Below are 56,707 nucleotides of genomic sequence, written 5' to 3'. Positions count from 1 at the left end.
GCGGCTGCATGGATCTGGTGGCGGGCAGCCACAGGAACCCTATCCTGCCGCACAACGATACGTTCTCGGACACCAACCTGCTCTCGCGCGGGCAGGAGATCGCGGTTGAGGTCGCCGACAAGGACAAGACCCACATCGAACTGCAACCGGGGCAGATGTCGCTGCATCACGGCCTGACCATCCACGGCTCGGGCCCCAATGCCTCGGACGATCGGCGCATCGGAATGGCGATCCGCTATCTCAACCCCAACGCGCGCCAGCAGGTCGCCGATCGCGACTACGCGATGCTGGCGCGCGGCGCGGATCACAGCAGCAATTTCATCCATATCGACCCGCCCGAGACCCTGTTCGACCCCAAGGCGCTGGACCTGCATCAAAAGATCCGCACGGACCAGGCCAAAGCCCTGACCGAGGGCACCAACAAAACGGTGTCAATGTATCAGGCAGTGGCACCCTCCTCCTGACAAAGCGCGCGTCGGAAGGACCCGCGCCGCATAGATTTGCCCGGCCAATTCCCCTACGCTCCGCCAATGAGCTGGCAGGCGGATCACATATTCCCCTTCTCGGCGGCGCTTTCCACCGGCACCGAGACCACGCATGACGTGCATGTGGGCGGCGACGGCCCGCCCATTCTCATCCTCCAGGAACTTCCCGGCATCGGCCCCGAAACGCTGGCACTTGCCGAACGGCTGAACGCCGCCGGGTTCCGGGTCTACCTGCCCCACCTCTTCGGCACCTTCGGCAAGCTGACACCCAAGCGCAACCTGCTGAGACTGTTCTGCATCCGGCGCGAGTTCCAGATGTTCTGGAAGGGCCGCCAAAGCCCCATCGCCGACTGGATGCGGGCCCTGGTGCGCGACATCCAATCGCGCGAGGGCGGCCCCGGCCTCGGCGTCATCGGCATGTGCCTGACCGGCAGCTTCGCCCTGACCCTGATGGCCGAAGACGCTGTGCTAGGCGGTGTCGCCAGCCAGCCCGCGCTGCCGGTCTTTGGCGGCGACGAATTGCACATGAGCACCGACGACATCACCGCCGCCCGCTCGGGCATGGCGCGCAAGGGCCCGGGACTGGCCATGCGCTACCAAGGCGACCGCATGGCCCCAGCATGCCTGATGCGCTCGCTCGAAACCGCCTTCGGGTGCCACCTGACCACCGTGGAATTCCCCGGACGCGACCACTCGCTGCTGACGCTGGACTTCCTTGAACCGGCCTACCAGCGCGTTGAGGCCTATTTTCGCGACCGCTTCGCGCAAGCGGCCAGCTCCGGCTGATCTCTCCGCCGGAGCGGCATGCTTCCACCGCAGGACCTTGCGTATTTTCAGCAAGAAGAAGTAGGAGGGCGCACCCGGCCCCAAAGGTACAGCCGAAGCCGATCCAAGGCCGCCGGGCCGCTTCTCCTCGCGCGGTCATCGGCTCGCCAGCCTGTACCGCAGACACAGCTTGCAGCGGGCAGGGTTAACATGCGGTTACCCGCTTCTTCTTGCCCCAAATACGCAAATCCCGCGCCCTCCACCCACGCTGACCCGGGAAATGGGGACAAAGCCTTTCCCTTCCCGCGCCCATTCGCTATTGCAGGCGCTGACCACGGATATGATCACGCAGGAACAGCCCCATGGCGATGGACAAAACCTTCAACGCAGCCGAGGCCGAGACGCGCCTCTACAAGGCCTGGGAAGAGGCCGGTTGCTTCAAGGCGGGCGCGAACAAGTCGCGCGACGAAAGCTTTACCATCATGATCCCGCCGCCCAACGTGACGGGTGCGCTGCATGTGGGCCACGCCTTCAACAACACGCTGCAGGATATCATGATCCGCTGGCACCGGATGCGCGGGTTCGACACACTGTGGCAGCCGGGCCAGGACCACGCAGGCATCGCCACCCAGATGCAGGTGGAAAAGATGCTGACCACCACCCAACAGCCCGGTCGCCGTGAGCTGGGGCGCGAGAAATTCCTGGAAAAGGTCTGGGAATGGAAAGGCGAATACGGCGGCACGATCATCGAGCAGCTCAAGCGTCTCGGCTCCTCCTGCGACTGGTCGCGCAACGCGTTCACCATGGCCGGTGCGGCGGGCGATCCGCGCACGGGGCATGAGAATTCGGCCAACTTCCATGACGCGGTGATCAAGGTCTTCGTCGACATGTACGAAAAGGGCCTGATCTATCGCGGCAAGCGGTTGGTCAACTGGGACCCGCATTTCGAAACCGCGATTTCGGACCTCGAGGTCGAGAATATCGAAGTCGCGGGCCACATGTGGCACTTCAAATACCCGCTCGCGGGCGGCGCGACCTACACCTATGTCGAGAAGGACGAGGACGGGAACGTCACCCTCGAGGAAGAGCGCGACTATATCTCCATCGCCACCACCCGGCCCGAAACCATGCTGGGCGACGGCGCGGTTGCGGTTCATCCATCGGATGAACGTTACGCACCAATCGTCGGGAAACTCTGTGAAATCCCGGTTGGCCCGAAAGAGCATCGCCGCCAGATCCCGATCATCACCGACGACTACCCGGACCCGGATTTCGGCTCGGGCGCGGTCAAGATCACCGGCGCGCACGACTTCAACGACTACGCTGTGGCCAAGCGCGGCAATATCCCCTGCTACCGCCTGATGGACACCCGCGGCACGATGCGGGCCGACGGCGCGCCCTATGCCGACGAGGCGGGCAAGGCGCAGGACTACGCCCGCGGCAAGGACTTCACCGAGGGCGAAATCGACGCAATCAACCTGGTCCCCGATCACCTGCGCGGGCTCGACCGGTTCGAGGCGCGCGCGAAAGTGGTCGAAGAGATCACCTCCGAGGGTCTCGCCGTGATGACCCGCGCCGATGATCCGCGTCTGGGCGCGACCGCGCTGAAACCCAAGCACGAGGGCGCCGACAAAGCGGTTCCGCTGGTCGAGTCCAAACCGATCATGCAGCCCTTCGGTGACCGCTCGAAAGTTGTCATCGAACCGATGCTGACCGACCAGTGGTTCGTCGACGCCGAAAAGGTGGTCGGACCCGCGCTGGATGCGGTCAAGGACGGCACCGTCAGGATCATCCCCGAGTCGGGCGAAAAGACCTATTACCATTGGCTGGAAAACATCGAGCCCTGGTGCATCTCGCGCCAACTGTGGTGGGGGCATCAGATCCCGGTCTGGTATGGCCTCGATCTGTCGGCGGAGGATTTCAGGGACGAAAACGATGGCGACCTCGATCTGGTCGAACTCGGTCGTCTGCTGAACGAAGGTGGCATGCTGCACCGTGGCAATGTCATGGAATGTGCGTCGAGCTTTGACGCTGCGGTCGATAGATTTCTGGACGACAACGCCAACATCCCCAGCCCGCTGAGCCACGCAACCGTTGTCGAAGTTGCCGACAAGCATGAAGCGATCCACCAGTTCGCCGAAAGCCTCGCCCAGTATGCCGTCGAACAGGATCCGACCAAACTGGTCTATCCGGTGTGGCGCGACCCCGATGTGCTCGACACCTGGTTCTCGTCCGGCCTCTGGCCCATCGGCACGCTGGGCTGGCCGGACCAGACCGACGAGCTCGAACGCTATTTCCCGACGGATGTCCTGATCACCGGTTTCGACATCCTGTTCTTCTGGGTCGCCCGGATGATGATGATGCAACTGGCCGTGGTGGATCAGATCCCGTTCCACACGGTCTACCTGCACCAGCTCGTCCGCGACGAGAAGGGCAAGAAGATGTCCAAGACCACCGGCAACGTCATCGACCCGCTCGAGATCGTGGATGAGTTCGGCGCCGACGCGCTGCGCTTTACCAACGCCTCGATGGCGGCAATTGGCGGCGTGCTGAAACTCAGCCGCGAGCGCATCACCGGCTACCGCAACTTCGGCACCAAGCTCTGGAACGCGGTGCGCTTTGCCGAGATGAACGGCGTTTACGATGGTACAAGCCGGACAATCGGCGCGCTGGACGCCGTACAAAACGCACAATTCGCGGTGAACCGCTGGATCGTTGGCGAAACCGCCCGTGTCCGCGAAGAGGTTGACGCAGCGCTCGAAACCTACCGCTTCAACGACGCGGCGAATGCCCTCTACGCCTTTGTCTGGGGCAAGGTCTGCGACTGGTATGTGGAGCTCTCCAAGCCCCTCTTGCAGGGTGAGGACACCGCCGCGCAGGAGGAAACCCGCGCCACGATGGCCTGGGTCATGGACCAGTGCATGATCCTGCTGCACCCGATCATGCCCTTCATCACCGAAGAGCTTTGGGGCCTGACCGCCGGGCGCGCAAAGATGCTCGTCCACGCCGACTGGCCCGGCTACAAGGCGGCCGATCTGATCGATCCGGACGCCGACCGCGAGATGAACTGGGTCATTTCGGTGATCGAGAACACCCGCTCGGCCCGCGCCCAGATGCGTGTGCCCGCTGGCCTCTATGTCCCTATGATCGTTACGGAAATCGACGATCACGGCCAAGCCGCGTGGGACCGGAACGAAGTGCTGATCAAGCGCTTGGCCCGGATCGACAGCCTGACCAAGGCGGACGAGCTGCCCAAGGGCACCATCTCGATCACCGCCCCCGGTGCCTCTTTCGGTCTGCCGCTCGCGGACATCATCGACATCGGCGCCGAAAAGGAACGGCTGGAAAAGGCCAAAGGCAAGCTCGCCAAGGAACTCGGTGGCCTGCGCGGCCGCCTGGGCAACCCTAAATTCGTGGCCTCGGCCCCGGAGGAGGTGGTGGAAGAGGCCAAGGCCAACCTCGCCGCCCGCGAAGAGGAAGAGGCCAGGATCAACGAGGCGCTCGCCCGCCTGTCCGAAATCGCCTGACCGTTTCTTCTTGCCAAAAATACGCAAATCCCGAACCCCGCCGCCCTCGCAACCGGCGGGGTTTTTTGCTAGGTTCTGGCCATGCTGCGAAACCTTCAGAACCTCATCGAACGCCAGATCAGAAGGGCGCAGGCCGAAGGCCAGCTTGAGGGGCTCGAAGGCGAAGGGGCGCCGCTGCCCGACAGATCCTCCGAGGCGCTGAGCGATCCTGCCCTGACCGCCGGTCACAGGATCATGGCGCAGGCCGGAGTTCTGCCTGAAGATTTTGAAATCAAAAAGAAACTGGGCGCGGCCCGCACACACTATGTCAGCCTGACGGATCCCGAAGAGCGCAAGGCGGCCATGTCGCGCCTTGCCGATCTGGAAATGCGCTACAACATGGCCCGCGACGCCCGGCGGGCGTTCATGCGCTGAGTTCAACACCTGCCCCAAAGCCCTCTCCCCTCGGGGGAGAGGGTTGGGTGAGGGGCAAGCGCAACTGCGATCGAGACCCCGAAGCCTATTTGAACTCCGGCTTGCGTCCCTGCATCTGCGCAGCGATGACCTCCACCTGGTCTGGCTTGCCGATCAGTTGCACCTGCTCGCGCGATTCCGCCAGCAGCACCTCTTGCCGCCCCGCGCTTTCAGCCAGGTCGATCAGACGCTTGGCAGCGCGGATGGCGGACGGGCTCTTGTGCACAATCTCTTCAGCCAGCGCAATCGCCTCGGCCAGCGGATCGTCCGCCAGTTGCGTCACCAGCCCCCATTCCGCCGCCTGCGCCGCCCCAATGGGACGGGCGGTGTAGGTCAGCAGGCGCAGCACGTCCGAGCGGACCAATTCAGGCAGCAGCACCATGCCGCCCATATCCGGGATGATGCCCCATTTCATCTCCATCACCGCCAGCTTGCTGTCGGGATGGGCGATGCGGATATCCGCGCCCAGCGCGATCTGCAGACCGCCGCCATAGGCCACCCCCTGTATCGCGCAGATGACCGGCACCGGCACCCGGCGCCAGACCATGGCCAGTTCCTGCATCTCGTTGGCATCGCCATGGCTGCGCGTCATCAGCCACTCGGTCGGGTCCATATGCGCCATGCTGGCAAAGCTCGCCATGTCGAGCCCAGCGCAGAAGCTCTTGCCCTCACCCGATAACACCACCGCCCGCGCGTCCGAGGCCGCAACCTCCTGCCCCGCCGCGATGATCGCCTTGACCATCGCGTCATCCAGCGCGTTCATCTTGTCGCCCCGGGTCAGGGTGACATGGGCAATGTGGTCCTTGTACTCGACAGATACGCGCGCCATCTGGGCCTCCTGTTTCGCAGTCGGTTTCAGTCTGCCCGGAACAAGCCACCGGTGCCATCGGAACGTCGGGGCAGATCAGGGCATGGCCGCAACCGGCATCCGCCCAAACCACGGCGAATCGAGCGTCATCACGTAGAACTGGTCGCCCACGATCTTGCCACCGGTGGTGATCCCCAACCGCCCATCCGGGTCCTGCAACGTGCGCAGGATACGGCCCTGCCCGTCGAACTGCATGATCATGCCGCGATGGATCGGCGCCGGGCGCACCATCGGACCCAGCCGCCAGATCACCTTGCGCAGGAACGGGAACGGCATCAGCGCCTCGGACGGCACGCGGGGGCTGGCGAAGGCCAGCCAATAAGTGCCGTCGCCCTGCGCTTCGAGGTTGTCCGGATAGCCCGGCAGGTTGTCGAGGAACACTGCGCGTTGCCCCGCTTTCTCGCCCGTAAGCCACAGCCGGTGCACCCGCGCGCGTCCGGTTTCGGCGATCAGCAGAAAACTCTCATCCGGCGACAGCGCCACGCCGTTGGTATAGACAAAGCCCTCGGTCAGCTTTTCAACCGATCCATCCGGGTTACGGCGGGCAACATAACCGGTATCGGACTGCTCCCAGATGGTCAGAATCGAGGTCGGTTTGGTCCCGCCCATGGTTTCCGGATCGAACCGATCCGAGGAGTTCGAAAAATAGACGCTGCCATCGCGCCCAACGTCCAGCTGATTGGCATAGATCACCGGAGCGCCGCCGATCTCGGACACAAGACTTTCCAGCGTGCCCGGCCCGGTCCAGCGCATCGGCCCGCGATAACTGTCCGCGATATAGAGCGCCCCGTCCGGCCCGGCCCTGAGGCCCAGCGGGCGACCGCCCAACCGGTCCACCTCGACCGGCCGATCCCCGTCGATGCGGTAGAGATTGCCGGACAGGCTGGTGGTGTAGATCGTGCCATCGGGCATCACCGCCAGATCCTCGGGGCCGATCTCTTCGTTCGGGAGGCTGATGAGTTCGGCAGCATCCAGTGCATTGTTCTCGGCGAAATCGCCGGTAAAGCCCGGCGGCTCGGGCGGGTCATAAGCCACGGGCTGAACCGGCACCGGCCAGAACAGCAGATAGCCGAAACCGGCCAGCAATAGAACGAACAGAATGCGCATGGTGCCTCCGCGTGGGGTTTCAAGCGCAGCCTGCGGTTGAACGGGGCGGGACGCAAGCCTTGCGGCACGTCAATTCATAGGCTTATCTGCGGCCATGTCCGATCCGCGTTACACCCCGCTTGCCCAATCCCTGCCCGCCACCGTGCCCTTTGTCGGCCCCGAGACGCAGGAGCGTCAGCGCGGCGCGCCGTTTGACGCCCGGCTGGGCGCGAATGAGAGCGTGTTCGGCCCCTCCCCCCGCGCTATCGAGGCGATGCAGCGGGCAGCGGGCGAGATCTGGATGTATGGCGATCCGGAAAACCACGATCTGCGCCATGCGCTTGCCGCGCATCATGGGGTACAGCCGGAGAATATTATCGTCGGCGAGGGGATAGACGGCTTGCTCGGCTATCTGGTGCGGCTGCTCGTGGGGCCCGGCGATGCGGTGGTGACCTCGGACGGCGCCTATCCGACCTTCAACTACCATGTGGCTGGCTATGGCGGCGTGCTGCACAAGGTGCCTTACACTGGCGACCACGAGGACCCGGCAGCGCTGTTTGCGAAGGCGGCGGAGGTGGACGCGAAGCTGGTCTATCTCGCCAACCCGGATAACCCGATGGGCAGCTGGCACAGCGGCGCCGAGATCGTGGCGGCGATGGAGGCCCTGCCCGAGGGCGCGCTGCTGGTGCTTGACGAGGCCTATGTGGAATGTGCGCCTGAAGCAACGGCTGCTCCGGTCAGCGCCGACGATCCCCGCGTGATCCGCATGCGCACGTTCTCCAAGGTCTATGGCATGGCAGGCGCGCGTGTGGGCTATGGCATCGGCGCACCGGGGCTGATTTCGGCCTTCAACAAGGTGCGCAACCATTTCGGGATGAACCGCGCGGCGCAGGCGGGCGCTCTGGCGGCGCTGCATGACAACGAGTGGCTGGCCCATGTTCAGTCCGAAATCGCAGGCGCCCGCGACCGGATCGCCGACATCGCGCGGCAGAACGGGCTGGAGCCGCTGCCCTCGGCCACCAATTTCATGGCCATCGACTGCGGGCAGGACGGAGGTTTTGCCAAGGCGGTTCTGGATGCGTTGGTGAGCATGGGCATCTTTGTTCGCATGCCCTTTGCTGCCCCCCAGAACCGCTGCATCCGGGTGAGCTGCGGCCGTAGGGCGGACCTCGACGCCTTTGCCGAGGCGCTGCCCAGGGCTCTAGCGGCCGCCCGCACCTGATCGCGGCAGATTTACCTGACAATCCGGCATCTTGCGGTAAGATGGGACTCTGCAAACATGTCAGGAGGCCACAATGCGCGACCGCAAGATCGCACCGGCACCGGACTATACCCGCGCAGCGCTGACGATGTTGGGCGTGAACCTGCTCTGGATCTTTTTCGTGGTCTGGATGATTTGGGGATTTGCCGCCACGTTGGTGCTGGCCGTGATGATCGACTACGGCATCACCTGGTTGGCTGCGCGGCTGGATTGAGGACGGTCACCGCGAAAACGACAGAAACAGCGCCAGCCGGACGGAGGGCGTGACGGCTCCGCTTAAGCAGGCTCACTGCCTCACCGGGCAATCACTGCCGCCGCTGCCTCGAGCGCGCCCTTGCCGTGCGGGATGTCCAAAGCGGTCAGACCGGCCTCGACCCCGCCTAAAAGGCCCAGCACCATGTGGCCGTTCAGATGCCCCATATGGCCCAGCCGGAAATAGGCATCGCGGTTGGGATCGTCCGGCGCGGCCATGCCCAGCCCGATCCCCAGCGTCAGTCCAAGATGCGCGTCGGTCCATTCCCGCAGGGCCGTGCCCTTGCGGCTCTCCAGCCGCAGCGCGGTCACGGCATGGCTGCGATAGCTCCGATCCGCCACGTTCAGACACAGATCGCCCGTCTCGCCCCAGACCTCGCACGCGGCCCAGATCGCCTCGGCCAGTTGCTGATGTCGGGCCCAGATGTTTTCCACGCCCTCCGTGTGGATCATATCGAGCGCCGCCCGCAGGCCATAGAGGTGGTGGGTCGGGGCTGTACCGCCGAAATACTGGTAGAAATCGTCGGGGTGGGCGCGCGGCGCCCAGTCCCAATAGTGCGACACCCGTGGCATCGCCGCCCGTTTCGCTGCAGCCTTGTCGTTAAAGAAAACAAAGCTCACCCCGGGCGGCACCATCAGCCCCTTCTGACTGCCGGTGACCGTCACGTCAACGCCCCACGCATCCATCTCGAACCGTTCACAGCCGAGCGAGGCGATGCAATCGGCCATCAGCAGCGCCGGGTGGTCTAGTTCATCCAGCAGCGCCCGCAAGGCGGGGATGTCGTTGCGCACCGAGCTTGAGGTGTCTGTGTGCACCGCCAGTACCGCCTTGAACCGGTGCCCGGTATCGGCGCGAAGGGCCTGGGCGATGCGGTCCATGTCCCAAGGCGCGGATTTGCCGAAATCTATCAGCTCGGCCTCAGCGCCAATCCCACGCGCCATCTCGGCCCAGCCATGGGCGAACCGGCCCGAGGCCGGAACCAGCACCGTCTCACTCGGTGCGATCACATTGGCCAGCGCCGCCTCCCACGCGCCGTGGCCGTTGGCGATGTAAATCGCCACCTGATGCTGCGTCCGCGCCACCCGTTTCAGATCGGCGGTCAGCCCCGGCATCATCTCGACCAGCTCACCGGCATAGATGTTCGGTGCGGCGCGGTGCATGGCCTGCAGTACCGCATCCGGCATCACCGAAGGCCCCGGAATGGCAAGATAACCGCGCCCATGCGCCAGAGTTGGAGACCGTGTCATGAATTCCGTCCGTCAAACATATCCGCTCAACCTAGCGGCAGTGCAGATGGCGTCAATCCGCCTTGACCGCCACTCCGAAAGCCGGTGGTCAGCGTATACGTTCGGCTGCGCGCTACGCTGTGCCCGCCAGCGCTGCACGCCCGGTCGGCGGCGTCATAAGCTCAGGCACCGCCAGCGAAAAACACCCCGAAGCTTGCACCAACCCCCTGACCTGCTTAAATGGGCCGGCCATGACATATGATCTGTCCCTTCTCCCCCACATGAAAGCTGCCCTATGAGCACCAAACCCAAATCCTCAGCCGAGTTGATGGGCTGGCTCTGGCGCAACTATCTGCGCATGCGGATGGGATTGCTGGCGATCGCACTCTTGTTCATGGTGATCGAAGGCTCGATGGTCGGCGCAATCAGCTACATGATGCAGCCGATGTTCGACGAGATCTTCGTCAACGGGAACTCTTCTGCGCTCGGCTGGGTGAGTGTTGCCTTCTTTGTCATCTTCTCAGTCCGCGGTCTGGCGGGCGTCTGTCAGAAGGTGTTGTTGTCACGGATTTCGCAAGAGACGCAGGCGCATCTGCGCATGGACCTGCTGGGGCGTCTGATCCGGCAGGATACTTCGTTCCACCAGACCCACCCGCCCGGCTTTCTGATCCAGCGGGTACAGTCGGATGTGGGGGCGGTGAACCATGTCTGGCAGGTGATCATAACCGGGGCGGGCAAGGATCTTGTCTCGCTCGTCGTGTTGATCGGTGTCGCGGTGAATGTGGACTGGGTCTGGACCGCGATCATGCTGGTCGGCGTGCCGCTGATGTTCCTGCCCATCGGTGCGGCACAGCGGTATGTGCGCAAGAAGGCCGCCATAGCCCGCGATCTGGGGGCCACGCTGGCGACCCGGCTGGACGAGATTTTTCACGGCATCGTGCCGATCAAGCTGAACAATCTGGAGAAGTACCAAGCGGATCGATTCAAAGGCCACGTGGATGGATTTGTCCGATCCGAGGTGCGCGCCTCGTTCGGGACAGCATCGATCACTGGGCTGATCGATGTGATGGCAGGCCTGGGCTTCATGGGTGTGCTGCTCTATGGCGGCGCCGAGATAATTGCGGGGGAAAAGACCGTCGGCCAGTTCATGAGCTTTTTCACCGCCATCGGCCTGGCCTTCGACCCGATGCGGCGGCTGGCCTCAGTGTCGGGCACCTGGCAGGTGGCCGCGGCGGCGATGGAGCGGATCAAGGAGCTTTTGGATGCCCCCATCCTGCTGCAATCGCCAGAAAAACCTGTTTCGGCACCCGATGGCCTGCCGAGTATCCATCTACGCGACGTCCGGCTGGACTATGGCGATGCTCAGGTTCTGCGGGGCCTGACGCTGACCGCCGCGCCGGGCCAGACCACGGCGCTGGTGGGTGCCTCGGGGGCGGGGAAGTCGACGATCTTCAACCTTCTGACCCGGCTGGTCGACCCGCAGGAGGGCAGTGTCGAGGTCAATGGCGTGGCCGTGCGAGACATGGCCCTTCCCGATCTGCGCAACCTGTTCTCGGTGGTCACGCAGGAGGCGCTGCTGTTTGACGAAACCCTGCGCGAAAACATCCTGCTGGGCCGAAGCGATGTCTCGGATGCTGAGCTGCAAAAGGTGCTTGAGGCCGCGCATGTCTCGGATTTTTTGCTCAAGCTCGAAAACGGGCTCGATACGCTGGTCGGCCCGCGCGGCTCGGCCCTGTCGGGCGGTCAGCGGCAGCGGGTGGTGATTGCCCGCGCGCTGCTGCGCGATACGCCGATCCTGTTGCTGGATGAGGCCACGTCAGCGCTGGACGCCCAGTCCGAGAAGGTGGTGCAGGCGGCGCTGGACCGGCTCTCGGGCGGGCGCACGACGATCGTGATCGCGCACCGGCTGTCGACCATTCGCAACGCGGACAAGATCGTTGTGATGGATCGCGGACAGGTCGTGGACGAAGGCACCCATGACGAGCTGCTGTCGCGTGGTGGGATCTATTCCGATCTCTACCGGCTGCAATTCCAGGATGGGCTGACCGTTGTGGACCCGCAGGGCATGGCCGCACTGGCACCACAGCCGATCCAGACGGAAACTCAGCAGCAAGGATGGCTGCGGCGGGTCGTGACCCGGATGATCGGGAACAAATCCGCTTAGGCGCGAGACCTCGTGAGCCCAACAGAGGGCCGCGCCCTCCCTCGGGTGGGCGCCACAACGTACAAAATAAGCAGTTTATCTCAAAAGTCCCGACGACGTCCGATCTGCGCACAACGTTGCCAGTGCGCCCTCCCAAAGGGGAGGGAGGGCGCGGCCCGGCGGCACTACGTGCCTTGATTCCGGACCACGAGAAGAGCGATGAGCGGAACCCCGCGGCGCTCACCGCGCCAGTGTTGCAGCCTCGCGCGCCAGCGCTTCGATTCCGGCCCAATCGCCGGACTGCACCTTGTCCTTTGGCGCCACCCAGCTGCCTCCGGCGCAGACGACATTCAGCAGCGACAGGTAGTCTTGTGCGTTGGCTGGGGACACACCGCCGGTGGGGCAGAACGAAATCTGCGGCAGGGGCGCACCGATAGCCTTGAGGGCAGGAGCACCGCCCGAAGCCTCGGCAGGGAAGAACTTGAGCATGTCATAGCCGCGTGCCAGCAGCTGCATCGCCTCGCTGGCGGTGGCGGCACCGGGAAGAAGTGGCAGGTCTTCGGCTTCGCAGGCCGCGATCAACGCATCGGTCGCACCTGGAGACACACCGAACTGCGCTCCGGCTTCCTTGGCCGCTCGCACGTCGTCGGGCGTAACCAGCGTGCCCGCGCCTACAACCCCGCCCGGCACCTCGGCCATGGCGCGGATCGCATCCAATGCCGCCGGAGTTCGCAGGGTCACCTCAAGCGCGGGCAGACCGCCGGCCACCAGCGCTTCGGCCAGCGGGCGGGCCTGTGCGGCGTCCTCGATCACCAGTACCGGAACGATCGGGGCCAGCCCGCAGATGTCGCGCGCCCGCGCGGAATTCGATGTCATGTCTCAGCCTCCAAACACGCTTGCGCCGGCATCGGCCGATCCAACGGCCGCCCGGAATGTGGCGAAAAGCTCGCGCCCGACGCCATAGTGATTGCCCGACAGATCGGCCTGCGCTGGCACACTGTCCAGCACGCCGTCGGTCAGGATCTCGAGATCACCGTTCACCGCATCCACCCGCACCAGATCGCCGTCCCGCAGATAGGCGATCGGGCCGCCGTCCAGCGCTTCGGGGCAGACATGGATCGCGGCGGGCACCTTGCCTGACGCGCCCGACATGCGCCCGTCAGTGACCAGCGCCACCTTCTGCCCCTTGCCCTGCAGGATCGACAGGATGGGGGTCAGCGAGTGCAGCTCGGGCATGCCATTGGCCTTGGGACCCTGGAAGCGGACCACCACGATCACATCGCCAGTCAGCTCGCCCGCCTTGAACGCGGCCTTGACCTCATCCTGATCGTGGAACACGCGTACCGGCGCCTCCACCTGCCGATGCTCGGGCGCCACCGCCGAGACCTTCATCACCGCCGTGCCCAGCGATCCGGTCAGGCGCGACAGCCCTCCGGTCGGCTGGAACGGGTCCGAGGCCGGACGCAGGATCTTGTCGTTGAGGCTGTGGCCTGCGCCATCTTCCCAGACCAGCGCGCCATCCTTGATCTTGGGTTCCTGCGTGTAGTGGGCCAGCCCCTGCCCCGCCACCGTTTGGGTGTCGGGATGCAAAAGCCCCTCCTCCAGCAACGTGGCGATGGAGTAGCCGAGGCCGCCTGCGGCGTGGAAATGGTTCACATCTGCCAGCCCGTTGGGATAGACCCGCGCGACCAGAGGCACCACGGCGGAGACCTCGGAAAAGTCCTGCCAGTCCAGCACGATCCCCCCCGCCCGCGCCATCGCGATCAGGTGGATCAGCAGGTTGGTGGAGCCACCGGTGGCCATCAGCCCGACAATACCGTTCACAAAGGCCTTTTCGTCGAGCACATCGCAAACCGGCGTATAATGATTGCCCAGCGCGCTGAGCGACAGGGCGCGGCGGGCGCCCTCTTCGGTCAGCGCGTCGCGCAGGGGCGTGTTCGGGGTCACAAAGCTCGAGCCCGGCAGGTGCAGGCCCATGAACTCCATCAGCATTTGGTTGGTGTTGGCGGTGCCATAGAAGGTGCAGGTGCCGGGGCCATGATAGGCGGCCATCTCGGCGGCCATCAGTTCCGGGCGCCCGCATTCCCCTGCGGCGAATTGCTGGCGGACCTTGGCCTTTTCGTCATTGGCCAGCCCGCTGGTCATCGGTCCGGCGGGCAGGAAGACGGTCGGCAGATGCCCGAAGACCTGCGCGGCGATCACCAGACCCGGCACGATCTTGTCACAGACGCCCAGAAAGACGGCGGCGTCAAAGGTGTTGTGGCTGAGCGCCACGCCTGCGGCCATCGCGATCACGTCGCGCGAGAAGAGCGACAGCTCCATCCCCGCCGCACCCTGCGTGACTCCGTCACACATTGCGGGAACCCCGCCCGCCACCTGCGCCGTGCCTCCCGCGGCGCGGGCCGCCTGACGGATCAGTTCTGGGTAGCGTTCGAACGGTTGGTGGGCCGAGAGCATGTCGTTGTAGCTGGTCACGATGCCCAAATGCCCGGCGCTGCCGATGGCCAGCTTTTCCTGATCGGGCCCAGCCCCGGCATAGGCATGCGCCTGCCCGCTGCAGGACAGATGCGCCCGTGCCGGGCCCGCGGAACGGGCCTGTGCCATCCGCTCAAGATACGCGCCGCGCTCTGCCGCGCTGCGCTCGATAATGCGTTCAGTGACGTCAACAAGTACCTGATGAACCATCTCAACCCCCAATCTGGCGCCAGCGCCGCCCGTCGCGATGCATTAGCATCAGTGCATCCTCGGGTCCGGAACTGCCCGGGTCATAAGGCGCGGGCCGGTCGCGGCCGCCTTCCCAGCCCTGAATGATCGGATCGACCCAGGCCCATGCGGCCTCGGCCTCGTCCCCGCGCATGAAGAGCGTCTGGTCGCCGCGGATCACGTCCATCACCAGCCGCTCATAGGCATCCTGCGGCCGCACATCGGCGCCCAGCGCCTCGGCAAAGCTCATGTCCAGCGATACGTCCGCCAGACGGAAACCGCCCGGCCCCGGGTCCTTGATCGTGGTGCGCAGGGTGATCCCCTCATCCGGTTGCAGGCGGATCACCAACACGTTGCCGCGCAGATGCCCCACATTGGGAAAGATAGTGTGCGGCGGGTCGCGGAACACCACGGCGATCTCGGATTCGCGGGCGCGCAGCCGTTTCCCCGTGCGCAAGTAGAACGGCACCCCGGCCCAGCGCCAGTTGCCGACATGGACCTTGAGCGCAATGTAGCTCTCGGTGCGGCTGTTCGGATCGCCGACGTGATCGAGATAGCCGTCTTCGCCGTTCTGGGGCTTGTATTGCCCGCGTGCGATGTCTTGTTGCTCCACCGGTTCCAGCGCCTCGATCACCTTGACCTTTTCGTCGCGAACCGAGTTGGGCGTGAATTTCGAGGGTGGCTCCATCGCGGTCAGGCACAGAAGCTGCACAAGGTGGTTCTGGATCATGTCCCGCATGGCGCCGGACTGGTCGTAATAGGCGCCGCGCCCGTCCACGCCGATGCTTTCGGCTACGGTGATCTGCACGTGATCGACATGGGTGGCGTTCCACAGCGGCTCGAACAGCGAGTTGGCAAAGCGCAGCGCCATAAGGTTCTGGACCGTTTCCTTGCCCAGATAATGGTCGATCCGGTAGATCTGATGCTCTTCGAAACAGGCGCGCAGCCCGGCGTTCAGCGCCTTGGCCGTGGCCAGATCGCGGCCAAAGGGCTTTTCGACCACGATGCGGCTTTCGGGTGTGGCAAGACCGTGGTCATGCAGGCGCTGTGCGATGCCGGAGAACAGGGACGGCCCGACCGACAGGTAGAAGGCGCGCACCGCGTCGGGGCGCAGCTTTTTCTTCAACTCCGGCCAGCCCGCATCGCCGAGCGCATCGACCGGGATATATTCCACGCAGTCAAGGAAGCGGGCCAGAATGTCCGTTTTGTACTCGGGCGCGAACTGCTTTATGCCGTCTTGTACAACGGCCCGGAACGCCGCATCGTCCATATCGGACCGGGCGGTGCCGATGATCCGGGCGTCTTCGGGCATCTGCCCCACCTCGAACCGGTGGTAGAGCCCGGGCAGAATCTTGCGTTGGGCCAGATCCCCTGTCGCGCCGAACAGTACGAGATCGAACGGATCCACCGGAATCACGCGTGAGACCATGGCGGGGCTCCTCTTGGGCTCGGGTCCCGGTCAGGCTTACACCTGCCCGGGCGCGGAGTTGCTACGCTCAAATGTTATCGCTAACATTTATCTGGCGCCCTACATAAACGACTTGGCCGAAAACGCAAGTGTGCTGCTGAATGCTGCGCCGCGGCAAGCGTCAGGTCTGGTTGCGCAGCCACTCCATGACCGCCGGGCGCACGCTTTGCTCGCCCCGGTGACGGGCGTCCGAGATGATCTTACGGATCTCGCCCAGATCCGAGCGCAACAGCAGGCTTTTGACCGGACCGATGGAGGCAGGCCGCATCGACAGGGTGCGCATCCCCATGGCGGCCAGACACAAAGCCTCGACCGGGCGCCCGGCATCCTCGCCGCAGAAGCTGAGCGGGGTGCCGGAGATACTGCAACGCTCGACGATCCGTTCGATGAAGGTCAGGAAGCTGACATTCAGCGTGTCATAACGGCGGCGCACCAGCTCGTTTTCGCGGTCGGCGGCAAAGAAGAATTGTTTCAGGTCATTGCCGCCCACCGAGATGAACCCCACCTCGTCAAAGAATTTCTGCGGGGCAAAGGCCAGCGACGGCGTTTCCAGCATCGCGCCCACGTCCAGCGTTTCCGGCAACGCGTGACCCAGACGCTTTTCCCGGGCGATGGTCTTGTCGACCTCGAAGCGGGCGGCGTGGAATTCCTCGGCCTGCGCCACGAAGGGGAACATGATGGTCAGCGGGCGGCCATTGGCGGCGCGGATCAGCGCCTGCAATTGCATCCGCATCACGCCGCGCTTGTCCAGACCGACCCGGATCGCGCGCCAGCCCAGCGCCGGGTTCGGCTCGGCCACGTGTTTCATGTAGGGCAGCACCTTGTCCGAGCCGATATCCAGGGTGCGAAACACCACGCGTTTGCCCTTGGCCGCATCCAGCACCCGCGCATATTGCGCCACCAGCTCCTGCCGTTTCGGCATCTGGTTGCGGATCAGGAATTGCAGCTCGGTCCGGAACAGGCCAACTCCTTCGGCACCCGAGCTTTCCAGCGACGGCAAATCCGCCATCAGGCCCGCATTCATCACCAGATTGATGCGGTGACCGTCCCGCGTTTCGGTCAGGGTTTCGCGGATCGAGGCGTAGCGTTCCTGCGCCTTGGCCTGCATCGCCATCTTGTCGCGAAAGGCGCCGACAACGGTGTCCTCGGGCCGCAGATGCACCACGCCCTGATCGCCATCGACAAGGATATGATCGCCGTTCAGCGCCTCGGTGGTGATCCGCCCGGTATGGACCACCAGCGGGATCGCCAGCGCACGGGCGACGATGGTGGCATGCGAGCCGACCGAACCTTCCTCGAGCACGATCCCCTTGAGCGCCCGGCCATATTCCAGCAGATCGCCGGGGCCGATATTGCGCGCGACAAGAATGGGATCGGGCGGCAGTTCGGCGCCGATATTGTTGCCCTGCCCGGTCAGGATGCGCAGCAGCCGGTTGCTGAGATCGTCCAGATCCGCCAGCCGTTCGCGCAGATAGGGGTCCGAGACCTGGCTCATCCGAGCGCGCGCCTGCGACTGTTCCTTCTCAACCGCCGCCTCGGCGCTCAGCCCGCGGGAGATGTCCTCTTCCATGCGCCGCATCCAGCCGCGGGAGTTGGCGAACATCCGGTAGGCTTCAAGGACTTGCAGCTGTTCCTTGTCGCCGTCCTGGGACATTTCCAGCATCTTGTCGACGCCGACGCGCAGTTCCTCGACCGCCTCGCTCAGCCGCTCCAATTCGGTGTGCGGGTCTTCGGCGATGGGGTTGGTGACGACCACGCGGGGCTCGTGCAGCCAGACATGGCCCTCGGCCGACCCTTCCTGCGCCGGGCCGCCGGTCAGCACCACCGACTGCTGGTGCAGGGGCGACAGGGCCGCGCCCTCGCCCACAAAGGCACCCAGCTCAGCCATCTCTGCCAGCACCATCGCGACCACTTCCAGCGCATAGACCTCATCAGCGGAAAACTCGCGCGCCTCGCGCGACTGCACCACCAGCACGCCCAGCTTTTCACCCAGCCGCTGGATCGGAATGCCGAGAAACGAGGAATAGCGCTCTTCCCCGGTCTCGGGCATGTAGCGGAAGCCCTTGGCCGAGGGCGCGTCGGGCGTGTTGATCACCTTGCTGTACATGGCGACGCGGCCCACCAGCCCCTCGCCCATGCGCATCCGGGTCTTATGCACCGACTCGGGCGCCAGCCCTTCGGTGGCGCACAGTTCCAGCGTCTCGCTGTCGCGGAACAGGTAGATCGAGCACACTTCGGAGGCCATGCTGTCCGCGATCAGATGCGTGATGCGGTCCAGCCGTTCCTGACCAGCGGCCTCGCTGGCCATTTCCTCGCGCAGCCGCCGCAGCAGCTTGCGGGATTCCGATTCGGTTCCATCCGCCATGGGACCTATAGCCTTTGGGTGTCAGGCGGGCCCGAGATGGGGATGATCAGGCCGCCTTGTCCAGTTCAAACGCATCATGCAGCGCCTGAACGGCAAGTTCCATGTATTTCCGGTCCACAAGAACGGAAATCTTTATCTCGGAGGTTGTAATGACCTTGATGTTGATCCCCTCATCCGAGAGTACCTTGAACATCTTGGCCGCCACACCGGATTGCGAGCGCATGCCGATACCAACCACCGAGACCTTGCAGACATCGTTGTCGGCGACCAGTTCGGCATAGTTCAGTTCACCCGCTGCCTTGATGTCCAGCAGCGCCTTTTCCGCCCGCGCCACCTGTTCGGTGGGGCAGGAAAAGGTCATGTCGGTGCGGCCCTCGTCCGAGATGTTCTGCACGATCATGTCCACGTTCACGCCCGCATCGCTGAGCGTGGTAAAGATGGTGGCGGCGATGCCGGGGCGGTCGGCCACCGACAGAACTGTCATCTTGGCCTCATCCCGGGAATAGGCCACACCGGAGACTACATTGGATTCCATGATTTCCTCCTCGTCGACGACCAGCGTGCCGGCCTCGTCGGATTGTTCCTCGAAGCTTGAGAGAACGCGCAGTTTCACCTTGTAGCGCATCGCCAGCTCGACCGAGCGGGTTTGCAGCACCTTGGCCCCCAGCGAGGCCAGTTCGAGCATTTCCTCGAACGAGATCTTGTCCAGCTTGCGCGCCTTTTCGCAGATGCGCGGGTCGGTGGTGTAGACCCCGTCCACGTCCGTGTAGATATCGCAGCGCTCGGCACCGAAGGCGGCGGCAAAAGCGACGGCGGTGGTGTCCGAGCCGCCCCGGCCCAGCGTCGTGATGCGGCCTTCGGGGCTGATGCCCTGGAAGCCTGCCACCACGGCGACGCGCATGCCTTCGCCGAATTTCTGGTTGATGTTTTCGGTCGGGATCTCTTCGATCCGGGCCGCGGAATGGGCGCCATTGGTGATCAGCGGCACCTGCCAGCCCTGCCAGCTGCGGGCGGGGATATCCATTTCCTGCAGGGTCAGGGACATCAGCCCGGCGGTCACGTTTTCACCCGACGAGACAACCGCATCGTATTCGCGCGCGTCGTAGAGCGGCGAGATTTCGTCGACCCAGCCGACCAGCTCATTGGTCTTGCCCGACATGGCCGAGACGATGACGATCACGTCATAGCCCTTGGCCACTTCCACGCCGATGCGTTTCGCCACACGGCGAATGCGGTCGAGATTGGCGACCGAGGTGCCGCCGAATTTCATCACGAGTACGGGCATGGGTCCGAGTGTCTCCGCGCCTGGGAATTCCGGTCCCGTGCCTCATATGCGAGGGGGGCCGTAAGGGCAAGTGGCCAAAGGAGCCGCGCCGCCCGATGGGCGGCTTTACATTGTCCGGCGCCGGTGCCAGCGTGTGCGCGTCCTTTCAAATCAAGAGGTTCCGCATGTATCGTCTGATTCCCGCCCTTGCCCTGATCTCAACCCAGGCCGTGGCCCAGGCTCCGACGGTATCGGGAACGGACGGGCAGAATGTGCTTGGCACCGTGCCCTGCACCGCGCTGGCAGGCGATCCCGTGGGTGACTGCCCTGCCGAGCTGCGCCGCAAGGATGACGGGTCTGCCACGCTGGCGGTACAATTGAAGACCGGCGAGGTGCGGCGCATCTATTTCGAGGGTGGAGAGGCCACGTCATCCAGCTCGACGTCCAAGATGACCACCGAGATCCGGGGCGACATGCTAATCATCTTCATCGACCCCGGCGAGGTTTATGAAATCCCCAAGGCGGCGGTTGCCACTCAGTAAGGGTGCGTGCGGCCGTCCCAGGTCTCAAAGCAGCCGGTGGTGTCGAGGGAGAGCGTATCGAAGCGTTGGCTCAGCCCGTCCACGGCCTCATCCACGGTGATTTCGGCACCGCTGCCGCCCATGTCGGTCTTGACCCAGCCCGGATGATAGATGCCGACCGCGACCCCGTCGGGCCGCAGATCTACCGCCAGGTTCCGGCCCAGATTGAGCGAGGCGGCCTTGGACGCGCGGTAGATGTAGCTGCCGCCCGGCGCGCGGGTGTGCGAGGCCATCTGCGATGAGAGAATGGCGATCTTGCCCTGCGCGGCCTTCAGATTGGGCAGCAGCGCCTGCACGGTCAGAAACACACCGGTGACATTGGCGGCAAAGGTCTGGGCCCACATCTCGGCCGGATAGCCGTCCATGCCCTGCGTCTTGTCCAGATAGACACCCGCGTTGCAGACCAGCAAATCAACAGGTTTTCCGGCGAGCACCTTCGCCATATCGCTGTGCTGCGCGGGGTCGGTCACATCCAGCGGGATGGCTTCGCTGCCATCGCGGGCGGTGCCGGTCACCTCACAACCGGCAGCGCGATAGTGTTCCGCCAGGGCCCGGCCTATGCCGCGATTGGCCCCGGTGACAACCACGTGCATGGTCAGTTGGTCTTTCGGTTCGGCAGGAACGGCAGCGGCGCCACCGGTACGCCCTCTTCGATCAGGGCCTTGGCCTCATCCATCTTGGCCTCGCCGTAGATCGCGCGATCCGGCGCCTCGCCCAGATGGATCTTGCGGGCCTCGGTGGCGAAATCCTTGCCCACATAGTCGGAATTTTCTTCAACCTTGCGGCGCAACTCGGCCACTGCCTGCTCGGCGGCGGATGCAGGGGCGGTCAGGGGACGTTCCTCGCATGGCCGTTGCTCACCCTGTGCCTCACTCCGGGCCGGTCGCACCCGAGGCGTCATGACCGCCTTTTCAACATCGGTTCCGCCGCATACCGCACAGGACACAAGACCGGCGGCGGACAGCTTTTCGTAAGCCTCCGCCGACTGGAACCAGCTGTCAAAACTGTGGCCTTCGCTGCATTTAAGGGCGTATTGAATCATGGTCCGCTCAATGTGACAGGTCCATGAATAGATATCCAGTGACCCGACAAGATCAAGCCTTGTTCCGCATCTAGTGAAGCACCCGGGGGTGAAAGCTGCGCAGAATCCGCGACAATTCGGGCTCATCCACACGCATTGATGCTTTGTTGGGCGAAAACCACTTGCGCCGGCGCTGGCCGCTTTCGGGAAACTCGCGTGCAAGGCGGCGCACGAGCACCGGGTAGACCTGCACCATGATCGGCACATCCCCCTTGCTGGCGCGCATCTTTGTATAGACGAACTGCCCCAGACAACGCGGCTGAAAGGTGCCGACCACACCGGCCTCTTCCCAGGCTTCGCGGGCGGCGGTCCCGGCCCCGCCGAGCTGTTCCATGGGCCAGCCCTTGGGAACCACCCAGCGCCCCGTCCCGCGCGAGGTCACCAGCAAAATCTGGGGTTTGCGGTCATCTATGCGATAGCACAATGCGCCGTATTGGATGAGGGGTGGCGCCTTTCCGATCCCCTTGTGCATTCCGGCCGACGGTTTGGAACCCATGTCCACCTCCTGCACTCAAGATAGGCCATGTGCCGCAAAATGACAGGTCCGAACAAAGCCATACCGCAAGATATAGTGGCATTCGGGGAACACATGCGCCAAGGGCGCCCGCCGGTTCAGGGCAGTTTCGCATCCATCCGCCGGGCCAGTTGCCCGACCAGTTTCTCGTGCGGGATATCGGCGTCAATGGCCAGTCTGCGCAGGCCGAAATGCACCCGCGCCACCTGCTGATAATAGCGGGTATAGACATAGTTCGTCCCGCCTCCGGCGACCGCGCCCAGCACCGGCACCGCCTGCGCCGCCAGCTTCTGACCCAGGGCGGTTGCCAGGCGCGGGGCCACCTGGGCGATCAGGCGCTGCATCGCGCCGCCGGTCAGGGTCAACCGGACCGAGAAAAAGCCCAGATCGGCGCCGTCATCCTCGGCCAGAGGCCCGGCAGCGGAGAGCACGCGGATACAATCGAATTTCACGTTCTCGGCTGCGGGATCGAACCCTTCTTCCGCCGCCGCGCCCTGAATGGCGCGCAGCAGCATCGTCGTGGTGATCGGAAGCTCGACCAGCGAGGTGTGCAGCCCGCCAAAACCGCCAACTGCGCCCATCGCGGTCGTCGCCGCGGTGTTCACCCAGGGTTTCTGGTCGGGCACCGCCCGGCGCGACACATCCGCCGTGCGCATCGCGATCCACAGCGCCTGCTCGGTTGCCCCGGTCAGCCCGTCGCGCACCTGTGGCGGCAACTGATCCAGCAGGGATTCGGCCTTGCCGCCCAACCGGTTCAGCAGCCGCACACCTGCCCCGCCAGCCGCACGGTACTGCGCCGCCAGCCGGTCCAGCTCAGCCTCCGGATCCACCTGCTCTACCAGAACGATGTCTTGCATGGGGCTCCTCCTTGCATGAAAAGATCGGTACGCCCCGCGCCGGTTTCAATGGGTTAACGGTCAGGAAGCATTGATCCTAGCGGTCCCACCGGGTCACTGCACCGCACACGCGGTCCCATGCGCCGGGTGCCAATTCCATCCCCAGAACCCGCTCGGGGTTGGTCGGCGGCGGCATCTCGACACCGTCCAGACGGGCAAAGCCGAACCGTGCGTAGTAGGGCGCATCCCCCACCAGTATGACCCGCTGCCAGCCTCTGGTCCGGCCCGCCTCCAGCCCCTCGCGGATCAGGAAACCGCCCAGACCTTCGCCCTGATGGGTCGGGTGCACGGCCACGGGGCCCAAAAGCAGCGCGTCGGCGGCGCCGACATGGACCGGCCAGAAGCGGATGGCACCGGCCAGAATGCCCTCACCATCGCGCACCACCATCGACAGGCCCGCAACCGGCGGCACCTCGTCGCGCAGACGGTACGAGGACAGCGCTTCGCGCCCCGGCGCAAAGCACAGGTCGTAGAGGGCCTCGACCTCCCACCAATCGTCCGGTTCCTCCGGCCTGATCCCGAACCGCTGCACCCCTGCCCTCTTTTCATATGTGGCAATCGCCCTAGCACTTCGTTACGCCTTGGGCAAACGCTTGGAGACCGGAATGTTCTACCGCCCCGAAGACGGCCACGGCCTGCCACACAACCCGTTCAACGCGATCATCACGCCGCGGCCCATCGGCTGGATCTCGACCCGTGATGCAGACGGGGTCAACAACCTGGCGCCGTATTCCTTTTTCAATGGCGTCGCCTATACGCCGCCCCAGGTGATGTTTGCCTCGACCGGGGCCAAGCCCGATCAGAACGGCACCAAGGACAGCATGGCCAATATCGAGGCGACCGGCGTGTTCTGCGTCAATATCGTGGAATACGGCCAGCGCGATGCAATGAACGCCAGCTCGGCGACGCTGCCCAAGGGAACGGACGAGTTCGCCCATGCGGGCCTGACGCCCATCCAGTGCGAAACCATCCCCTGCGCCCGGATCGACGGCGCCCCGGCGGCGCTGGAATGCAGGCTGACACAGATCGTGACCCTGCCGGGCGAGGCCAACCGGGTGATGTTCGGAGAGGTCATCGGCATCCACCTGCGCGACGATTGCCTGCGCGACGGACGGTTCGACGTAACCACGTTTCAGCCTTTGGCGCGGCTGGGGTATCGCGACTACTCGGTGGTGACCGATCTGTTCTCACTCAAACGTCCAGACGACTGATGCATCGCGCATAGGGGGCTCTGCCCCCATCGCCGTTGGCGATTCCCCCGGGATATTTTCAAACAGAAGAAGGATTGCGCGCGCGCCTGCTTCTTCTGTTCATAAATATCCCGGAGCGCGAGGCAGAGCCTCGCAAAAAACAATCGAGCGTGCGCCGAATGGCGCACTCATTTTGGTAGCGGTTCAGTGCCCGCCCAGAATGCCGGTGCGGACCGAATAGTCCACCGCGAGCCCGTAATCCGGGTCGTCGTCGCTGTCGACCATAAGGTGGCCGGCCTTGTTCAGCAGCTTGTGGCAGTCCCGGCTCAGATGCCGCAGCATCACGCGCTTGCCCGCTGCCTCGTATTTCGCGGCAACGTTCTCGATGGCCTGCAAGGCGGATTGGTCCACCACGCGGCTCTCGGCGAAATCCACGATCACCGTTTCGGGGTCGGCCTCAACCTCGAACAGTTCCACGAACCCGTCCGACGAGCCAAAGAACAGCGGTCCCTGAATTTCGTACACCTTCGCCCCCTTTTCCGTCTCCGAGGCGCGGGTCACGGCATGGATGCGCTTGGCGTTGTTCCAGGCATAGGCCAGCGCCGAGACGATCACGCCGACGACCACGGCAACGGCGAGGTCTTCCATCACGGTCACGACGGTCACCAGCACGATGACAAAAGCGTCCATCAGCGGCACCTTGCGCATGATGTTGAACGAGTTCCATGCAAAGGTTCCGATCACCACCATGAACATCACGCCGACCAGGGCCGCCAGCGGGATCTGCTCGATCAGCGGTGCGGCGAACAGGATGAAGATCAGCAGGAACAGCGCCGCCGCGATCCCGGCCACACGGGTGCGGCCGCCGGATTTCACGTTGATCATCGACTGGCCGATCATCGCGCAGCCGCCCATGCCGCCGAAGAAGCCGGTGACGGTGTTGGCCACGCCCTGCGCGATACACTCCTGGCTGGCGCCGCCGCGCTTGCCGGTGATCTCACCCACAAGGTTGAGGGTCAGCAGCGATTCGATCAGGCCGATGGCGGCCAGAATGACCGAATAAGGCAGAATAATCTCGAAGGTCTCCCAGCTGAGCGGCACCATCGGGATATGGAGCGCAGGCAGCCCGCCCTCGATCGAGGCCAGATCGCCCACGCGCGGCACGTCCAGCCCCAGCCCGATCACCAGCGCCGCCACGACCACGATCCCGGCCAGCGGGGCGGGCACGATGCGGGTGACACGCGGCATCACCCAGATCACTGCCATGGTCAGCCCCACAAGCCCCAGCATGGTGTTTAGTTGCAGCCCCGACAGCCACTCGCCACCGCCCATGCCGTGCCCGGTGTTTTCCATCGACCCTGGCACCTTGAACTGCCCCAGCTGCGCCAGAAAGATCACGATGGCCAGACCATTGACAAAGCCCAGCATCACCGGATGTGGAACTAACCGGATGAACCGGCCCCAATGCATCGCGCCTGCGATGATCTGAATGATGCCCATCAGCACCACGGTCGCGAACAGGTATTCCACCCCGTGCTGAGCCACCAGCGCCACCATCACCACCGCCAGCGCGCCGGTCGCGCCCGAGATCATGCCGGGACGCCCGCCGATGAGCGCGGTGATCAGGCCCACCAGAAAGGCCGCGTAGAGCCCCACCAGCGGGTGCACCCCGGCAACAAAGGCAAAGGCCACCGCCTCGGGCACCAGCGCCAGCGCCACGGTCAGGCCGGACAGCAGCTCGATCCGCAGCCGCGAGAGTGTCAGCCCTTCGTCGGGCATCCAGCGCAGATCGGGAACGGCTAGGCGATTGGCAAAACTTGCCAGTATGGCTCGGGGCATGGATCGGTCCTGTCATGAGGATGTGTTCGCGCGATTGGGCTTTTTAACGACTTGTTCCCGCGCGAGCCACAGCAGCCAGCGGGACACTGCCATGCGACCACCGCATGGCTTGACGCTCGCGGCAACGTGACTTGCCTGAGCTAGAAGGCTGGGACAAGCCTGAATCATGCGATGGCTGATCCTTCTCATGCTGCTGGCCCACCCGGTGCTGGCGCAAGACCTGCAGGGCAATGACACGCCCGGCAACTGGCGCGTGACGCATCACCAGATCTTCGGCATCTGGAATTCGATGTGCGACGAGCGCGAAGAAGACGGCGCGCTGCGCCAGCGCTGTTACATCCGCCGGGTCGACGTGTTTTCCCCGCGCCCCGCCTTTGCCGCGCAGTTCCTGTTCATCACGCCCGAGACCGAGGGCTACAAGGTGGAATTCGGGATGGAGGCGGGCACGCTGTTTCACCCCTCGGGCTTTCGCATCGAAGGGGAGGCAGGCGAGGTCTGGCGCACCCGGCGGCCCGGATGCCTGACCGGGCTGAGCTGTGTCTTTGAGCGGAACGCGGCGCAGGGGCTGATCGACGCCATGCAGGGCGGCACCGCCTTTCGCTTCACCTTTCGCGACCGTCATGGGCAGGCGCAGGACCTGACCTGGCTGCTGGACGGCTTTGGCGACGCGTGGACGGATTTCAACACGCAATCCCGTGTGCGCAACCTGATCCCCGCCCGGAACTGACCCGCGTCGCGCTTGAAAAACCCTGCGCAAGCGCCCACAACATTCGCATAATTCCGACGCACAGGCAGGGAGAGCGCACGTGGCCAACACCAAAATCGCCGTCATCGGCGGATCGGGCATCTACGAGATCGACGGGCTGGAGCAGCCGGAATGGGTCACGGTGGAAGGCCCGTGGGGCGCACCCTCGGACCAGATCCTGACTGGCACGCTGGGTGGCGTCGAGATGGCGTTTCTGCCCCGCCACGGGCGCGGTCATGTGCATTCGCCGACCGAGGTGCCCTATCGCGCCAATATCGACGCGCTCAAGCGGCTGGGGGTGACGGATGTGATCTCGGTTTCCGCCTGCGGGTCGTTCCGCGAGCATATGGCGCCGGGGGATTTCGTCATCGTCGATCAGTTCATCGACCGCACCTTTGCCCGCGACAAGAGCTTTTTCGGCACCGGCTGCGTGGCGCATGTGAGCGTGGCGCATCCCACCTGCCCGCGCCTGGGTGACGCCTGCGAAACCGCGGGCCGCGCGGCAGGCATCAACATCCATCGCGGCGGCACTTATCTGGCGATGGAAGGCCCGCAATTCTCGACGCTGGCCGAATCGAAGATGTACCGCGAGCAGTGGGGGTGCGACGTGATCGGCATGACCAACATGCCCGAGGCGAAACTCGCCCGCGAGGCCGAGCTGTGTTACGCCTCGGTCGCCATGGTCACCGATTATGACAGCTGGCATCCCGATCATGGCGAGGTGGACGTGACCGCCATCATTGCCACGCTGACGGGCAATGCCGAGAGGGGCCGCGCGCTGGTCAAGGGCCTGCCTGCGCTGCTGGGGGCCGAGCGCGCGCCCTGCCCCCATGGCTGCGACCGGGCGCTGGAATACGCCATCCTGACCGCGCCCGAGAAACGCGATCCGGCACTGCTGGCCAAGCTGGATGCGGTGGCGGGCCGCATCTTGTGACACGTCTGCACGGGCTGGATGCGGGCGGTGTCTGGCCTTTTGCGGCATGGTGCTGGTCAATTTCCGCATCGCCGCCAATGTGCCCGATGGCTCCGATTGGGACTCGGTCCTGATCGGCAGCCTTGAGGGCCGCGCCGCCGCTGTTCGTGGTGCTGGCGGGGATCGGGGTGACGCTGGGCGCCCCGTCCGCGGGCCTGACGGCTCCGGGACGTCAAAGCCTGACGCTTTATGTGGCGCATATCCTGCTGGGCATGGGTATGCTGGAGCCGCTGGGGCTGCTGAACGGCGCGCTCACCGCGCGTCGGATCATGGTCATCGGGTTGGGATTTTGCGTGTTTCGTTCGCTCTACGCGATGATCTGGGGCCGTGCTTTCCGGCAGGGTCCGCTGGAGGCGGCGATGCGGAGGATATCCGGCTGACGCGCCTTGCAAAACGTGGCGCTGTAAATCAGGGTTGCCCGGAACAACCTGGAGCAACCGCATGTCCCTTGATCTTTGGCTGACCTTTGTCGCGGCCTCGACCGCTCTGCTGCTGATCCCCGGTCCGACCGTGCTGCTGGTGCTCAGCTATGCGCTGTCCAAGGGGCGCAGCGTTGCGGTGGCCTCTGCGTTCGGCGTGGCGCTTGGGGACCTGATCGCCATTTCCGCTTCGCTGCTGGGGCTGGGGGCGCTGGTGCTGGCCTCGGCCACGCTGTTTTCGGTGCTGAAATGGGTGGGGGCCGCCTATCTGGTCTGGCTGGGGGCCAAGTTGCTGCGCAGTGCGCCCAGCGAAGGGCTGGCCCCGGTTCGAACCGGGCGAGACGTCACCGCGCACAGCGTCTTTGGCCATGCCGCTGCCGTTACCGCGCTGAACCCGAAATCCATCGCCTTCTTCATCGCCTTCGTGCCGCAATTCCTACGCCCGGACCAGGCGCTGCTGCCGCAATTCGGCATTCTGATCGCCACCTTCGTGGGGCTGGCCTGGATCAATTCGCTGGCCTATGCGCTGCTGGCCGACCGGCTGCGGCGGCTGATCGGGCGCCAGGGCGTCATCACCGGGCTGACCCGGGCCGGAGGTGTGACCCTGATGGGGATGGGGGTTGCAACCGCCCTGCTGCGCCGCCCGGCCTGATCGGGCGGGTCGCATGGGGTCAAGTCGCAAGCGGCGCGAGGACCCAGTGATGCGAAAACGCTGACCTGTCGGAAAACCGATCCGGCGGCCCTTGCGTGCGCCAAGATGATGCGCGAAACCCTCGGGTGATCTGACCACCAAGGGGGCCCGAATGCCCAGAAACACCTCCGTCAAGGACTATATCCGCACCATCGTCGATTTCCCGCACGAAGGGATCATGTTCCGCGATGTGACCACGCTTTTTGCCGACCCGCGCGGGTTCCGCATGGCGATCGACCAGATGCTGCACCCATACGCGGGCGAGCGCATCGACAAGGTGGTGGGGCTTGAGGCGCGCGGGTTCATCCTGGGCGGCGCCATCGCGCATCAGTTGAGCGTCGGCTTTGTGCCGATCCGCAAGAAAGGCAAGCTGCCGGGCACCACGATCAGTCAGGACTACAAGCTGGAATATGGCGAGGCCATCGTCGAGATCCATGACGACGCCATTCAGCCCGGAGAGAAGATCCTGGTGGTGGACGATCTGCTGGCCACCGGCGGCACCGCGGCGGCCGGGATCAAGCTGATCCAGCGGCTGGGCGGCGAGATCGTTTCCTGCGCCTTCATCATCGACCTGCCGGATCTGGGCGGGCGCAAGGTGCTGGAAGATCTGGGCATGGACGTGCACGCGCTTTGCGCGTTCGAGGGTGCATAGCGGGCATTCGGCTGCGCGTCAGGCGCGCAGCACCGCACCGGGGTTCATGATCCCCGCCGGGTCGAGCGCGGCCTTGATCGCCCGCATGGCGGCCAGCCGCACCGGGTCGCCGTAGCGTTCCAGCTCACCCACCTTCATCCGGCCAATCCCGTGCTCGGCACTGACCGAGCCGCCCATTTCATGCACGAGATCGTGCACCGCCCGCTGCACGGCCTCGCGCTGATGGTCGTGATCGGCGCGGTTGCTGCCAGGCATGGGGAAGACGTTGTAATGCAGGTTGCCATCGCCCACATGGCCAAAGCTGTTGATCCGGAATTGGCCGATACCCGCCACCGCCTCAGCCCCGCGCCGGATGAATTCCGGGATGGCAGAGAGCGGGATGGAAATGTCGTGGCTGGATAGCGACCCGGTGAGGCGGTTCGCCTCGGGGATGCGTTCGCGCACGGACCAGAGGTCGGCCCGCTGCGCCTCGGACCGGGCAATCACCCCATCCAGCGCCAGCCCCTGCTCGGCCGCCTGTTCGAATATCGCCTCGAGCGCTGAGGTCGGGTCCAGCCCCCCGGCCAGACCGACCTCGATCAGGACGCACCATTCGGGCCGTTCCGCAAAGGGCTGCCGTACGTCCGGCAAGACCTCGTCAAGAAACCGCAGGCCCTGCCCGTGGATCAGTTCAAAGGCGCTCACCGCCTCGCCCACGCGGCTGCGGGCCAGTGCCAGCAGGCCCAGCGCCGCCTCAGGCGACGGCACCACGATCATCGCGGTGCCGATCCCGGAGGGCACCGAGCTGAGTTTCAGCGCCGCCGCCGTGATGATCCCCAACGTCCCCTCGGCCCCGATCAGCAGGTTGCGCAGATCGTAGCCGGTATTGTCCTTTCTCAGCCGGGTCAGCCCGCGCCAAATCCCGCCATCGGGCAGCACCGCCTCGAGCCCCAGACACAGATCGCGCGCATTGCCGTAGCGCAGCACATTCACGCCGCCCGCATTGGTGGAAAGGTTGCCGCCGATCCGGCAGGAGCCCTCGGCGGCCAGCGACAGCGGGAACAGGCGATCCACCTCAAGTGCGGCATCCTGCACGTCGGACAGGATGGCGCCGGCCTCGGCCACCAGCACGTTTTCGGCCGGGTACACGCCCCGGATCGCATTCATCCGCTCCAGCGAGATCAACAGCGGCGCGGGGCCTTGGGGCATCACCTGCCCGCCAACGAGCCCGGTGCCGCCGCTATAGGGCACCACCGGCACCCGCGCCTGAGAGGCCGCGCGCACCAGCGCCGAGACCTCCTCGACCTGCCGGGGCAGCGCCAGCAGGCCCGCCTGCCCCGCAAATCGCCCGCGCGGTTCGGAGAGGTACCGATCCTCGACCGGGCGCAGCACATCCTCGGGCAGCACGTCGCGCAGGCGCGCGGCAAAGCTCTCGTCAGCGGGGTTCAGGTCCATACCCGATCCATGCCGAAACCAGCCGCGCCCGGCAAGCGCTATTCCTGTTCGATGAGATATTGCGGTTCCAGCACCACCACCGTGGGCCGGTCTGGCAGCGTCCGCAGCGAGACTTCGATCTCGGACACCCCGTCACGCTGCACCGGGAACTCGTCCTGAATACCGACGGTGAACGCACCGAGCGAATAAGTCGAAAACCAGTGCATCGGAATGATGATCGAGCTTTTGAGCCGCTTCAGCACCTTAATCATATCCGGCAGCGGCATGGTGGTACCCCCATCCACCGCCGCCATCACCACGTCCAGCCGCCCCAGCGCGGCAAACTGCGCCTCGGTCGGCACGTGATGCAGATGGCCCAGATGGCCGATGCACAGCCCCTCGACCTCGAAGACGAAAATCGAGTTCCCCTTCTCCTCGACCCCGGCAAAGGAAGACCGGATATCGGTCGAGACATTGCGGATCAGCATTTCGCCGAGATCCAGATGGTGCTCGACCCCCTCGCCAAAGGGGCCCCAGCCCGGCAGCACATGGGGAATGGCGGGATCGGGATGCGCGGTCCAGTGGGTTTCATGCGCGTGGTTCATGGTCACCACGTCCGGGATCAGCGGGGCGCTGCCGATGAAGCCAGTGAAATCGGTGACGGCGGTGATCCCGCCGGGCGTCTGCAACAGGAACGAGGCATGGGCGATATAGCTCAGCCGCACGGAATAATCCGGCACCGGGTCCTGCCAGTTGGCCTTGTGCAGATACTCGATCCCGGGCGCGGCATCGGCCAGCGCGATGCAATGGCTCGGCCGCCGCTCCTGCGCCGCCGCCGAAGCGCCCCAGACCATCGCCACTGCCAGAACAATCCAACGCATTCCGCTAGTGTAGCCCAATAGCCTTACAAGTCACGCACCTGCCCTTCATCTTTTCAGAAATACTCCGGGGTTTGGGGCAGCGCCCCAATGGCGCCGAAGGGGCCATCTACCCCACATCCGTCCGGCCACGCCGGTCGGACCGCAGGCTGGCATAGAGCACATGTGTCCGCCACCGCCCGTTGATCTGCAGATAGGACTGCGCCACGCCTTCGTACTTGAACCCCGAGCTTTCCAGCAAGCCGCGCGAGGCGGCGTTCTCGGGCAGGCAGGCAGCCTCGATCCGGCTCAGGTCCAGCCGGGCAAAGGCATAGTGGACCAGCGCTCCGATGGCCTCGCGCATGTAGCCCTGCCGCGCATGGGCCTGCCCGGTCCAGTATCCCAGCGTCCCCGCCTGCGCCGGGCCGCGGCGGATGTTGTCCAGCGTGATCGCGCCCACCAGCACGTCATCCTCGCGCCGGAACAGAAACAGCGGGATGGCCGTGCCGTTGGCCACCGAGCGCTGCGCCCAGTAGACCCGGTTGGTGAACGCCTTGCGGCTCAGGTGATCCGAGGCCCAGCTCGGCTCCCACGGGGTCAGGAAATCCTTCGAGGTCCGGCGCAGCGCCGTCCAGTCGCGGAAATCGGAATGCACGGGCGGGCGCAGGCTGAGGCGCTCGGTCTCGAGTTTCAGCTTGCGCTTGCCCAGAAGCATCACGCCGCGCGCCTCTCCTGCAATTGGGCCAGGGTCGGTGCCGCCGCGATCGGACCATAGAGCGCCAACGCCGCCGGGGCCTTGACCGCCATGTCTTCGGCAAAGTCACGCACATCCGCCGTCGTCACCGCGTCGATCTTGGCCACGGTTTCCTCAAGCGAGGGCACCTTGCCCCAGATCTGTACCAGCCGCGCCAGACGTTCGGCCCGGTTCGAGGGGCTTTCCAGCCCCATCAGCATCCCGGCCTTCATCTGGGCACGGGCGCGGGCGACCTCTTCGGGGCTCATGTCCTCGGCGGCGCGCTTCATCTCGTCGATGGTGATGCCCGCAAGCTCTTCGACTTGCCCGGCGGAGGTTCCGGCATAGATCGTGGTCGAGCCGGTATCGGCATAGGCGCCGGTCTGCGCGAAGATCGTGTAGCAGAGGCCGCGCACCTCGCGCACCTCCTGGAACAGGCGCGAGGACATGCCGCCGCCCAGCGCGCTGGAATAGATCTGCGCGGTATAGATCGTGTCGTCGCGATAGCCGGGGCTTTCCAGAGCCAGCGCGAAATGGGCCTGCTCCAGTGCCTTTTCGCGCCGCGCCTCGCCGCCGGTGAAACGCGCGGGGTCGGCGATCAGGCCCTTGCGGGGCTGGAGGTGCCCGAACATCTCTTCGACCAGTTTCATCAGCTGCTCGTGATCGACGGCGCCTGCGGCGGACAGAATCATCTGCTCGGGGCCGTAATGCTCGGCCACGAACCCGGCCAGATCCTCGCGCGAAAAGGCGCTGACCCGTTCGGTCGGGCCCAGAATGGTGCGGCCCAGCGGCTGGTCGCGATAGCTCTCCTCCTGCAGCCAGTCGAATATCACGTCATCGGGGGTGTCGTGGGACTGGCCGATTTCCTGCAGGATCACGCCGCGCTCGACCTCGATCTCGCGCGGGTCGAAGACCGGGTTCATCACGATATCCCCGATCACGTCCATGGCCAGCGCCACGTCGTCCTTGAGCACGCGGGCGTAGTACGCCGTCACCTCGCGCGAGGTATAGGCGTTGATGTAGCCGCCCACATCCTCGATGGCCTCGGCAATTTCCAGCGCCGAGCGCCGCTCGGTGCCCTTGAACGCCATGTGTTCGAGGAAATGGGCAATCCCGTTCTGCTCGATCCGCTCGTGGCGGCCGCCTGCGGTTACCCAGATGCCGATGGCCGCCGATTGCAGCCCCGGCATGTGTTCACTGACGATACGAAAGCCGTTGGCCAGTTGGTCTTGTTTAACAGTCACGCAGTAATCTGCCCTCTGATGTGGTCCTGGATGGCGCCCAGATCGTTGGCGATGCGGGTCACCCGTTCCGGCCTGTCATACAGATCAGACATGCGGGGGGGAAGAGGCGGATGTATGCCGCTGGCCTGTTCCACCGCGGCGGGGAATTTCGCCGGGTGCGCGGTGGCGAGCGTGATCATCGGAATATCGCCCGCGCGGGCCTCTTCGGCCACTTTCACACCGACGGCGGAATGGGGACAAAGAAGCTCGGCGCCGGAGACCAGCGTGGCCTTGATGGTGGCCAGGGTCTCGTCCTCGGAGGCGCGGCCCGAATCGAAGTTTTCCCGCAAGCTCTCCATCGCGCCCTGGCTGACGTCAAAGCCGCCCTGTTTCAGCTCGTCCATCAACTGCGCCACGGCGCCCCCGTCCTCGCCATAGGCATAAAAGAGCGCGCGTTCGAAGTTGGAGCTGACCTGAATGTCCATCGACGGGCTGATCGAGGGGATGGTGTCGCCCTTGTAGTATCCCTCGCCCGAGAGACACCGGTGCAGGATGTCGTTCTGGTTGGTCGCCACCACCAGCCGGTCGATGGGCAGGCCCATGCGCTTGGCGATGTAGCCCGCAAAGATGTCGCCGAAATTGCCGGTGGGCACGGTAAAGCTGATCTTGCGGTGCGGTGCGCCGAGGCTGGCGGCGGCGGAGAAGTAGTAGACCACCTGCGCCAGCACCCGGGCGAAGTTGATCGAGTTCACGCCCGCCAGTTTGACCCCGTCGCGGAAGTCGAAATCGTTGAACATGTCCTTCACGGCGGCCTGGCAGTCGTCGAAATCGCCGTCGAGCGCCAGCGCGTGCACGTTGCTGTCGGCGGGTGTGGTCATCTGGCGGCGCTGGACCTCGGAGACGCGGCCATGGGGGAAGAGGATGAAGACATCCACCGCATCAAGCCCTCGGAATGCCTCGATCGCCGCCGAGCCGGTGTCGCCGCTGGTTGCGCCCACGATGGTCACCCGTTCGCCGCGCTTTTGCAAAGCCACCTGAAACAGCTGGCCGATCAGCTGCATGGCGAAATCCTTGAAGGCGAGCGTGGGGCCGTGGAACAGCTCGAGCAGGAAGTGGTTTTCGTTGAGCTGCTTCAGCGGCGCGCGGGCGGCGTGGCCGAAGCCCTCGTAGGCGCGGGCGATGATGCCTTTGAACTCATCCTCGGCAAAGGAGCCGCTGACATAGGGCCACATGACGCGGAACGCGATCTCCTCATAGGGCAGCCCGGCCAAAGCGGCGATCTCGTCCGGGCTCATCTGCGGGATTTCGGCGGGCAGGTAGAGGCCCCCGTCGCGGGCCAGACCGGTCAGCATGGCCTCTTCGAAAGTCAGCTCGGGCGCCTGCCCGCGGGTCGAGATGTATTTCATCGCTCTCAGCTTTCTGCTTTGGCGCGGCTGCGCCACAGGAAATAGGCGGTCATGGCGGCCCAGACCAGGGCCAGGCCAAACCAGGTGATGGCATAGTTCAGGTGATCGTTGGGAATACCGGCGGTGTCCACCGGCAAGGGCATGATGCCTGGGTCGGTCTGGTCGCGGGCGATCAGCAGAACCGGTTCGGTCTCAAGCGCCTCGGCCAGCGCGGGCACATCGCGGGCGAACCAGATATTGCCGCTGAGGTCCGGGTCGGGCGTGTAGCCGTCGATCTCATCGGGCCAGTGCAGGTTGCCTGCGATCTCCATCGCGCCCACGGCACGCGGGGAGGTTTTGGCCTCGGTCCGGACGAAGCCACGATCGACAAGGATCGTGCGCCCGTCCGTCCGGAACGGCGCGATGATGCGGTAGCCGGGGCCAACATGCTTGACCGAGACCAGAACGTGAATTTCGCCGGGCAGCATCTCTCCGGACATGGTGACCGGCAGGTAGCGGTCCTTGTCCGCATCGGGCGCGGCGGGCAAGGTCACCGGATCGCCGTTGATGCGGGTGTCGATCTCGGCCAGCAGCGCCTCCTTCCACGCCAGCCGCCGGACCTGCCACGTGCCCAGCGACAGCAGCACCGCCAGCCCGGCCAGACCGAAGATCAACAGAAACAGGATACGGCGCATGTCAGGTCCCGAATTCGAAGCGGTGCGAGGGGCGCCCCGCGAGCCGGCTTGTTGTTATGGTTGGAGCGCCCGGGATTGCAACCGTGCAATTGTAATGGTGGCAATTTGACGGGGTGCGGGAAAAGGAAAAGCCGCTTGGAAGCGGCTTAAGCGGTTTGAAAACCGCTTGGACAAGGCGTTTGCAAACGCCTTGTCGCTTGGTTCGACCGCCGGGGTCAGTGGAACAGCGGTGCCTGACCCCAGATGTAGACAGCGAAGAACAGGAACAGCCAGACCACATCGACGAAGTGCCAGTACCAGGCCGCGGCCTCGAAGCCGACGTGCTTTTCCGGGGTGAAATCGCCACGCATCGCGCGCACCAGGCAGACGGTCAGGAAGATGGTCCCGATGATCACATGCGCGCCGTGGAACCCGGTGGCCATGAAGAAGTTGGAATAGAACTGGTCACCGCCGAATTCCCAGCCTTCATGCGCCAGCAGCTCGGCGTATTCGTAGCCCTGCAGGAAGGTGAAGATCACACCGAGAACGATGCCGATGGCCAGCCCCTGAACCAGCGCCTTGCGGTCGTTTTCATGCACCAGCGCATGGTGCGCCCAGGTCACCGCACAGCCCGACAGCAGCAACACCAGCGTGTTGATCAGCGGCAGGTGGAACGGGTCGACCGCGTGGATGTCCGGCGCGATGTACTCGGTGCCCGCATAGTCCTGCATCGGGTACATGCGGTGCTTGAAGAAGGACCAGAACCAGGCGAAGAAGAACATCACTTCGGACATGATGAACAGGATGAAGCCGTAGCGCAGGCCGATCCGCACCACGGGCGTGTGATCGCCCACGCGGCTTTCGGCCACCACATCGGACCACCATGCGAACATGGTGTAGAGCACGGCCAGCAGCCCCGCCCAGAACATGTATGGCGTGATATCGTGCATCCACAGCACGGCGCCGCACAGCATGGTGAATCCGCCGGCGGCACCGATCAGCGGCCAGATCGACGGGTTCAGAATGTGGTAGTCATGGTCTTTCGCGTGTGCCATCAGCGTCCCTCACCTTGCGGCATTAGTTCGTGTTGTTTTCTGCCTGCGCTTCGAGGGCGGCATAGCCCTCCGGCAGGTCGATTTCGTAGAATGTATACGACAGCGTGATCGTATGCACATATTTCGCTTCGCGATCCTCGACGATTTCGGGATCGACAAAGAAGGTCACGGGCATCTGCACCCGTTCGCCCGGTTGCAGCACCTGCTCGTCAAAGCAGAAACAGGCGATTTTTTCGAAGAAGCCGCCTGCAGAGTATGGCGTCACGTTGTACGATGCCTGCCCGGCAATCGGGCGGTCGGTGGGGTTGTAGGCCTCGTAAAAGGCCAGCCCGGTTTCGCCGATGCGCATCTCCATCTCGCGCTCGACCGGCTTGAACTCCCACGGCATGCCGCGTTCCTTCGAGGCGTCGAAGCGTACCTTGATGGTCTTGTCCAGTATGGTGTCCGAGCCCTGCTCGGCCACGCCGGTGGCGCCGCCAAAGCCGGTCACGCGGCAGAACCAGTCGTAGAACGGCACCGAGGCCCAGGCGAGCCCGCCCATCAGCACGACCACGCCCACCAGCTGGATCACCGTCTTCTGAGGACCGCTGAGCGCCATCAGTTCTGCACCTCCGCGCCGCGGGGCGGCTCGAAATCGCCGCGGGTGACCTTGACCACTGTCAGACCGAAGATGATCACGATGAAGGCCGCCAGCGTGAGTGCCACGCCCAGATTGCGGCTGAACCGGCGCTCGTGCAGCTCATGCGACTTGCGCAGGCTCATGACCAGCCTCCCAGCCCGTAAGGCTTGAGCAGCGCTTCGGCCAGAATCGCGCCGAAATGCAGGAAGAGGTAGAGCAGCGACAGTTTGAAGAAGCCGCGTTCGACCTTGAAATTGTCGGCCTCGGCATCGTCCTCATCCCGGCGCGAGATGGTCCAGGCACCGCGCAGGAACAGCGCGTTCAGAACCAGCGAGACGGTCAGGTAGATCGGGCCGCCGACGCCCGAGAACGAGGTGCCCACGGCAAAGATTGCCAGTAATGCAGTGTAGACCAGGATGTGCACCCGCGTGGCGCGGCGGCCATGGGTCACCGTCAGCATCGGCACACCCGCATCGTCGTAATCCGAGCGCATGAAGAGCGCCAGCGCCCAGAAGTGCGGCGGCGTCCACATGAAGGTCAGCGCGAACATCAGCCACGGTTCGACCGCCATGGACCCGGTCGCGGCAATCCAGCCGATCACCGGCGGAAAGGCCCCGGCCGCGCCGCCGATCACGATGTTCTGCGGCGTCGAGCGCTTGAGCCACATCGTGTAGACAACGGCGTAGAAGAAAATCGTGAAGGCCAGGAAAGCCCCGGCAAAGATATTGGTGGCCAGCGCCAGCATGATCACCGACAGGCCCGACAGTGCCAGACCGATGGCCAGCGCCTCGCCCTCTTCCACCTTGCCTGTAGGGATCGGGCGGCCCTTGGTGCGCTTCATCACCCGGTCGATATCGGCGTCCCACCACATGTTCAGCGCACCCGAGGCACCGCCGCCGATGGCGATGAACAGGATGGCGCAGAAGCCGATGACGGGATGTACCGTGACCGGCGCGGCGACCAGCCCGACAAGAGCGGTAAACACCACCAGCGACATCACGCGCGGCTTCAGCAGGGCGAAATAATCGCCAAAGCTGGCCTCGTCCACGCGGCCCTTTTTCCGGGCTGGGCTGGCATTGATGCTTGCGTCGCTCATCTTTGGTCCTTTGGGCGCGAAAGGTGCGCGGAGACCACGCACCCTACATCATTTGCAAATGGGCGGGTTCGGCCCCGCCCCTAGTCAGATCAGTTCGATGCCACCTGATAGGTTTGCGGAATGCCGGCATACTCTTCCTTGGCGCCCGCCAGCCATTCGGCATAGGCCTCTTCGCTGACGACCTTGACGGTGATCGGCATATAGGCGTGGTCCTTGCCGCACAGTTCGGAGCACTGGCCGAAATAGATCCCTTCCTGATCAGCCTTGAACCACAGCTCAGCCAGACGGCCCGGCACGGCGTCCTGCTTCACACCGAACGAGGGGATGGTCCAGGAGTGGATCACGTCGGCACCGGTCACCTGCATCACGATGACCTTGTTCACCGGAACGACAACGGCGGTGTCGGTGGCCAGCAGATATTCATCCTTGCTGTAACCGTTATCCTCAAGCGCTTCGCGGCCCAGCATGAAGCTTTCGAACTCAAAGCCTTCGTCGACGTATTCATAGCCCCAGTACCACTGGTAGCCGGTCACCTTGATGGTGACCTCCCCCTCGGGAATTTCCTGCTGGTTGAACAGAACCGGCAGGGAGTAGGCGCCGATATAGACCAGGATCAGAATCGGCCCGATCGTCCAGGCAATCTCGACCGGAGTGAAATGCGAGAACTTAGCGGGCGTCGGATTGGTCCGGCTGTTGTAGCGCACGATGCAGTACACAAGCAGCCCGGCAACCAAAAGGCAGATGGCGGTGATGATGATCAGGATCCGACCATCGAGCGATTGGATCCCACGGGCCAGTTCGGTCGCGGCGGGCTGAAAGCCCATGGCACCGTCAACCGGCTTGCCGATGATCTCCAGGTCCTGCGCCATGGCGGGCAGGCTCGATAGGGCGGCAAAAAGCCCCGAAAGCGTCAAAGCATTCTTCATTTTCTGTCCTGATCGTTTGATCTTTGCGTCCCTGATCGGGCGGCGTGAATCAAGACGCACTCCACCCGTTGTCTTTGGCTGCGTTAAAAATCATATTCCGGAGACTAGATAAAGCAAAATGCTTGCGTCAAACGGACGCTATTTTTGATCTGGATCAAACCCGAAAGGTCCGCGCCATGCCCCAAGACCCGTTTCGCCCCCTCGAAACCGCGCTTCCGCGCGACGAAGCGCTTAACGTGCTAAGGGCAGCAACCGATGGAGCCGACGATGGCGAGCTGTTCGTCGAGCGCCGCAAATCCGAGGCGCTAGTCTTTGACGACGGGCGCCTGCGGAGCGCGTCGTATGACGCCTCCGAAGGGTTCGGGCTGCGCGCGGTGCAGGGTGAGGTGGCGGGCTATGCGCATTCCACCGAGGTTTCGATTCCCGCGCTGAAGCGCGCCGCCGAGACCGCCCGGCTGGCGGTGGGCGATGGCGGCGGCACGCTGGCCGATGCGCCGCGCGCCACCAATACCCGGCTTTATGCGGATGATGATCCGATCGAGTCGGCCAGCTTTCCGGTCAAGATCGACACGCTGCGCGAGATCGACGCCTTTGCCCGCGATCTGGATACGCGCGTGGTGCAGGTCAGCGCCTCGCTGGCCGCGTCGGTTCAGGAGGTCGAGATCCTGCGCCCCGACGGGGTGCAGATGCGCGACGTGCGGCCGATGACCCGCCTCAATGTTTCGGTGATCGTGGAACAGGACGGGCGGCGCGAAAGCGGCTCGGCAGGCGGCGGTGGTCGCGTCGGGCTCGACGGGCTGATCGACCCCGCCGACTGGCAGGCCAAGGCGCGCGAGGCGTTGCGGATCGCGCTGGTCAATCTCGACGCCGTTCCTGCCCCGGCGGGCGTGATGGAAGTGGCGCTTGGCCCCGGCTGGCCCGGTATCCTGCTGCACGAGGCCATCGGCCACGGGCTGGAGGGCGATTTCAACCGCAAGGGCAGCTCGGCCTTTGCAGGCCTCATGGGCCAGCAGATCGCGGCCAAGGGCGTGACGGTTGTGGATGACGGCACAATCCGCGACCGCCGGGGCTCGATCACCATCGACGACGAGGGCACGCCGAGTTCTCGCACAGTGCTGATCGAGGATGGCGTGCTGACCGGCTACATGCAGGACCGGCAGAACGCCCGCCTGATGGGCGCTGCACCCACCGGCAACGGGCGGCGGCAGAGCTTTGCGCACAAGCCGATGCCCCGGATGACCAACACGATCATGCTGAGCGGCGAGGCCGATCCGGCGGAACTGGTGGCCGAGATCAAGGACGGCATCTGGGCCGTGGGGTTTGGCGGCGGTCAGGTGGATATCACCAACGGCAAGTTCGTCTTTTCCTGCACCGAGGCCTACCGCGTGCAGAACGGCAAGATCGGCGCGCCGGTCAAGGGGGCGACACTGATCGGTGACGGCCCCTCGGCGCTCAAGCGCATCCGGGGGCTGGGAAACGATATGGCGCTGGACCCGGGCATGGGCAATTGCGGCAAGGACGGGCAATGGGTGCCAGTGGGGGTCGGCCAGCCGACGGTGCTGATGGACGGGCTGACCGTAGGCGGCTCGGCGGCCTGAGTCGCGATTCAAGGGTGGTTTTGCGGGCGCGGGTTAACCCTGCGCCCGGTTTGATTCGAGGGCCGGGTGATAATCCGGCATGGGAAAGCGTCACGGTGTAGGTGAAGAAATCAGTTTGTTTTCAATGGACTGTCCGTGATCTATGGATATTTCAGAGAGAATACGCGTCTAATTTTCAGCGATTCACGCGCTGTTAACTCCGACCCGCGTAAACCGGTTTGGCAAACAGGCGGAGCAACGGATGGCCGAGGAACAGCTTTCTTCCTATCACCCCCCACTCCCACCCACCACGGAAGAGGATCGGTTTTCGTGGCTTCGTCTTTTGCGCTCGCGCAAGGTCGGCCCGGCGACGTTCCGGCGGCTGATGCGCGAACACGGCACGGCGCAGAACGCGCTTGCCGCGCTGCCGGAAATGGCGCGTGCCGCCGGGATCGAGGGCTATGAAATCTGTCCGCCCGGTGTTGTGGAAGCTGAGCTCAAGGCCGCAAAAGCCGTGCGTGCGCGGCTTTTGTGCCTGGGCGATCCGGATTACCCGAAGCACCTGCTTGATCTGCAGGACACGCCCCCCGTTTTGTGGGCCATCGGTGACCCGGCGCTGTTGCGGCGCCCGGCGATTGCCCTGGTGGGCGCCCGCAATTGTTCCTCGCTGGGTACCCGGATGGCACGGGCGTTGGCCCATGATCTGGGAAAACAGGGCTATGTCATTGTGTCGGGCCTTGCGCGCGGCGTGGACACGGCGGCCCATCTGGCCGGGTTGAGTACCGGCACCATCGCGGTGATGGCGGGCGGGGTGGACGTGGTCTATCCGGCGGAAAACACCCATCTGGCCGCCGACATCGCCGCGCAAGGCCTGCGCCTGTCCGAACAACCGCCCCGCATGACACCGCAGGCGCGGCATTTCCCACGGCGCAACCGCATCATCTCGGGGCTGGCTCAGGCGGTGGTGGTGGTCGAGGCCGCCGCCAAGTCCGGCAGCCTCATCACCGCCCGCGATGCGCTGGATCAGGGGCGCGAGGTGCTTGCGGTGCCGGGCCATCCTTTCGATGCAAGGGCGGCAGGCTGCAACCTGCTGCTCCGCGACGGCGCGCGTCTGGTACGCAATGCGCAGGACGTGATCGAGGCCTTGCCGATGCAGACCGAGGCCGCGCCGCAGAAACCGGTGCAGGAGATCATGAAGGATCTGCCCCCGCCCCCGCCGCAGAAGCGCAGCCTGAAACAGACGGCCCGTCTGCACATGCGCATTCTCGACCGGCTTGGCCCCTCGCCGCTTGCCGAGGATCAGTTGATCCGCGATCTGTCCTCGAACGCCGGAGATGTCGGCCCCGCGTTGGTCGATTTGGAACTGGACGGAAAGATCCAAAGGCAGGCAGGCGGATTGCTGTCCCGTGTGGAGTGAGCGCAGCACGTCCGGATGGCCGTCGGTTCCGGACCAGTCGCGGCACCCGACCTGACATGCTCCCAAGGCCGGATTTCGATACCCGCTTGCCCCGTCCCCGGCCTGGCCTGACCCCCGTTTTCACGCAGCGTTTTCGCCCCCGAACGGAACGGATTGACAATCCGCCCTTGCGCTCCACATCTTGCACCGCCATAGAACGCGCCATGTCCGTCGAATGAGGTTTTCTCTTAAATGCCTGTAGTTGTTGTAGAATCCCCTGCCAAGGCGAAAACGATCAACAAATATCTCGGCCCCGACTACACGGTTCTGGCCTCATATGGCCATGTACGCGACCTTCCGGCCAAGGACGGATCGGTCGATCCCGACGATCAATTTGCCATGACCTGGGAGGTCGGCACCGACAGCCGGAAACACGTCAAGGCCATCGCCGACGCGCTCAAGGACGACAACGCCCTGATCCTCGCCACCGACCCCGACCGCGAGGGCGAGGCGATCAGCTGGCACCTGCAGGAGGCGCTGACCAAGCGCCGCTCGATCAAGAAGGACACCGCCGTCAGCCGGGTGACCTTCAACGCGATCACCAAGGATGCGGTGGCCGAGGCGATGCGGAACCCGCGCGAGGTGGACATGCCGCTGGTCGAGGCCTATCTGGCGCGCCGCGCGCTGGACTACCTGGTGGGCTTCAACCTCAGCCCCGTGCTGTGGCGCAAACTGCCGGGCGCCAAATCGGCGGGCCGGGTGCAATCGGTCTGCCTGCGCCTGATCGTCGAACGCGAGATGGAGATCGAGGCGTTCAAGCCGGTGGAATACTGGTCGATCAAGGCGCTGTTCGAAACCCCACGCAGCCAGAGCTATGAGGCGCGGCTGGTCAAGCTGGCGGGCAACAAGCTCGACAAGATGGACATTCGGAACGCCACGCAGGCCGAACTGGCGGTGCAGGCGATCACCAGCCGCGCGCTGTCCATCCAGTCGGTCGAGGCCAAGCCCGCGAACCGCAACCCTTCGGCACCGTTCATGACATCGACCCTCCAGCAGGAGGCCAGCCGCAAGTTCGGCATGGGCGCGCGCCAGACCATGAGCGCGGCGCAGCGGCTCTATGAGGCGGGTTACATTACCTATATGCGGACCGACGGCATCGACATGGCGCCCGAGGCGGTGATGGCCGCGCGCGACGCGATCAAGGATCGCTATGGCGCGGAGTATGTCCCCGACAGCCCGCGCATGTACAAGAACAAGGCCAAGAACGCGCAGGAAGCCCATGAGTGTATCCGCCCCACGGATATGACGCGCGATGCCAAGACGCTGAAACTCACCGATGACGATCAGCGTAAGCTTTATGATCTGATCTGGAAACGCACCATCTCGTGCCAGATGGCGGCGGCGCGGCTGGAACGCACCACGGTCGAGATCGGCAGCGATGACGGTCAGGTGGGCCTGCGCGCCACCGGTCAGGTGGTGCTGTTCGACGGGTTCATGCGCGTCTACGAAGAAGGCCGCGACGATGTGGCCGATGAGGATGAAAGGCGCCTGCCCCAGGTCATGCAGGGCGAACCGGCGGTCTTTGCCAAGGCCTCGCTGGCCGATCAGTTCACCAAGGCCACCGGCGAGGTGCAGGTGACCGAAGGTGCCAAGATCGGCAAAGAGGCGATCCTGTCCGAAAACGAGGCGGTTCTGGCCCTGCAGCACCACACCCAGCCGCCGCCGCGCTATACCGAGGCGACGCTGGTCAAGCGGATGGAAGAGTTGGGGATCGGGCGGCCGTCGACCTATGCCTCGATCGTGACCACGATTCAGGACCGCGAGTATGTGCGCAAGGACAAGAACCGGCTGATCCCCGAGGAGAAGGGCCGGATCGTCACCATCTTTCTGCTGAACTTCTTCCGGCAGTATGTCGGCTATGAGTTCACCGCCAATCTGGAAGAGCAGCTGGACGATGTCAGCGCCGGGGATCGCGACTACAAGGATCTGCTGGGCCGGTTCTGGCGCGATTTCTCGGCGGCGATTGGCGAGACGTCCGAGCTGCGCATCTCGGAAGTGCTGGACAAACTGGACAAGGCGCTGGCGCCGCAGCTTTATCCGCCGCGCGAAGACGGGTCCGATCCGCGTATCTGTCCCAAATGCGGCACCGGACAGCTGCATCTGAAGACCTCGCGCACCGGCGGGTTTGTTGGCTGCGGCAATTACCCGGAGTGCCGTTACACCCGGCCTCTCAATGGTGATACCGATGACAGCGGCGACCGGGTGTTGGGCGAGGATAATGGCGACGAGATCAGCCTGAAGAAGGGTCGGTTCGGGCCTTATGTCCAGCGCGGTGAGATCACCGAGGACAACAAGAAGCCCCAGCGCGCCAGCCTGCCGCGCGGCTGGTCTGCCGAGGATATGGATCTGGAAAAGGCGCTGGTGCTGCTGAGCCTGCCACGCGAGATCGGTCAGCATCCCGATGGCGGGTTGATCACCGCCAATTTCGGGCGCTTCGGACCGTATCTGCACCACAAAGCCCCGGATGAAGAGAAGGGCATCTATGCCAATCTCAAGGATCCGGCGGATGTGTTCGAGATCGGCATGAACCGCGCCGTGGAACTGCTGGCCGAAAAGCGCGCCAATCCCGGCGGGCGCGGACGGGCGGCAGCCAAACCGCTCAGGGAACTGGGCGAACATCCCGAAAGCGGCGGTCCGGTCAACGTGATGGACGGGCGGTATGGTCCGTATGTGAAGTGGGAAAAGGTCAATGCGACCCTGCCCAAGGGCATTGAACCTGCGGATGTGACCATGGAGATGGCCGTTCAGCTAATTGCTGAAAAGGCGGCCAAGAGAGGAACCAGGAAAAAGGCCCCTGCCAAGAAGAAGGCCACCAAAAAGGCCGCAACGGACTGAGCACGAAAGGCCCGGCATACCGCCGGGCTTTTTCATATTGTTGCGTGCCTGGAAAACTGGAATCGACAATAGCCTGCCGCGCTTCGCGCGCTCGGGATATTGGCCATCAATGATGTGGCAGGTGCTTCCCGAAACGCTTTAAGTAGAAATACCATTCCCCCTTGGTTTCATTGACTTCCCTGTGACGTGGCGGCACAACCGGCGCAATCACCAAGTCATTGGGGGAGTTTTCCATGAAGAAAGTCTATGCCAATGCCGCCGAGGCACTCGACGGGCTGCTGTTCGATGGCATGTTCATCGCCGCCGGCGGCTTCGGCCTGTGCGGCATTCCCGAACTGCTGCTCGACGCGATCAAGGATGCAGGCACCAAGGACCTGACCTTTGCGTCCAACAACGCGGGCGTGGATGATTTCGGCATCGGCATCCTGCTGCAGACGCGGCAGGTGAAAAAGATGATCAGCTCGTATGTAGGCGAGAACGCCGAGTTCATGCGCCAGTATCTGAGCGGCGAGCTGGAGCTGGAGTTCAACCCGCAGGGCACGCTGGCCGAGCGCATGCGCGCCGGTGGTGCGGGTATTCCGGGCTTTTATACCAAGACCGGCGTGGGCACCGTGATTGCAGAGGGCAAGGAGCATAAGGACTTCAATGGCGAGACCTATATCCTTGAAAACGGCATCTTTGCCGACCTCGCCATCGTCAAGGCGTGGAAGGCGGATGACACCGGCAACCTGATCTTTCGCAAGACCGCGCGCAACTTCAATGTCCCGGCGGCCACCTGTGGCAAGGTCTGCGTGGCAGAGGTTGAAGAGATCGTACCGCGCGGCTCGCTCGACCCCGATAACATCCACCTGCCAGGCATCTATGTGAATCGCATTATTCAGGGCGATCACGAAAAACGCATCGAACAGCGCACCACCCGTCAGAAGGAGGAAGCATAATGCCTTGGGACCGCAATCAGATGGCCGCGCGTGCGGCGGACGAACTGGAAGACGGCATGTATGTGAACCTCGGCATCGGTATTCCGACGCTGGTGGCGAACTATGTGGGCGACAAGGACATCACCTTACAATCCGAGAACGGTATGCTGGGCATGGGCCCTTTCCCTTATGAGGGTGAGGAAGACCCCGATCTGATCAACGCTGGCAAGCAGACGATCACCGAACTGGCCCGCACAGCGTATTTCGACAGCGCCACCTCGTTCGCGATGATCCGCGGCGGCAAGATTGCGGCGGCGATTCTGGGTGCGATGGAAGTGGCCGAAAACGGCGATCTGGCAAACTGGATGATCCCCGGCAAGCTGGTCAAGGGCATGGGCGGCGCTATGGATCTGGTTGCCGGTGTGGGCCGTGTGGTGGTGGTGATGGACCACACCAACAAGCATGGCGACTCGAAAGTGCTGAAGGAATGCACCCTGCCGCTGACCGGCAAGGGCGTGGTGGATCGCATCATCACCAATCTGGGCGTTCTGGATGTGGTCGAGGGCGGTCTGAAGATCGTGGAACTGGCCGACGGCGTCACCGAAGACGAGATGCGGGCGGCCACTCAGGCGACAGTGGTCAACTGATTTTCGCCAGAGACAAGCGCAAAGGCCCGCCTTAACGAGCGGGCCTTTCTTATTGAATGGAAGTGAAGACGCAGCCGTCCGAAACCAACTCCGGCGGCGTGGCACAGAGCGCCCGCGCGACTTTGAAGGCCGCGAGAACCTTGGGGACATAGTCTCGTGTCTCGGAATAAGGCGGCACGCCGCTGTGTTTGCGCACGGCCCCCTCTCCGGCGTTGTATCCGGCGAGGACGAGAATCGGGTCGTTGTTGAACTCTTTCATCAGCCAGTCGAGATATTTCACCCCTCCGGCGATGTTCTGATCCGCGGACAGGCTGTCTTCGACTCCGAACCGTTCGGCGGTCGCGGGCATGAGCTGCATCAGACCCTGAGCCCCGGCCGTGCTGACCGCATCCGTGCGCCCGGCCGATTCCACCGATATGACGGCCAGCACCAGCGCGGGCGACACCTTGGTGCCGATGGTCGAGCGCAGAATGGACACGCCCTGTGCGCGCGCGATGTCCTGAAGTGCCTGCAATCTGGGCGCGGCAACCTCCGCGCTCGAAACGGCTTGCATGGCCTGATCGAACTGCCGCGTTCCGGCGGATGTCAACTCGGGTGAGACCGCCTCCCAAAACCGGGTGTACTTGCCCGGTTTCGCCGGGGCGGGCTTGGGGGCCGGCTGTGGAAGCGCCGCAATCTCGGGTATGTCGAGCTCCTTGCCGGTGCTTCTGGCATAGGGGGCTGCCGCGTGTTCCTCGGCGCTGATCTGAACGGTGATTTTCGGGCGTGTCCCGGGCTTTGGCGCCTTGATCCGTTTGAACACAGGTTTGGCCGAGGGATCGGTTGCCTCGGTCGCCATTGCACCAGAGCAGGCCAGCGCCAGCGCGCCAGCGCATATTACTGCTATCCGGAGGTTCATCTGCCCGCCTCACGTTCTGTTTTGGAGAAATTTGTTAATGAAATCCGTCCATAAGGCCAGAAAAACCTGTCGAATTGGGGCAGTTTCGCCTCATTTGATACCAATCTGCATCGGTTGCGATCGGTGGCCCAGCGGATATCATATTTTTTTCCTTTAAAAATCAGTAAGATACGTAAATTCTAAGAAAAAAGTTAAGCTCAAAGCGAAAAATTCGCGTTTTGGCCCAATTCCTGCCACGGGTGAACGTCAAACATGTATCCATACCGCGACGGACAGGTACCAAACGAGAGAGAGATGGTTCCGGACGACGCCGAGGTAAGGAAGATGAGTTTTTAGATCCTGTAGGAGGGACATTACCATGATCAAGTTCTTCAAGAACTTCCGCAAAGACGAAGACGGCGCAGTAACCGTTGACTGGGTCGTGCTGACCGCAGCCGTTGTTGCTCTGGCCGCAGTTGCTTACACCCAGGTTCGTGCGGGTGCCAGCGATCTGGCCGGCAGCGTGGAAAGCGCGCTGAGCGGAGTGAGCGTTCTGACGCCGAACTTCAGCAACTAATAAAAAACTAGTTGCCAATCAAGTTAACCACGGGGCCACGCCTTTTAACCAAAGGCGTGGCTTCTTTTACAGTAACGGTTGAGTGACATGGCTAAAAAAGAACATGCGAATAATTTCTGGACGGACGAAAGCGGCGCTATCACCGTAGACTGGGTTGTTCTTACGGCTGGGATCGTGGGTCTTGCCGGAATCGTTTACACTTATCTGAGTGGGCCCGTCGACGGTATCGACGCCAAAACCGGAAGCGCGCTGTCGAGCGTCTCGGTGCCGAAGGTTTCCTTCGACTGAAGCTGCGCAAGCTGACGTACGCGACACTCCTTCGCGTCATTTGCTTTGATTTTCTCAGAATCGGCAACAATATCGCGGCTCTTGTCCCTCTTTTCGACACAATTCGCCATTAACCTGCCTACTGAACCGACGGCGTATTCAGTACGTACGCCGCATCCCGAAATAAGCTGAAAAAAGGTGTAACAATGCGAGTTGTTTTTGGCCTTGTCCTGCTCGTCGGCGTTGCTCTTGCAGGCGGCGCGGTAATGATGGCGCGGAACTACATCAACGCCTACCAGGCCGAGTTGGCTCGCGAACGCCAGGCGCGTGCTCAGATAGTTCCGACAACAGATGTCTTTGTTGCAAACAAAGCCTTACGATACGGCGTCCGCCTGACCAAGGACGATGTGCGCATCGTCAAATGGCCAGAAAACGCGATCCCCGAGGGCGCATTCACCGATGCCGCCGTACTGTTCCCCGAAGACCAGTCCGACAACCGATTTGTGCTGCGCGCCATGGAAAAAGACGAAGCCATCATGGCAATCAAGGTGACCAAGCCCGGAGAGGAAGCGGGTCTGACCTCCAGGTTGCAGCGCGGAATGCGCGCTTTTGCGATTCGGGTTGACGTGGCTTCCGGCGTGTCCGGTTTCCTGCGGCCCGGCGACTTGATTGACGTCTATTGGACCGGCGGCGGCATCGGAGATGCCGTAGAAGGCACCGCCAGCAAAGAAATCACGCGCCTGATTCAGACCAACATTCAGTTGATTGCCGTGGATCAGATTGCCGGTGGCGATGTGACGGGTACGACAATCGCCCGAACGGTGACCGTGGCCGCAACACCTGAACAAATCGCTTCTTTGGCGCAGGCGCAGAACACCGGGCGACTGTCTCTCGCTCTGGTTGGCGCAGAGGATGACACGATCGCGTCGGCGGTCGAGGTAAACCAACGGAAACTCTTGGGTTTGGGCGAAATCGAAGCTGCACCGGAACAGGCTGAGGAAAAAATCTGCACGATTCGAACCCGCCGGGGGGCCGAGGTGGCAGAAATTCCAATCCCCTGCACAAACTGATTGAAAACAGAGACTTAAGCTTGAGGGGCCGCGTAATCACGCGGCCCCATTTTTGTTATTGTTGCGCATTCCCCACATAAGGAACTGTCCGGAAACCATTGATTCTTGCAATAAATCCTGAACTCGCGCAGAGTGTCGGCAAGAATGGGCGCAAGACCCTAAAACGAGGCGTGATCGGAGAGGCAGGTCACATGAAAATCAGTTCCTGGCTAAAGCCGACCCTGCTGGGGTTGGCAATTGTATTGAGCCCGGTCGGCGAGTCCGCCTGGGCCCAAAATCTTCGCGTGGTTAAGAAGGGCGTGGCAGAAATGCTGGAAGTGCCCATGAACCGCGCCGTTGTGGTGGAAAGCGATGAGCCTTTCGCCGAGCTCAGCATCGCGAACGCGGGTATTGCGGATATTTCATCCCTGTCGGATCGCACGATCTACGTGTTGGGCAAGTCGCCTGGCCTGACGACGCTGACCCTGTTTGACGCGACCGGCAACCTGATCGCGAACGTCAAGGTGCGGGTCGCACCGGATGTCACCGAGTTCAAGGAGCGTCTGCGCCAGATTTTGCCCGGTGAGCAAGTCGAGGTTCGCACCGCCAACGACGGGATCGTGCTGTCGGGAATTGTTTCCAGCTCAGCTCGTTTGGCGCGCGCACTTGAACTTGCAGAGCGCTATGCGCCCGAGCGGGTTTCGAATCTGATGAGCGTTGGCGGCGTCCAGCAGGTCATGCTGAAAGTCCGCTTTGCTGAGATGGAGCGGTCCGTGCGGAAATCCCTGAGCTCATCTCTGGGCCTTGGCGGCCTTGGCGCTGGCGTGACGGCTGGAACCGGCACTTTAAGTGGCTCAGGCGCTTTGAATAACGCTTTGGGGCTATCATCATTCGGAGGGCCACCCGGTTTTGATGGGACGATTCCCGGCATTAATGATAACAACGGTGCAATTCTGTTTGGATTTGGCGTCGGTTCCACGCAAGTCAGACTCCTTCTGGAAGCACTGGAGCAAAAAGGCGCGGTCAGAACATTGGCTGAACCGAATCTATCGGCCCTCTCCGGGCAAGAGGCCAGCTTCCTTGCCGGTGGTGAATTCCCGATCCCGATTGCACAAGAAGACAATACGATCACGGTCGAGTTCAAGCCGTTCGGTGTCGAAATGAAATTCCGCCCACGCGTCGTCGATGGCGATGTGATCAATCTTGAACTGATAGCGGCCGTTTCGGAAATCGACCCGTCAAACAGTATTGTGATCGGTGGTCTGGAGCTTCCGGCATTTACACGCCGCGAAAGCCAAACAACCGTTGAGATGCGGGACGGAGAGAGCTTTGCCATCGCCGGTCTGATCCGGGATGACTTCCTTGATAGCAATTCTCAGATCCCATGGCTCGGTGACGTGCCAGTTCTCGGCACGTTGTTCCGCAGTGCCAACTATCAGCGCAGTCAATCCGAGCTCGTGATCATCGTTACGGCACATCTTGTGTCTCCGACTCGGGGAGAGGCGCTTGCCCTGCCCACGGATCGGGTCAAACCGCCGAGTGAAGCCGATTTGTTCCTGTTCGGACGCACAACTCGCACCGAGCGGCCGCGTAGCGGAGCAGCCTCGGACATCGCGAAGCAGGATTTCAGCGGCTCTTACGGCTACGTGCTGGAATGATTGGGAGGATGGGACCAATGCGAAAACTGATTGTCACGTTGGGTTTGACGGTCGCCGTCACCGCCTGTTCACGTGAGGCGGGTTATCAGATCGACGCCGGCACGTTCGGCAACGCGACGCTGAACAACGCCCAGATTCATAACGGGCAACTAAGTTATGCCCAGATCCTCGGAGAGCGTTTCGCCAACGAGGTTCCGAATCAGATCAACTTCGCGTTTGACAGCGCACAACTGGATGCGACCGCTCAGCAGATCCTGATCCAGCAGGCTGACTGGATCCGACAATTCCCCGAGGTTCGCTTCCGCGTCTACGGACACACGGACGCCGTGGGTTCCACGGGTTACAACAAGAGCCTCGGATTGCGCCGTGCACAGGCGGTCGTTGCCTTCTTTGCAAGTCAGGGCATTTCGCGGTCCCGCCTCGAAGCCGTTGTTTCTTTTGGGGAAACTCGGCCTTTGATCGCGACATCTGACCGCGAACGCCGCAACCGTCGCACCGTGACGGAAGTGTCCGGCTTTGTTGATCGTCATCGCACTGTTCTCGACGGCAAATATGCCGAGGTTATTTACCGCGAATATGTCCAAAGTGCGCGAACCCGTACCGACATTCGCACTGAGCGCCGTGCGACCGCAACAGAACAACAATAAACTGAATTGGGCGGCATCGTCGCCCAATTCCCTACAATTGGTTCTTTTCGGCCCAAATCTCGCCCAACTTCCCAGCGACGTTGTCTCCACTAGGTGACCTGCGGCCAGAATTGACCGCATCTGGGCAACGGTGGGCTGGAACACGGAAAACGCTGTTCAATCAATCCGCCGCGCCTTCGCAAAGAGGATTATGGTTATGAGCAGCGTTACGCCGCCCCCTGAAACGAGCCCCATTCTGGCCTGTACGGTCAGCCGGGATGTTCAGAATTTCGATCTTCTGATCGAGGACATGGAAGCAGCCCTGGGGGAACGATGGGGTGATCTCGGTTTTGCCGAGGCGCTGGCCTTTTTCGGCCAACCCGAGGCGGAAACGCTTGAATTCATTGCGCTTGCCATTGATGGCGAGGACGAAGACAACCTGGTTCTGATGAGCGAGATCATCACCCAGGCAAAATCCCGAAACATCAAGGTCGTCCTGATTGCCGAGGATGTTACCCCGGCATCCCTGCACCAGTTGCTGCGCAAAGGGGCGGACGAATTTGTCCCCTACCCGCTTCCTGAAAACGAGTTGCAGGAAGCGATCGACCGGCTCAACAAACCTGAGCCCGCACCGCAGGTTCAGCACAATACGGCACAGTTGGCGTCGGGCGAATCGAAAGAGGGCGCCCTATTTGTTGTTCAGGGACTGGCAGGCGGTGTCGGGTCGACCACACTGGCCGTGAACCTGGCCTGGGAACTGGCCACCGTTTCTGAAAAGGACGCGCCCAGTGTCTGTTTGCTGGATCTGGATCTGCAATACGGATCGGTGTCGACTTATCTGGATCTGCCGCGCCGCGAAGCCGTGCTTGAAATGCTGTCGGAAACCGATGCCATGGACGAAGAGGTGTTTGGCCAGGGCCTGCTGAGCTTTGAGGACAAGCTTCAGGTTCTCACGGCGCCGGCCGACATGGTGCCGCTGGATATTATCACTCCGGAAGATGTGCAGCGCGTGATCGACATGGCCCGCGCGCATTTCGACTATGTTGTCGTCGATATGCCCAACACCCTGGTGCACTGGTCGGAAACCGTGCTTCAGGCCGCGCATGTCTATTTTGCCCTGATCGAGCTGGATATGCGGTCGGCGCAGAATGCGCTGCGGCTGAAACGCGCGCTGCAGGCCGAGGACCTTCCGTTCAACAAGCTGCGGTTTGCGATGAATCGGGCGCCGAAGTTTACCGACCTGAGCGGCAAGGCCCGGGTGAAACGCATGGGCGAAAGCCTTGGCATTTCCATCGATCTGCAATTGCCGGATGGCGGCAAGCAGGTTCTGCAGGGCGCCGATCACGGAACTCCCCTGGCGTCTTCGGCACCCAAGAATCCGCTGCGCCGGGAAATTGCAAAGCTCGCCCAGTCGCTGCACGCACTGGGCAGCAGCGACGCTGAAGCCGCATAACTCTAGCCCGAGGGGGAGCACGTGTTTTCACGCTACAAAAAACAATCGGCCGTTGAGCCAGTCGCCGAAAAGGCGAAGGCGGCGGCCGCCGCCGAAGCTGCCGCTGCAGCCGCATCTGCTCCAAAACCAACTGTCTCGATGCGTAAACCGGTGCAGCAGCGCCCGGCCGAGCCGAAGATGGCGGACCGCGATCGCAAGCGCAAAGAGCGCTTGGGCGAGATCAAGGTCGAGCTGCATCGCGAATTGCTGGAAAATCTCAACCTTGCCGCCCTTGAGCATGCTGCCGAGGCCGAGTTGCGCACCGAGATCAGCTCCATCGCGAGCGAAATTCTCGAGCAGCGCGGTGTTATCCTCAATCGAGAGGATCGGACGCAGCTCAACAAAGAGCTGTACGATGAGGTGACGGGGCTTGGCCCGCTAGAGACCTTGCTCCGGGACGACTCGGTCAACGATATTCTCGTCAACGGCCCGCAGCAGATTTTTGTGGAACGGTTCGGCAAGCTGGAACTCAGCGACATCACGTTCAAGGACGAACGCCACCTGATGCGGATCATCGACAAGATCGTGTCCGCCGTGGGCCGTCGTGTCGATGAATCCAACCCTTATGTGGACGCCCGCCTCGCGGACGGCTCGCGTTTCAACGCGATGGTGCCGCCGATTGCGGTTGATGGCTCGCTCGTCTCTATTCGGAAATTCAAGAAGGACAAGCTGGGCATTGACGATCTGGTCAATTTCGGCGCATTCACCGAGGAGATGGCCGCCTTTCTTCAGGCCGCCGTGGCCACGCGGCTGAACATTATCGTCTCGGGCGGTACTGGTTCGGGTAAAACCACCACGCTCAACGCGCTGTCGAGCTTTATCGACAACGCCGAACGCATCCTGACCATCGAGGATACGGCGGAACTTCAGCTACAGCAGACCCATGTGGGCCGGATGGAAAGCCGTCCGCCCAACGTGGAAGGAAAAGGCGAAGTCAGCCCGCGCGACTGTCTGAAAAACGCCCTGCGGATGCGCCCCGACCGCATCATCGTGGGTGAGACGCGTGGCGCCGAGGTGATCGACATGCTGCAGGCCATGAACACGGGCCACGACGGGTCGATGACTACGATCCACGCCAACTCGGCCCGCGACGGGATTTCGCGTCTTGAGAACATGATTGCGATGGCGGGCATCGAAATGCCCATCAAGGCCGTGCGCAGCCAGATCTCATCCGCTGTGAACCTGATCGTTCAGGCCAGCCGCTTGCAGGACGGCTCGCGCCGCATGACCTCGGTGACCGAGATTACCGGGATGGAAGGCGATGTGATCTCGATGCAGGAAATCTTTCGTTTTCAACGCGTTGGCCTGACACCCGACAACAAGATCATCGGTCATTTCACCGCCACCGGCGTGCGCAGCCACTATTCCGAGCGCTTCCGCCTGTGGGGCTTCGATCTGCCGCCGACGATCTACGAACCCACAACCATGTAAGGCACGTGTTATGCAAATCAGCACCGAACCGCTTATCTACGGCCTTATATTTATCGGCGTCTACGCGTTGGTCGGCGGCATCTATCTGGTGGCGTTTGGGAAGTCGATCAGCCTGAACAGCCGCGTCAACCGGCGTCTGGACATGCTCGACAAGGGCGCCGGACGCGAGCAGGTCCTGGAACAGCTGCGCAAGGAAATGCAGCAGCACATGAAGTCCAAGTCCATTCCGCTCTATTCGCTGCTCGCGGAAAAGGCGCAAAAGGCAGCGATCGCCTTCTCCCCGGCCCAGTTGATCATGATCATGGGGCTGCTGTCCGTTCTGGCCTTTGTGGGGCTGAGCATCGGTACCAGCGCCGACACGCCGATACGTGTCGCGATTTCATGCGCAATCGGTGTCGGCGCCGTATACATGTGGGTCAACAACAAGGCCAAGAAGCGTATGGGCATGATCGAAGAGCAACTGCCGGACGCTGTTGAACTGATGGTCCGCTCGTTGCGCGTTGGACACCCGTTCGTGTCGGCGATCCAGATTGTCGCCAAGGAGGTCGAGGACCCGATCGCAACCGAGTTCGGCATCATCTCCGATGAAAGCGCCTATGGTCGCGATGTCGGTGAAGCCCTCAAGGAAATGGCCGAGCGTCTGGACATGCAGGACCTGCGCTTTCTTGCGGTTGCCGTTACGATCCAGCAGCAATCGGGTGGTAACCTGGCCGAGGTTCTGGCCGGATTGGCAAAGGTGATCCGCGCCCGCTTCCGTCTGTTCCGCCGGGTCAAAGCGATCACCGCCGAGGCACAGTGGTCAGGCAAGTTCCTGTCGGGCTTCCCGCTTGCCTGTCTGCTTTTCATCCTGGTCAACGACCCGAACTATTATGACGCCGTGCTTGACCATCCTTATTTCATTCCGGCCTGTTTCTTTGTCGGCATCATGCTGACCCTGAACCTGATCGTGATGCGCGTCCTGACCAACATCAAAGTCTGAGGAGATCAAGGTGGAGTTTCTGAACCAGATCAATGACTACCTGACCACTCACCTTGGCGAATTTGGCCCCCTGATCGTGGTCGGCGTGCTCGGGCTGTTCATGATTTTGCTGACCATTCCGATGCTGCTGAATCAGCCGGAAGATCCGCTGAAAAAGCTCAAGCGCAGCACGACGCCTACGAAGCAGACGAAAGACAAGAAAGAGCAGCTGCGTCAGGCCGGACGCAATGAAAAGTTGCATCGCTTTGCCACTTTCCTTGAGCCTCAGGACGCCGATCAGCTGTCGGCGATGCAGCTCAAGCTGCGCCAGGCCGGTTATCAATCCAAAGACGCCGTTCGGTTCTTTCACTTCGCCCAGTTCGCACTGGGGATCGCTGGGCTTTTGATCGGCGCCGCGTTTGTGACGATTTTGTCCGGCGGGCAGGAGTTGGACTCGACCCAAATCGCGATTCGCGTTCTGGGGCCTGGGTGTGCCGGTTATCTGTTGCCCAAATATTGGGTGACCCGTCGGGTCGCGACCCGAAAGGAAAACATCACCGCCGGATTTCCCGACGCGCTGGACATGATGCTGGTCTGTGTTGAAGCGGGTCAATCGCTGGATCAGGCCATCGTGCGCGTGGCCGCCGAAATGCACGCCTCGTATCCCGACATCGCAGAAGAGTTCGAAGTGGTCGCCTATGAACTGAAAGCGGGCAAGGAAAAGGACAAGGTGCTGCGCGACATGGGAACCCGTTGCGGCGTGCAGGATGTGTCGTCCTTTGTGACCGTGATGATCCAGTCGGCCACCTTTGGTACGTCGATCGCCGAAGCCCTTCGGGTTTACGCTGGCGAGATGCGCGATAAACGGGTGATGCGGGCCGAAGAAGCCGCGAACAAGTTGCCAACCAAAA

54 protein-coding genes (2 of these 54 only partly in view) are annotated in these 56,707 nt (G+C 63.2%); 28 read left to right on the top strand and 26 right to left on the bottom strand.

Going from position 1 to position 56,707, the window contains the following annotated elements; all coding sequences use genetic code 11:
• The 4 genes from GOX53_RS03415 to GOX53_RS03400 all read left to right on the top strand — a co-directional run.
• Nucleotides 1-464, top strand: partial view of a phytanoyl-CoA dioxygenase family protein gene (locus GOX53_RS03415; protein ID WP_171173605.1) — the 3' portion only. Its footprint begins 433 nt before the window's first position; 464 of the gene's 897 nt are visible here — the last part of the coding sequence; the start codon falls outside the window, past its left edge; the stop codon is at nt 462-464.
• 66 nt (nt 465-530) lie between these two features.
• Complete coding sequence (locus GOX53_RS03410; RefSeq protein WP_171173604.1) at nt 531-1,271, top strand: dienelactone hydrolase family protein; 741 nt, start codon at nt 531-533, stop codon at nt 1,269-1,271.
• 341 nt (nt 1,272-1,612) lie between these two features.
• Entirely contained in the window at nt 1,613-4,777 is a 3,165-nt protein-coding gene (locus tag GOX53_RS03405) for a valine--tRNA ligase (RefSeq protein ID WP_171173603.1), read from the top strand.
• A gap of 81 nt (nt 4,778-4,858) precedes the next feature.
• Nucleotides 4,859-5,191, top strand: a complete 333-nt coding sequence (locus GOX53_RS03400) for a DUF1992 domain-containing protein (protein ID WP_171173602.1) — start codon at nt 4,859-4,861, stop codon at nt 5,189-5,191.
• An 85-nt stretch (nt 5,192-5,276) separates the two neighbouring features.
• Here the strand turns inward: GOX53_RS03400 and GOX53_RS03395 are convergent, their stop codons facing one another.
• Nucleotides 5,277-6,059, bottom strand: a complete 783-nt coding sequence (locus GOX53_RS03395; protein WP_171173601.1) for a crotonase/enoyl-CoA hydratase family protein — start codon at nt 6,057-6,059, stop codon at nt 5,277-5,279.
• Between the two features lie 75 nt (nt 6,060-6,134).
• Nucleotides 6,135-7,205: an SMP-30/gluconolactonase/LRE family protein gene (locus tag GOX53_RS03390; protein WP_171173600.1), complete on the bottom strand. Its 1,071-nt coding sequence runs from the start codon at nt 7,203-7,205 to the stop codon at nt 6,135-6,137.
• Nucleotides 7,206-7,299: 94 nt separating this feature from the next.
• On the opposite strand from GOX53_RS03390, the gene GOX53_RS03385 reads away from it, so the two are divergent.
• Both GOX53_RS03385 and GOX53_RS03380 read left to right on the top strand, forming a co-directional pair.
• Nucleotides 7,300-8,406: a pyridoxal phosphate-dependent aminotransferase gene (locus GOX53_RS03385; RefSeq protein ID WP_171173599.1), complete on the top strand. Its 1,107-nt coding sequence runs from the start codon at nt 7,300-7,302 to the stop codon at nt 8,404-8,406.
• 73 nt (nt 8,407-8,479) lie between these two features.
• Nucleotides 8,480-8,659 carry a hypothetical protein gene (locus GOX53_RS03380; protein ID WP_171173598.1) on the top strand — a complete coding sequence of 60 codons (180 nt, stop codon included), beginning with the start codon at nt 8,480-8,482 and terminating at the stop codon, nt 8,657-8,659.
• Nucleotides 8,660-8,739: 80 nt separating this feature from the next.
• Here the strand turns inward: GOX53_RS03380 and GOX53_RS03375 are convergent, their stop codons facing one another.
• On the bottom strand, nt 8,740-9,945 hold the full coding sequence (locus tag GOX53_RS03375) for an alanine--glyoxylate aminotransferase family protein (RefSeq protein ID WP_171173597.1): 1,206 nt from the start codon (nt 9,943-9,945) through the stop codon (nt 8,740-8,742).
• Nucleotides 9,946-10,219: 274 nt separating this feature from the next.
• Here GOX53_RS03375 and GOX53_RS03370 point away from each other — a divergent pair, with 274 nt between their 5' ends.
• Nucleotides 10,220-12,088: an ABC transporter ATP-binding protein gene (locus GOX53_RS03370; protein ID WP_171173596.1), complete on the top strand. Its 1,869-nt coding sequence runs from the start codon at nt 10,220-10,222 to the stop codon at nt 12,086-12,088.
• 219 nt (nt 12,089-12,307) lie between these two features.
• Here GOX53_RS03370 and GOX53_RS03365 read toward each other — a convergent pair whose 3' ends face one another.
• From GOX53_RS03365 to GOX53_RS03345, 5 genes are all read right to left on the bottom strand, one after another.
• The gene (locus GOX53_RS03365; protein ID WP_171173595.1) at nt 12,308-12,943 is read right to left on the bottom strand and encodes a bifunctional 4-hydroxy-2-oxoglutarate aldolase/2-dehydro-3-deoxy-phosphogluconate aldolase; all 636 of its coding nucleotides are present in this window, start codon (nt 12,941-12,943) and stop codon (nt 12,308-12,310) included.
• Between the two features lie 3 nt (nt 12,944-12,946).
• On the bottom strand, nt 12,947-14,752 hold the full coding sequence (gene edd / locus GOX53_RS03360) for a phosphogluconate dehydratase (RefSeq protein ID WP_171173594.1): 1,806 nt from the start codon (nt 14,750-14,752) through the stop codon (nt 12,947-12,949).
• A gap of 1 nt (nt 14,753) precedes the next feature.
• On the bottom strand, nt 14,754-16,199 hold the full coding sequence (zwf, locus tag GOX53_RS03355; RefSeq protein ID WP_171173593.1) for a glucose-6-phosphate dehydrogenase: 1,446 nt from the start codon (nt 16,197-16,199) through the stop codon (nt 14,754-14,756).
• A gap of 160 nt (nt 16,200-16,359) precedes the next feature.
• Nucleotides 16,360-18,603, bottom strand: a complete 2,244-nt coding sequence (gene ptsP / locus GOX53_RS03350) for a phosphoenolpyruvate--protein phosphotransferase (protein ID WP_171173592.1) — start codon at nt 18,601-18,603, stop codon at nt 16,360-16,362.
• A 46-nt stretch (nt 18,604-18,649) separates the two neighbouring features.
• Nucleotides 18,650-19,888 (bottom strand): aspartate kinase, encoded by a 1,239-nt coding sequence (locus GOX53_RS03345; RefSeq protein ID WP_171173591.1) that lies wholly within the window; start codon nt 19,886-19,888, stop codon nt 18,650-18,652.
• 164 nt (nt 19,889-20,052) lie between these two features.
• Here GOX53_RS03345 and GOX53_RS03340 point away from each other — a divergent pair, with 164 nt between their 5' ends.
• Nucleotides 20,053-20,409 (top strand): hypothetical protein, encoded by a 357-nt coding sequence (locus tag GOX53_RS03340; protein WP_171173590.1) that lies wholly within the window; start codon nt 20,053-20,055, stop codon nt 20,407-20,409.
• On the opposite strand, the gene GOX53_RS03335 is transcribed toward GOX53_RS03340, so the two are convergent.
• The 5 genes from GOX53_RS03335 to GOX53_RS03315 form a co-directional block, all read right to left on the bottom strand.
• Nucleotides 20,403-21,041, bottom strand: a complete 639-nt coding sequence (locus tag GOX53_RS03335) for an SDR family oxidoreductase (RefSeq protein ID WP_171173589.1) — start codon at nt 21,039-21,041, stop codon at nt 20,403-20,405. The two genes, GOX53_RS03340 and GOX53_RS03335, sit on opposite strands and share 7 nt — an antisense overlap.
• Nucleotides 21,042-21,043: 2 nt before the next feature.
• On the bottom strand, nt 21,044-21,490 hold the full coding sequence (locus GOX53_RS03330) for a DUF1178 family protein (RefSeq protein WP_171173588.1): 447 nt from the start codon (nt 21,488-21,490) through the stop codon (nt 21,044-21,046).
• Between the two features lie 70 nt (nt 21,491-21,560).
• On the bottom strand, nt 21,561-22,025 hold the full coding sequence (locus GOX53_RS03325) for an NUDIX hydrolase (protein ID WP_254446446.1): 465 nt from the start codon (nt 22,023-22,025) through the stop codon (nt 21,561-21,563).
• A gap of 116 nt (nt 22,026-22,141) precedes the next feature.
• On the bottom strand, nt 22,142-22,900 hold the full coding sequence (locus GOX53_RS03320) for an EcsC family protein (protein ID WP_171173587.1): 759 nt from the start codon (nt 22,898-22,900) through the stop codon (nt 22,142-22,144).
• Nucleotides 22,901-22,976: 76 nt separating this feature from the next.
• A complete protein-coding gene (locus GOX53_RS03315) occupies nt 22,977-23,471 on the bottom strand; it encodes a GNAT family N-acetyltransferase (RefSeq protein WP_171173586.1) in 495 nt (164 codons plus the stop codon).
• A gap of 73 nt (nt 23,472-23,544) precedes the next feature.
• On the opposite strand from GOX53_RS03315, the gene GOX53_RS03310 reads away from it, so the two are divergent.
• Nucleotides 23,545-24,150: a flavin reductase family protein gene (locus GOX53_RS03310; protein WP_171173585.1), complete on the top strand. Its 606-nt coding sequence runs from the start codon at nt 23,545-23,547 to the stop codon at nt 24,148-24,150.
• A gap of 183 nt (nt 24,151-24,333) precedes the next feature.
• On the opposite strand, the gene GOX53_RS03305 is transcribed toward GOX53_RS03310, so the two are convergent.
• Nucleotides 24,334-25,968: a SulP family inorganic anion transporter gene (locus tag GOX53_RS03305; protein ID WP_171173584.1), complete on the bottom strand. Its 1,635-nt coding sequence runs from the start codon at nt 25,966-25,968 to the stop codon at nt 24,334-24,336.
• Nucleotides 25,969-26,134: 166 nt separating this feature from the next.
• Here GOX53_RS03305 and GOX53_RS03300 point away from each other — a divergent pair, with 166 nt between their 5' ends.
• From GOX53_RS03300 to GOX53_RS03280, 5 genes are all read left to right on the top strand, one after another.
• Nucleotides 26,135-26,695: a hypothetical protein gene (locus GOX53_RS03300; protein ID WP_171173583.1), complete on the top strand. Its 561-nt coding sequence runs from the start codon at nt 26,135-26,137 to the stop codon at nt 26,693-26,695.
• 79 nt (nt 26,696-26,774) lie between these two features.
• Complete coding sequence (locus tag GOX53_RS03295) at nt 26,775-27,647, top strand: S-methyl-5'-thioadenosine phosphorylase (protein ID WP_171173582.1); 873 nt, start codon at nt 26,775-26,777, stop codon at nt 27,645-27,647.
• 122 nt (nt 27,648-27,769) lie between these two features.
• The gene (locus GOX53_RS03290; RefSeq protein WP_171173581.1) at nt 27,770-28,066 is read left to right on the top strand and encodes a DUF418 domain-containing protein; all 297 of its coding nucleotides are present in this window, start codon (nt 27,770-27,772) and stop codon (nt 28,064-28,066) included.
• Nucleotides 28,067-28,127: 61 nt separating this feature from the next.
• Nucleotides 28,128-28,757, top strand: a complete 630-nt coding sequence (locus tag GOX53_RS03285) for a LysE family translocator (protein ID WP_171173580.1) — start codon at nt 28,128-28,130, stop codon at nt 28,755-28,757.
• 151 nt (nt 28,758-28,908) lie between these two features.
• The gene (locus GOX53_RS03280; protein ID WP_171173579.1) at nt 28,909-29,448 is read left to right on the top strand and encodes an adenine phosphoribosyltransferase; all 540 of its coding nucleotides are present in this window, start codon (nt 28,909-28,911) and stop codon (nt 29,446-29,448) included.
• A gap of 18 nt (nt 29,449-29,466) precedes the next feature.
• Here GOX53_RS03280 and GOX53_RS03275 read toward each other — a convergent pair whose 3' ends face one another.
• From GOX53_RS03275 to coxB, 11 genes are all read right to left on the bottom strand, one after another.
• On the bottom strand, nt 29,467-30,882 hold the full coding sequence (locus tag GOX53_RS03275) for an FAD-binding oxidoreductase (RefSeq protein WP_171173578.1): 1,416 nt from the start codon (nt 30,880-30,882) through the stop codon (nt 29,467-29,469).
• A gap of 38 nt (nt 30,883-30,920) precedes the next feature.
• Complete coding sequence (locus tag GOX53_RS03270) at nt 30,921-31,742, bottom strand: MBL fold metallo-hydrolase (protein ID WP_254446445.1); 822 nt, start codon at nt 31,740-31,742, stop codon at nt 30,921-30,923.
• A 106-nt stretch (nt 31,743-31,848) separates the two neighbouring features.
• Nucleotides 31,849-32,433, bottom strand: coding sequence for a GNAT family N-acetyltransferase (locus tag GOX53_RS03265; protein WP_171173986.1), 585 nt, complete (start codon nt 32,431-32,433; stop codon nt 31,849-31,851).
• A complete protein-coding gene (locus GOX53_RS03260) occupies nt 32,433-33,695 on the bottom strand; it encodes a pitrilysin family protein (protein WP_171173577.1) in 1,263 nt (420 codons plus the stop codon). Before GOX53_RS03260 ends, GOX53_RS03265 begins: the two co-directional genes overlap by 1 nt.
• A complete protein-coding gene (gene thrC / locus GOX53_RS03255; RefSeq protein WP_171173576.1) occupies nt 33,692-35,080 on the bottom strand; it encodes a threonine synthase in 1,389 nt (462 codons plus the stop codon). Before thrC ends, GOX53_RS03260 begins: the two co-directional genes overlap by 4 nt.
• 5 nt (nt 35,081-35,085) lie before the next feature.
• The gene (locus GOX53_RS03250) at nt 35,086-35,754 is read right to left on the bottom strand and encodes an SURF1 family protein (protein WP_171173575.1); all 669 of its coding nucleotides are present in this window, start codon (nt 35,752-35,754) and stop codon (nt 35,086-35,088) included.
• Between the two features lie 215 nt (nt 35,755-35,969).
• On the bottom strand, nt 35,970-36,788 hold the full coding sequence (locus GOX53_RS03245; RefSeq protein WP_171173574.1) for a cytochrome c oxidase subunit 3: 819 nt from the start codon (nt 36,786-36,788) through the stop codon (nt 35,970-35,972).
• A 22-nt stretch (nt 36,789-36,810) separates the two neighbouring features.
• Entirely contained in the window at nt 36,811-37,386 is a 576-nt protein-coding gene (locus tag GOX53_RS03240; RefSeq protein WP_171173573.1) for a cytochrome c oxidase assembly protein, read from the bottom strand.
• Complete coding sequence (locus GOX53_RS03235) at nt 37,386-37,550, bottom strand: hypothetical protein (protein ID WP_171173572.1); 165 nt, start codon at nt 37,548-37,550, stop codon at nt 37,386-37,388. The genes GOX53_RS03240 and GOX53_RS03235 overlap by 1 nt, the downstream gene beginning before the upstream one ends.
• Nucleotides 37,547-38,503 carry a heme o synthase gene (cyoE, locus tag GOX53_RS03230; protein WP_171173571.1) on the bottom strand — a complete coding sequence of 319 codons (957 nt, stop codon included), beginning with the start codon at nt 38,501-38,503 and terminating at the stop codon, nt 37,547-37,549. Before cyoE ends, GOX53_RS03235 begins: the two co-directional genes overlap by 4 nt.
• Before the next feature lie 89 nt (nt 38,504-38,592).
• Entirely contained in the window at nt 38,593-39,429 is an 837-nt protein-coding gene (coxB, locus tag GOX53_RS03225) for a cytochrome c oxidase subunit II (RefSeq protein ID WP_171173570.1), read from the bottom strand.
• Between the two features lie 176 nt (nt 39,430-39,605).
• On the opposite strand from coxB, the gene tldD reads away from it, so the two are divergent.
• The 5 genes from tldD (at nt 39,606) to GOX53_RS03200 (ending at nt 46,861) form a co-directional block, all read left to right on the top strand.
• Entirely contained in the window at nt 39,606-41,027 is a 1,422-nt protein-coding gene (tldD, locus tag GOX53_RS03220; protein ID WP_171173569.1) for a metalloprotease TldD, read from the top strand.
• 241 nt (nt 41,028-41,268) lie between these two features.
• Nucleotides 41,269-42,423, top strand: a complete 1,155-nt coding sequence (dprA, locus tag GOX53_RS03215; RefSeq protein WP_171173568.1) for a DNA-processing protein DprA — start codon at nt 41,269-41,271, stop codon at nt 42,421-42,423.
• A 231-nt stretch (nt 42,424-42,654) separates the two neighbouring features.
• Entirely contained in the window at nt 42,655-45,297 is a 2,643-nt protein-coding gene (topA, locus tag GOX53_RS03210) for a type I DNA topoisomerase (protein ID WP_171173567.1), read from the top strand.
• A 233-nt stretch (nt 45,298-45,530) separates the two neighbouring features.
• A complete protein-coding gene (locus tag GOX53_RS03205) occupies nt 45,531-46,235 on the top strand; it encodes a CoA transferase subunit A (RefSeq protein ID WP_171173566.1) in 705 nt (234 codons plus the stop codon).
• Complete coding sequence (locus GOX53_RS03200) at nt 46,235-46,861, top strand: 3-oxoacid CoA-transferase subunit B (protein ID WP_171173565.1); 627 nt, start codon at nt 46,235-46,237, stop codon at nt 46,859-46,861. The genes GOX53_RS03205 and GOX53_RS03200 overlap by 1 nt, the downstream gene beginning before the upstream one ends.
• 49 nt (nt 46,862-46,910) lie before the next feature.
• On the opposite strand, the gene GOX53_RS03195 is transcribed toward GOX53_RS03200, so the two are convergent.
• Entirely contained in the window at nt 46,911-47,759 is an 849-nt protein-coding gene (locus GOX53_RS03195; protein WP_171173564.1) for a lytic transglycosylase domain-containing protein, read from the bottom strand.
• Nucleotides 47,760-48,117: 358 nt separating this feature from the next.
• Between GOX53_RS03195 and GOX53_RS03190 the strand changes: the two genes are divergently transcribed.
• The 9 genes from GOX53_RS03190 to GOX53_RS03150 all read left to right on the top strand — a co-directional run.
• A complete protein-coding gene (locus tag GOX53_RS03190; protein ID WP_171173563.1) occupies nt 48,118-48,315 on the top strand; it encodes a hypothetical protein in 198 nt (65 codons plus the stop codon).
• Between the two features lie 87 nt (nt 48,316-48,402).
• On the top strand, nt 48,403-48,603 hold the full coding sequence (locus GOX53_RS03185; RefSeq protein ID WP_171173562.1) for a hypothetical protein: 201 nt from the start codon (nt 48,403-48,405) through the stop codon (nt 48,601-48,603).
• A 185-nt stretch (nt 48,604-48,788) separates the two neighbouring features.
• Nucleotides 48,789-49,652, top strand: coding sequence for a Flp pilus assembly protein CpaB (gene cpaB / locus GOX53_RS03180; protein ID WP_171173561.1), 864 nt, complete (start codon nt 48,789-48,791; stop codon nt 49,650-49,652).
• Between the two features lie 191 nt (nt 49,653-49,843).
• On the top strand, nt 49,844-51,289 hold the full coding sequence (locus tag GOX53_RS03175) for a type II and III secretion system protein family protein (RefSeq protein WP_171173560.1): 1,446 nt from the start codon (nt 49,844-49,846) through the stop codon (nt 51,287-51,289).
• 17 nt (nt 51,290-51,306) lie between these two features.
• Entirely contained in the window at nt 51,307-51,936 is a 630-nt protein-coding gene (locus tag GOX53_RS03170; protein ID WP_171173559.1) for an OmpA family protein, read from the top strand.
• A gap of 196 nt (nt 51,937-52,132) precedes the next feature.
• The gene (locus GOX53_RS03165; protein ID WP_171173558.1) at nt 52,133-53,368 is read left to right on the top strand and encodes an AAA family ATPase; all 1,236 of its coding nucleotides are present in this window, start codon (nt 52,133-52,135) and stop codon (nt 53,366-53,368) included.
• 21 nt (nt 53,369-53,389) lie between these two features.
• Nucleotides 53,390-54,838 carry a CpaF family protein gene (locus GOX53_RS03160; protein ID WP_171173557.1) on the top strand — a complete coding sequence of 483 codons (1,449 nt, stop codon included), beginning with the start codon at nt 53,390-53,392 and terminating at the stop codon, nt 54,836-54,838.
• A 10-nt stretch (nt 54,839-54,848) separates the two neighbouring features.
• Entirely contained in the window at nt 54,849-55,817 is a 969-nt protein-coding gene (locus GOX53_RS03155; RefSeq protein WP_171173556.1) for a type II secretion system F family protein, read from the top strand.
• Between the two features lie 10 nt (nt 55,818-55,827).
• A protein-coding gene (locus GOX53_RS03150; RefSeq protein ID WP_171173555.1) for a type II secretion system F family protein crosses the window boundary here: on the top strand, nt 55,828-56,707 show its 5' portion. The gene runs 101 nt beyond the window's last position; 880 of the gene's 981 nt are visible here — the first part of the coding sequence; its start codon is at nt 55,828-55,830; its stop codon lies beyond the right edge, outside the window.

Origin of the sequence: Ruegeria sp. HKCCD8929 (assembly GCF_013031405.1) — a bacterium.
Lineage (GTDB): Bacteria > Pseudomonadota > Alphaproteobacteria > Rhodobacterales > Rhodobacteraceae > Ruegeria.
This window is presented reverse-complemented; position numbering and strand designations above follow the sequence as displayed.

Coding starts and splice junctions, on each gene's coding strand:
- GOX53_RS03410 (WP_171173604.1), top strand. CDS start 531: ATGAGCTGGCAGGCGGATCACATATTCCCCTTCTCGGCGGCGCTTTCC.
- GOX53_RS03405 (WP_171173603.1), top strand. CDS start 1,613: ATGGCGATGGACAAAACCTTCAACGCAGCCGAGGCCGAGACGCGCCTC.
- GOX53_RS03400 (WP_171173602.1), top strand. CDS start 4,859: ATGCTGCGAAACCTTCAGAACCTCATCGAACGCCAGATCAGAAGGGCG.
- GOX53_RS03395 (WP_171173601.1), bottom strand. CDS start 6,059: ATGGCGCGCGTATCTGTCGAGTACAAGGACCACATTGCCCATGTCACC.
- GOX53_RS03390 (WP_171173600.1), bottom strand. CDS start 7,205: ATGCGCATTCTGTTCGTTCTATTGCTGGCCGGTTTCGGCTATCTGCTG.
- GOX53_RS03385 (WP_171173599.1), top strand. CDS start 7,300: ATGTCCGATCCGCGTTACACCCCGCTTGCCCAATCCCTGCCCGCCACC.
- GOX53_RS03380 (WP_171173598.1), top strand. CDS start 8,480: ATGCGCGACCGCAAGATCGCACCGGCACCGGACTATACCCGCGCAGCG.
- GOX53_RS03375 (WP_171173597.1), bottom strand. CDS start 9,945: ATGACACGGTCTCCAACTCTGGCGCATGGGCGCGGTTATCTTGCCATT.
- GOX53_RS03370 (WP_171173596.1), top strand. CDS start 10,220: ATGAGCACCAAACCCAAATCCTCAGCCGAGTTGATGGGCTGGCTCTGG.
- GOX53_RS03365 (WP_171173595.1), bottom strand. CDS start 12,943: ATGACATCGAATTCCGCGCGGGCGCGCGACATCTGCGGGCTGGCCCCG.
- edd (WP_171173594.1), bottom strand. CDS start 14,752: ATGGTTCATCAGGTACTTGTTGACGTCACTGAACGCATTATCGAGCGC.
- zwf (WP_171173593.1), bottom strand. CDS start 16,199: ATGGTCTCACGCGTGATTCCGGTGGATCCGTTCGATCTCGTACTGTTC.
- ptsP (WP_171173592.1), bottom strand. CDS start 18,603: ATGGCGGATGGAACCGAATCGGAATCCCGCAAGCTGCTGCGGCGGCTG.
- GOX53_RS03345 (WP_171173591.1), bottom strand. CDS start 19,888: ATGCCCGTACTCGTGATGAAATTCGGCGGCACCTCGGTCGCCAATCTC.
- GOX53_RS03340 (WP_171173590.1), top strand. CDS start 20,053: ATGTATCGTCTGATTCCCGCCCTTGCCCTGATCTCAACCCAGGCCGTG.
- GOX53_RS03335 (WP_171173589.1), bottom strand. CDS start 21,041: ATGCACGTGGTTGTCACCGGGGCCAATCGCGGCATAGGCCGGGCCCTG.
- GOX53_RS03330 (WP_171173588.1), bottom strand. CDS start 21,490: ATGATTCAATACGCCCTTAAATGCAGCGAAGGCCACAGTTTTGACAGC.
- GOX53_RS03325 (WP_254446446.1), bottom strand. CDS start 22,025: ATGGGTTCCAAACCGTCGGCCGGAATGCACAAGGGGATCGGAAAGGCG.
- GOX53_RS03320 (WP_171173587.1), bottom strand. CDS start 22,900: ATGCAAGACATCGTTCTGGTAGAGCAGGTGGATCCGGAGGCTGAGCTG.
- GOX53_RS03310 (WP_171173585.1), top strand. CDS start 23,545: ATGTTCTACCGCCCCGAAGACGGCCACGGCCTGCCACACAACCCGTTC.
- GOX53_RS03305 (WP_171173584.1), bottom strand. CDS start 25,968: ATGCCCCGAGCCATACTGGCAAGTTTTGCCAATCGCCTAGCCGTTCCC.
- GOX53_RS03300 (WP_171173583.1), top strand. CDS start 26,135: ATGCGATGGCTGATCCTTCTCATGCTGCTGGCCCACCCGGTGCTGGCG.
- GOX53_RS03285 (WP_171173580.1), top strand. CDS start 28,128: ATGTCCCTTGATCTTTGGCTGACCTTTGTCGCGGCCTCGACCGCTCTG.
- GOX53_RS03280 (WP_171173579.1), top strand. CDS start 28,909: ATGCCCAGAAACACCTCCGTCAAGGACTATATCCGCACCATCGTCGAT.
- GOX53_RS03275 (WP_171173578.1), bottom strand. CDS start 30,882: ATGGACCTGAACCCCGCTGACGAGAGCTTTGCCGCGCGCCTGCGCGAC.
- GOX53_RS03270 (WP_254446445.1), bottom strand. CDS start 31,742: ATGCGTTGGATTGTTCTGGCAGTGGCGATGGTCTGGGGCGCTTCGGCG.
- GOX53_RS03265 (WP_171173986.1), bottom strand. CDS start 32,433: ATGCTTCTGGGCAAGCGCAAGCTGAAACTCGAGACCGAGCGCCTCAGC.
- thrC (WP_171173576.1), bottom strand. CDS start 35,080: ATGAAATACATCTCGACCCGCGGGCAGGCGCCCGAGCTGACTTTCGAA.
- GOX53_RS03250 (WP_171173575.1), bottom strand. CDS start 35,754: ATGCGCCGTATCCTGTTTCTGTTGATCTTCGGTCTGGCCGGGCTGGCG.
- GOX53_RS03245 (WP_171173574.1), bottom strand. CDS start 36,788: ATGGCACACGCGAAAGACCATGACTACCACATTCTGAACCCGTCGATC.
- GOX53_RS03240 (WP_171173573.1), bottom strand. CDS start 37,386: ATGGCGCTCAGCGGTCCTCAGAAGACGGTGATCCAGCTGGTGGGCGTG.
- GOX53_RS03235 (WP_171173572.1), bottom strand. CDS start 37,550: ATGAGCCTGCGCAAGTCGCATGAGCTGCACGAGCGCCGGTTCAGCCGC.
- cyoE (WP_171173571.1), bottom strand. CDS start 38,503: ATGAGCGACGCAAGCATCAATGCCAGCCCAGCCCGGAAAAAGGGCCGC.
- coxB (WP_171173570.1), bottom strand. CDS start 39,429: ATGAAGAATGCTTTGACGCTTTCGGGGCTTTTTGCCGCCCTATCGAGC.
- tldD (WP_171173569.1), top strand. CDS start 39,606: ATGCCCCAAGACCCGTTTCGCCCCCTCGAAACCGCGCTTCCGCGCGAC.
- dprA (WP_171173568.1), top strand. CDS start 41,269: ATGGCCGAGGAACAGCTTTCTTCCTATCACCCCCCACTCCCACCCACC.
- topA (WP_171173567.1), top strand. CDS start 42,655: ATGCCTGTAGTTGTTGTAGAATCCCCTGCCAAGGCGAAAACGATCAAC.
- GOX53_RS03205 (WP_171173566.1), top strand. CDS start 45,531: ATGAAGAAAGTCTATGCCAATGCCGCCGAGGCACTCGACGGGCTGCTG.
- GOX53_RS03200 (WP_171173565.1), top strand. CDS start 46,235: ATGCCTTGGGACCGCAATCAGATGGCCGCGCGTGCGGCGGACGAACTG.
- GOX53_RS03195 (WP_171173564.1), bottom strand. CDS start 47,759: ATGAACCTCCGGATAGCAGTAATATGCGCTGGCGCGCTGGCGCTGGCC.
- GOX53_RS03190 (WP_171173563.1), top strand. CDS start 48,118: ATGATCAAGTTCTTCAAGAACTTCCGCAAAGACGAAGACGGCGCAGTA.
- GOX53_RS03185 (WP_171173562.1), top strand. CDS start 48,403: ATGGCTAAAAAAGAACATGCGAATAATTTCTGGACGGACGAAAGCGGC.
- cpaB (WP_171173561.1), top strand. CDS start 48,789: ATGCGAGTTGTTTTTGGCCTTGTCCTGCTCGTCGGCGTTGCTCTTGCA.
- GOX53_RS03175 (WP_171173560.1), top strand. CDS start 49,844: ATGAAAATCAGTTCCTGGCTAAAGCCGACCCTGCTGGGGTTGGCAATT.
- GOX53_RS03170 (WP_171173559.1), top strand. CDS start 51,307: ATGCGAAAACTGATTGTCACGTTGGGTTTGACGGTCGCCGTCACCGCC.
- GOX53_RS03165 (WP_171173558.1), top strand. CDS start 52,133: ATGAGCAGCGTTACGCCGCCCCCTGAAACGAGCCCCATTCTGGCCTGT.
- GOX53_RS03155 (WP_171173556.1), top strand. CDS start 54,849: ATGCAAATCAGCACCGAACCGCTTATCTACGGCCTTATATTTATCGGC.